Source organism: Lyngbya sp. CCAP 1446/10, from assembly GCF_026130175.1.
In the GTDB taxonomy this organism is placed as follows: Bacteria; Cyanobacteriota; Cyanobacteriia; order Cyanobacteriales; family Microcoleaceae; genus Microcoleus.
Genome location: NZ_JAIGNI010000013.1, coordinates 66,998 through 112,393, shown reverse-complemented (window position 1 = coordinate 112,393; position 45,396 = coordinate 66,998). Strand labels below are relative to the sequence as shown.

The 45,396-nt window shown below is 46.7% G+C and carries 41 protein-coding genes, 1 tRNA gene and 1 pseudogene (1 of these 43 running past the window's edge); 14 read left to right on the top strand and 29 right to left on the bottom strand.

The window, feature by feature from the left end; all coding sequences use genetic code 11:
* The first annotated feature begins 217 nt into the window (after window positions 1-217).
* Entirely contained in the window at window positions 218-838 is a 621-nt protein-coding gene (locus K4039_RS08595) for a thioredoxin family protein (protein WP_265234735.1), read from the top strand.
* A gap of 4 nt (window positions 839-842) precedes the next feature.
* A complete protein-coding gene (locus tag K4039_RS08590) occupies window positions 843-1,535 on the top strand; it encodes a cytochrome c biogenesis CcdA family protein (protein ID WP_265234734.1) in 693 nt (230 codons plus the stop codon).
* A 157-nt stretch (window positions 1,536-1,692) separates the two neighbouring features.
* On the opposite strand, the gene K4039_RS08585 is transcribed toward K4039_RS08590, so the two are convergent.
* Window positions 1,693-1,965 carry a hypothetical protein gene (locus K4039_RS08585; RefSeq protein ID WP_265234733.1) on the bottom strand — a complete coding sequence of 91 codons (273 nt, stop codon included), beginning with the start codon at window positions 1,963-1,965 and terminating at the stop codon, window positions 1,693-1,695.
* A 274-nt stretch (window positions 1,966-2,239) separates the two neighbouring features.
* Between K4039_RS08585 and K4039_RS08580 the strand changes: the two genes are divergently transcribed.
* Window positions 2,240-2,830 (top strand): sigma-70 family RNA polymerase sigma factor, encoded by a 591-nt coding sequence (locus K4039_RS08580; protein ID WP_265234732.1) that lies wholly within the window; start codon window positions 2,240-2,242, stop codon window positions 2,828-2,830.
* A gap of 8 nt (window positions 2,831-2,838) precedes the next feature.
* Window positions 2,839-3,618, top strand: coding sequence for an anti-sigma factor (locus K4039_RS08575; RefSeq protein ID WP_265234731.1), 780 nt, complete (start codon window positions 2,839-2,841; stop codon window positions 3,616-3,618).
* 297 nt (window positions 3,619-3,915) lie between these two features.
* Here the strand turns inward: K4039_RS08575 and K4039_RS08570 are convergent, their stop codons facing one another.
* From K4039_RS08570 to K4039_RS08525, 10 genes are all read right to left on the bottom strand, one after another.
* Window positions 3,916-9,162, bottom strand: a complete 5,247-nt coding sequence (locus K4039_RS08570; RefSeq protein ID WP_265234730.1) for a response regulator — start codon at window positions 9,160-9,162, stop codon at window positions 3,916-3,918.
* A 51-nt stretch (window positions 9,163-9,213) separates the two neighbouring features.
* Window positions 9,214-10,032, bottom strand: coding sequence for an HNH endonuclease (locus K4039_RS08565; protein ID WP_265234729.1), 819 nt, complete (start codon window positions 10,030-10,032; stop codon window positions 9,214-9,216).
* A 141-nt stretch (window positions 10,033-10,173) separates the two neighbouring features.
* Window positions 10,174-13,251, bottom strand: coding sequence for a methyl-accepting chemotaxis protein (locus tag K4039_RS08560; protein ID WP_265234728.1), 3,078 nt, complete (start codon window positions 13,249-13,251; stop codon window positions 10,174-10,176).
* Between the two features lie 146 nt (window positions 13,252-13,397).
* The gene (locus tag K4039_RS08555; RefSeq protein WP_265234739.1) at window positions 13,398-13,931 is read right to left on the bottom strand and encodes a chemotaxis protein CheW; all 534 of its coding nucleotides are present in this window, start codon (window positions 13,929-13,931) and stop codon (window positions 13,398-13,400) included.
* A gap of 433 nt (window positions 13,932-14,364) precedes the next feature.
* Window positions 14,365-15,177, bottom strand: coding sequence for a hypothetical protein (locus K4039_RS08550; RefSeq protein WP_265234727.1), 813 nt, complete (start codon window positions 15,175-15,177; stop codon window positions 14,365-14,367).
* 354 nt (window positions 15,178-15,531) lie between these two features.
* Window positions 15,532-16,746: a response regulator gene (locus tag K4039_RS08545; RefSeq protein ID WP_265234726.1), complete on the bottom strand. Its 1,215-nt coding sequence runs from the start codon at window positions 16,744-16,746 to the stop codon at window positions 15,532-15,534.
* Window positions 16,747-16,838: 92 nt separating this feature from the next.
* Window positions 16,839-17,216 (bottom strand): zinc ribbon domain-containing protein, encoded by a 378-nt coding sequence (locus K4039_RS08540; RefSeq protein ID WP_265234725.1) that lies wholly within the window; start codon window positions 17,214-17,216, stop codon window positions 16,839-16,841.
* Between the two features lie 49 nt (window positions 17,217-17,265).
* Entirely contained in the window at window positions 17,266-18,468 is a 1,203-nt protein-coding gene (locus K4039_RS08535; RefSeq protein ID WP_265234724.1) for a transposase, read from the bottom strand.
* Window positions 18,469-18,581: 113 nt separating this feature from the next.
* Window positions 18,582-19,124: a transposase gene (locus K4039_RS08530; protein WP_265234723.1), complete on the bottom strand. Its 543-nt coding sequence runs from the start codon at window positions 19,122-19,124 to the stop codon at window positions 18,582-18,584.
* A 261-nt stretch (window positions 19,125-19,385) separates the two neighbouring features.
* Complete coding sequence (locus tag K4039_RS08525) at window positions 19,386-19,598, bottom strand: hypothetical protein (RefSeq protein ID WP_265234722.1); 213 nt, start codon at window positions 19,596-19,598, stop codon at window positions 19,386-19,388.
* Window positions 19,599-19,924: 326 nt separating this feature from the next.
* Between K4039_RS08525 and K4039_RS08520 the strand changes: the two genes are divergently transcribed.
* The gene (locus K4039_RS08520) at window positions 19,925-20,050 is read left to right on the top strand and encodes a hypothetical protein (RefSeq protein ID WP_265234721.1); all 126 of its coding nucleotides are present in this window, start codon (window positions 19,925-19,927) and stop codon (window positions 20,048-20,050) included.
* A 104-nt stretch (window positions 20,051-20,154) separates the two neighbouring features.
* On the top strand, window positions 20,155-21,903 hold the full coding sequence (hmpF, locus tag K4039_RS08515) for a pilus motility taxis protein HmpF (RefSeq protein WP_265234720.1): 1,749 nt from the start codon (window positions 20,155-20,157) through the stop codon (window positions 21,901-21,903).
* Between the two features lie 2 nt (window positions 21,904-21,905).
* Here the strand turns inward: hmpF and tilS are convergent, their stop codons facing one another.
* The 3 genes from tilS to ccsB form a co-directional block, all read right to left on the bottom strand.
* Window positions 21,906-23,036 carry a tRNA lysidine(34) synthetase TilS gene (tilS, locus tag K4039_RS08510; protein ID WP_265234719.1) on the bottom strand — a complete coding sequence of 377 codons (1,131 nt, stop codon included), beginning with the start codon at window positions 23,034-23,036 and terminating at the stop codon, window positions 21,906-21,908.
* Window positions 23,037-23,262: 226 nt separating this feature from the next.
* Window positions 23,263-23,766: a KGK domain-containing protein gene (locus K4039_RS08505; RefSeq protein ID WP_265234718.1), complete on the bottom strand. Its 504-nt coding sequence runs from the start codon at window positions 23,764-23,766 to the stop codon at window positions 23,263-23,265.
* 106 nt (window positions 23,767-23,872) lie between these two features.
* Window positions 23,873-24,943, bottom strand: a complete 1,071-nt coding sequence (gene ccsB, locus K4039_RS08500; RefSeq protein ID WP_265234717.1) for a c-type cytochrome biogenesis protein CcsB — start codon at window positions 24,941-24,943, stop codon at window positions 23,873-23,875.
* A 293-nt stretch (window positions 24,944-25,236) separates the two neighbouring features.
* On the opposite strand from ccsB, the gene K4039_RS08495 reads away from it, so the two are divergent.
* Complete coding sequence (locus tag K4039_RS08495) at window positions 25,237-26,145, top strand: Rpn family recombination-promoting nuclease/putative transposase (protein ID WP_265234716.1); 909 nt, start codon at window positions 25,237-25,239, stop codon at window positions 26,143-26,145.
* Between the two features lie 304 nt (window positions 26,146-26,449).
* The gene (locus tag K4039_RS08490) at window positions 26,450-26,608 is read left to right on the top strand and encodes a hypothetical protein (protein WP_265234715.1); all 159 of its coding nucleotides are present in this window, start codon (window positions 26,450-26,452) and stop codon (window positions 26,606-26,608) included.
* Window positions 26,609-26,613: 5 nt separating this feature from the next.
* Here the strand turns inward: K4039_RS08490 and sfsA are convergent, their stop codons facing one another.
* Both sfsA and K4039_RS08480 read right to left on the bottom strand, forming a co-directional pair.
* Complete coding sequence (gene sfsA, locus K4039_RS08485; RefSeq protein WP_265234714.1) at window positions 26,614-27,348, bottom strand: DNA/RNA nuclease SfsA; 735 nt, start codon at window positions 27,346-27,348, stop codon at window positions 26,614-26,616.
* A 230-nt stretch (window positions 27,349-27,578) separates the two neighbouring features.
* Window positions 27,579-28,238 (bottom strand): glutathione S-transferase family protein, encoded by a 660-nt coding sequence (locus tag K4039_RS08480; protein ID WP_265234711.1) that lies wholly within the window; start codon window positions 28,236-28,238, stop codon window positions 27,579-27,581.
* Window positions 28,239-28,530: 292 nt separating this feature from the next.
* Between K4039_RS08480 and murJ the strand changes: the two genes are divergently transcribed.
* Window positions 28,531-30,147, top strand: coding sequence for a murein biosynthesis integral membrane protein MurJ (murJ, locus tag K4039_RS08475; RefSeq protein WP_265234710.1), 1,617 nt, complete (start codon window positions 28,531-28,533; stop codon window positions 30,145-30,147).
* Window positions 30,148-30,222: 75 nt separating this feature from the next.
* Here murJ and K4039_RS08470 read toward each other — a convergent pair whose 3' ends face one another.
* The 3 genes from K4039_RS08470 to moaC all read right to left on the bottom strand — a co-directional run bounded on the left by K4039_RS08470 (window position 30,223) and on the right by moaC (window position 31,454).
* Window positions 30,223-30,525 (bottom strand): DUF3181 family protein, encoded by a 303-nt coding sequence (locus tag K4039_RS08470; protein WP_265234709.1) that lies wholly within the window; start codon window positions 30,523-30,525, stop codon window positions 30,223-30,225.
* A gap of 61 nt (window positions 30,526-30,586) precedes the next feature.
* The gene (locus K4039_RS08465) at window positions 30,587-30,844 is read right to left on the bottom strand and encodes a 2TM domain-containing protein (RefSeq protein ID WP_265234708.1); all 258 of its coding nucleotides are present in this window, start codon (window positions 30,842-30,844) and stop codon (window positions 30,587-30,589) included.
* 88 nt (window positions 30,845-30,932) lie between these two features.
* Window positions 30,933-31,454, bottom strand: a complete 522-nt coding sequence (gene moaC, locus K4039_RS08460; protein WP_265234707.1) for a cyclic pyranopterin monophosphate synthase MoaC — start codon at window positions 31,452-31,454, stop codon at window positions 30,933-30,935.
* Between the two features lie 105 nt (window positions 31,455-31,559).
* Here moaC and K4039_RS08455 point away from each other — a divergent pair.
* A tRNA-Arg gene (locus tag K4039_RS08455) sits at window positions 31,560-31,633 on the top strand.
* A 280-nt stretch (window positions 31,634-31,913) separates the two neighbouring features.
* Here K4039_RS08455 and K4039_RS08450 read toward each other — a convergent pair.
* Window positions 31,914-33,158, bottom strand: a complete 1,245-nt coding sequence (locus tag K4039_RS08450) for an MFS transporter (protein WP_265234706.1) — start codon at window positions 33,156-33,158, stop codon at window positions 31,914-31,916.
* Window positions 33,159-33,435: 277 nt separating this feature from the next.
* Window positions 33,436-34,623 (bottom strand): glycosyltransferase family 4 protein, encoded by a 1,188-nt coding sequence (locus K4039_RS08445; RefSeq protein WP_265234705.1) that lies wholly within the window; start codon window positions 34,621-34,623, stop codon window positions 33,436-33,438.
* Window positions 34,624-34,723: 100 nt separating this feature from the next.
* On the opposite strand from K4039_RS08445, the gene K4039_RS08440 reads away from it, so the two are divergent.
* A complete protein-coding gene (locus K4039_RS08440) occupies window positions 34,724-34,897 on the top strand; it encodes a hypothetical protein (protein WP_265234704.1) in 174 nt (57 codons plus the stop codon).
* Here K4039_RS08440 and K4039_RS08435 read toward each other — a convergent pair.
* Window positions 34,854-36,542: a DUF2079 domain-containing protein gene (locus K4039_RS08435; RefSeq protein ID WP_265234703.1), complete on the bottom strand. Its 1,689-nt coding sequence runs from the start codon at window positions 36,540-36,542 to the stop codon at window positions 34,854-34,856. The genes K4039_RS08440 and K4039_RS08435 overlap by 44 nt on opposite strands.
* An 88-nt stretch (window positions 36,543-36,630) precedes the next feature.
* Here K4039_RS08435 and K4039_RS08430 point away from each other — a divergent pair, with 88 nt between their 5' ends.
* The gene (locus K4039_RS08430; RefSeq protein ID WP_265234702.1) at window positions 36,631-37,869 is read left to right on the top strand and encodes a histidine kinase; all 1,239 of its coding nucleotides are present in this window, start codon (window positions 36,631-36,633) and stop codon (window positions 37,867-37,869) included.
* Window positions 37,870-37,886: 17 nt separating this feature from the next.
* Here the strand turns inward: K4039_RS08430 and K4039_RS08425 are convergent, their stop codons facing one another.
* The 4 genes from K4039_RS08425 to K4039_RS08410 all read right to left on the bottom strand — a co-directional run bounded on the left by K4039_RS08425 (window position 37,887) and on the right by K4039_RS08410 (window position 40,339).
* Window positions 37,887-38,084, bottom strand: coding sequence for a hypothetical protein (locus K4039_RS08425; protein ID WP_265234701.1), 198 nt, complete (start codon window positions 38,082-38,084; stop codon window positions 37,887-37,889).
* Window positions 38,081-38,485, bottom strand: a complete 405-nt coding sequence (gene mutT / locus K4039_RS08420) for an 8-oxo-dGTP diphosphatase MutT (RefSeq protein WP_265234700.1) — start codon at window positions 38,483-38,485, stop codon at window positions 38,081-38,083. Before mutT ends, K4039_RS08425 begins: the two co-directional genes overlap by 4 nt.
* A 324-nt stretch (window positions 38,486-38,809) precedes the next feature.
* Entirely contained in the window at window positions 38,810-39,151 is a 342-nt protein-coding gene (locus tag K4039_RS08415; protein ID WP_194009546.1) for a DUF760 domain-containing protein, read from the bottom strand.
* 228 nt (window positions 39,152-39,379) lie between these two features.
* Window positions 39,380-40,339, bottom strand: coding sequence for an RNA polymerase sigma factor, RpoD/SigA family (locus K4039_RS08410; protein WP_265234699.1), 960 nt, complete (start codon window positions 40,337-40,339; stop codon window positions 39,380-39,382).
* A 506-nt stretch (window positions 40,340-40,845) separates the two neighbouring features.
* Here K4039_RS08410 and K4039_RS08405 point away from each other — a divergent pair.
* Both K4039_RS08405 and K4039_RS08400 read left to right on the top strand, forming a co-directional pair.
* Window positions 40,846-40,947, top strand: a pseudogene (locus tag K4039_RS08405) (cytochrome P450); the annotation flags it as partial.
* 110 nt (window positions 40,948-41,057) lie between these two features.
* Window positions 41,058-42,413: a cytochrome P450 gene (locus K4039_RS08400; RefSeq protein WP_265234698.1), complete on the top strand. Its 1,356-nt coding sequence runs from the start codon at window positions 41,058-41,060 to the stop codon at window positions 42,411-42,413.
* Window positions 42,414-42,501: 88 nt separating this feature from the next.
* Here K4039_RS08400 and K4039_RS08395 read toward each other — a convergent pair whose 3' ends face one another.
* The 3 genes from K4039_RS08395 to K4039_RS08385 form a co-directional block, all read right to left on the bottom strand.
* Window positions 42,502-43,827: a condensation domain-containing protein gene (locus K4039_RS08395; RefSeq protein WP_265234697.1), complete on the bottom strand. Its 1,326-nt coding sequence runs from the start codon at window positions 43,825-43,827 to the stop codon at window positions 42,502-42,504.
* Between the two features lie 101 nt (window positions 43,828-43,928).
* Window positions 43,929-45,206, bottom strand: a complete 1,278-nt coding sequence (locus K4039_RS08390; protein WP_265234696.1) for a glycosyltransferase — start codon at window positions 45,204-45,206, stop codon at window positions 43,929-43,931.
* Between the two features lie 72 nt (window positions 45,207-45,278).
* Window positions 45,279-45,396: the end of an RNA methyltransferase gene (locus K4039_RS08385; RefSeq protein WP_265234695.1), read on the bottom strand. The gene runs 665 nt beyond the window's last position; only the last 118 of its 783 coding nucleotides appear in the window; its start codon lies off the right edge, out of view — the gene reads right to left on this strand; it ends in the stop codon at window positions 45,279-45,281.

Below are 45,396 nucleotides of genomic sequence, written 5' to 3'. Positions count from 1 at the left end.
CCATATAAACCCACGGTAAATTGTGACTGTCTCAAAAAGACTGTGACATCCTTGATTTCATGATCGATCATACATTATTTAAATCAAAATTTAGCGGTCAAGCAGTAAATGCGTGATTTTTGTGGCTGAATTAAGATATTTGTAGAATCAAATAAGTTATACACTGTCGAAAAATTAAGATTTACCGCAACTTATTGAGCGGATACGAAATTAGTTTATGAACGATCGCAGGCTGGGACGACGGCAGTTACTTTGGTATTTGGGGCTGGGAGCTAGTGGAACTGCTCTCAGTTGTGGCCTTAAGAAAGATATTATCCCAACTTCTAGCTCTGACAATACCCCCATACCCGCTCCTGCTACAAGTCCTAATTTACCGACTGTCGAGAACGTTGCGGCCTCACCAACAGGAAAGTCTTTACCAGAATTTCAAGGTATCAGCCAGTGGCTAAATTCTGCGCCGCTGAAAATAGCCGATCTTAAAGGCAAAGTGGTGTTGGTGCAATTTTGGACATTTGGCTGCATTAACTGTCAGCGCACTCTACCCTACATCGTCCGCTGGCACCAGCAATATGCCGATCGCGGATTGAAGATTGTGGGCATACACACCCCTGAATTCCCCTTTGAGCGAGATGTAAACAATGTCAAAAAAGCTTTGAAGGAACACCAAATTACCTATCCAGTGCCTCTGGATAACGAATTTAAAACTTGGGCGGCTTACCAGAATGAATACTGGCCTCATTTATTTTTAGCCGATCGCCAAGGCATTCAGCGCTACGATCATATTGGCGAAGGAGCCTATGACGAAACCGAACAAATGATTCGCAAATTATTAGGTTAGTCAGATGGCAATTTCACTCACTTCGGCTGGTGTGGCTTTACTAGCAGGAATTTTAACAATTCTCTCGCCCTGCGTCTTACCAATCCTACCCATATTATTAGGACGCAGCCTGCAATCTCATCGCTATGGCCCGATTGCTTTGGTATCAGGATTAATCGCGGGTTTTGCGGCAATTGGTAGCTTGTTGGGAGTGACATCAGGCTGGTTTGTCAGCTTTGCTAGCATCCTCCGAACAGGAGCACTTGCCTTTCTTTTGATGGCTGGGATAAGTGCCATTTTTCCGCAGAGTTATCAACTGCTGTTTAAATACTTACACTTTGAAAATTGGCTGAAAGCACCCGCACGAGTAGGGTTGGTTGGTGAATTTTGGCTGGGAACCCAACTCGGCTTACTTTGGACACCTTGTGCGGGGTCTGTTCTGGCGAGTATTCTGGTTTTAGCTGTTGTCAATCCTCAGCCTGTAACTGCGTTTGTTTTACTGATTTTGTACGGTTTGGGCGCTGGATTGCCGCTACTGGCGATCGCCTATGGAGGACGCTATTTCAGCCAGCACTTATTACGTTTGCGCCCCCACAGTGCAGCTTTACAAAGAATCGGCGGCGCAATTGTTGTCGGAAGTGCGATCGGGATTCTTTTGGGTTGGGATGTCAAGATACAGCTTTGGTTAGCTCCGTTTTTTCCAACTCTGCCGCTGTGAATGCTACTGTGAAGGGCAGTGTTAAGTGCGATCGGCATAAACCAAGCTAATCAGCATTTAAATTGTATATAAAGACATAATCAAATTCTTGTGGGGCGTTGCTCCGCAGCACCGCCCCAAATCAGCAATTTAAATTCGGTGATGTCTTTGGTGGAGGCTATTTTTTCATAGCATCAGGACTCTTCATAGCATCAGGACTCTTCATAGCATCAGGACTTTTCATCGCACCGGGAGCCTTCATAGCATCGGGACTCTTCATAGCACCGGGAGCCTTCATAGCATCGGGACTCTTCATCCCATCAGAAGCCTTCATCCCATCGGGGGAAGAGTTAGGAGCAGCCTGATTTGTGCTGCTAGGAGTAGAAGAGCAGGCATACAGACTAGCCGTTAGAGTCATACCAACAATCAAATAAAGCACTTTCCGGTTCATATTTTTCTTCCAAATCTGAGGAATTTTGATTTAAGCAGTCAGCAGGTAATAGCTAGCCGTGGTTCCTTTTATAGTACGGATTACTTCTTTGATTGGATTGCGAATATCGTAAATTTGTGGCGATCGAGGTTAAAACACCCAGCTTGCATACATCCAATCAGCTCTGTAGCTCGTATTTAAGAAGATGGGGCCCGATTATTTTTGGAGACGTGCTTGCTGCAATAACCAGAATCAACTTAAAATTATCGGTTTAGGTCTGTTCTAAAAAACACCTATGGATTTGAACTCTGCCGAAACAAGCGCGGAAAAGCCTGATAAACAGACTGACGCTGAGTTATTTCAGTTGATGAGTATTGGTCAACCCTCTGCCTTGGGCATTCTCTATAACCGCTATGGCAGCTTAGTCTACAGATTGGCACTGAGAATTCTCACCAATCCTCAAGAGGCAGAAGACTTAACCCAAGAGATTTTTCTCAATCTCTGGAATAGGGGTACATACAATCCGAATCGCGGCTCTATGAGCAGCTTTTTGACAACGATGACTCGATCGCGGGCAATTGATAAACTTCGTTCCCGCAGCACTAACTTAAAATTTATCCAGCGATGGAGTCAGATGATGGCTACAGAAATTCCCCCTCTCACACCTTTCGAGTCAGTTGCTTTAGGCGATCGATCGCACTGTGTTCGCGATGCCTTAACTCAACTTCCAGAAAAACAGCGACAGGTGTTGGATATGGCTTACTACGACGGTCTGAGTCAATCAGAAATCGCGGCTAAACTTAGTATACCGCTGGGAACAATTAAAACTTGGTCTCGGCAAGGTTTATTAAACTTAAGAAAAAACTTACAAAATTTAATTGGCTAGTTGCACCTATGACAGAGCCTTTATTTCCTGAACACTCAGAAGAATTGATGGCAGGTTATGTACTTGGCAACCTCAGCCCTGAAGAAGCTGAGGAATTAAGGCGATTGCTGAAAGAAAATCCCGAACTAGCTACAGAGGTTGCTAGCCTGCAAGAAGTTCTAGAAGTTATGCCCTACGCCCTACCTGATATCGCACCGCCACCACATCTCTATTCTGCCATTTTAGAAGCTGCCTCGGTGGCTAGCGTTGCAGAACCAAATCCTTATGTTTCTGGATTTCCTAACTCATTACCCCAGAAAAAACGGCAGCATTCACCTCTACCTTGGAGTCGTTTTATTGCTAGCATCGCGGCAGTATTAGCGTTAGTTGTTGGTTTGGATAACTACCGAATCAGGCAACAAATAACCACGCTTGAGGCTCAGGTAATGCGGCAAAAAGATGTGATTGCAATGTTGCAACAGCCTAATACTCGTCTAGTTTCCCTCAAAGGCATGGCTGACGCATCTGCCGCCTCTGGAAGTATTGTAATCACACCGGGTGAACCCAAAGCTGTTTTAATCTTAAGGAACCTTCCGGTTTTACCAAAGGGTCAGTTTTATCAATTATGGTCGGTTAATAATAATGAAAAAATCGCTTGGGAGCAGTTTAATACTAATGAAAGAGGAACTGTTTTTGTCAAACTTTCTCTGCCTGCTAATGCGGAAGTAACACCATTAGTTGTCACGGTTGAAGCATCGCCCTTACTAAAAAATCCTGCTGGGCCTATGGTAATGACAGGGACTTTATAAACTAATTGAATGTCTATTCGCTAACACTGAGCGATCGAGATATTGCCAATTATTTTATTTGGTTTGCCTCGCAAACAGATGTGAAAATAAATTCTTAGATGAATAATTTTTACAAGTATACGAGGAAGATGGCCAACCTCCGCCAAACTATCCAACCCCCTGCATCAACGTTAGTAAATTTACCGACTCCAATAACCCCGCCGCATTTTGACTCAATGAGGACGATCGCCAGATGATACAAGTCCTGTGAGGAGTTTAATCCCCACAGGAGTCACAGCCTTTCAAACATTACCTAACCTAGACAACAACCGGAGCACCAACAACCTCACCCTTCAACATCCGAGCAGCAGCATCCATCAATTGCTCCTCCAAATAAGGCTTAGTGAAATAGCCCTTCGCGCCCAAACCGTAAGCCATTTGGCGGTGTCTGTCAGCACCACGAGAAGTTAGCATCGCGATCGGCAATTCGCACAAAACCGTATCCTTCTGCATCCGAGAAAGTAGCTCCAAACCATCCATTCTCGGCATCTCAATATCGCAAAACACGATATCGCAAGGCAAACCAGATTTCATCTTTTCCCAAGCCTCCTTACCGTCGCGAGCTTCCTCAACCCGGTAGCCCGCCTTCTCAAAAGTAATCGACAAGAGCGATCGCACCGTAATCGAATCATCCACAATTAGTACAGTCGGCTCAGTCTTCTCAACCTCCGCCTCAGCAGCAGCCCGATCGCTCTCATCCCAAAGCGTACCACCAGCTTCCTTCTGTAGCCTGCCAGTAGCCAAATCGATCAGCTCCAGAACATCCGCAATCGCCACGATTTTGCCATCTCCGAGCACCGTAGCACCCGCAATCCCGATCGGCTTCGGCACAGGCCCCTCCAACTGCTTAATCACGATTTCCTGTTCCGTCGAAACCTGATCCACCTGCACCGCCAAGAAATTGCCCGCAGACCGCAGCACAATCACCGAAATCATGTCATCGTCAGTATTAAACCCATAAACACTGCCCCGGCCCAAATGACGGTTGTAACCCAACAAATCCCGCAGCGGTCGGAACGGCAACATCGAACCCCGCCACTCAATGCAAGGCAAACCGTCCGCCCCAGTCGTCACCTGATCGCGAGGTACATCAATCATGTCCTCCACCCCGTCCATCGGGAAAGCAATCCGAGCTCGATCGCTAATGCAAGTCAGAGCCTTAGAAATACTCAACACCAGAGGTAAACGGATGGTGAATACTGTTCCTTTGCCGAGCGTCGAATCAATCCCCACAGTCCCCCGAATCTCGTGCAAGGAAGTCTCTACTACGTTCATACCGACCCCCCTGCCCGCATACTCCGTCGCCTGTTCCTGAGTGCTAAAACCGGGCATAAACAGCAAATTGTAAACTTCCGATCGAGACATCCTCTGAGCCTGAGCCGCCGTCAGCAAACCCTGCTTAATCGCCTTCGCCTTCACCTTTTGCGGGTCAATTCCCGCCCCATCATCAGAAACCGAAACCACCGTTTGATTCCCTTGGTGGAAAGCCCGAATCGTAATCTTACCAACTGCCGGCTTCCCGGCTGCTAGACGCACATCAGGCGCTTCAATGCCGTGAGTAATCGCATTGTTCACCAAATGAGTCATCGGGTCATAAAGCTGATCCACAATCATCTTGTCGATCAAAATATCCTTACCCTCAACCTGCAACTGAGCCTGTTTCCCGCACTTAATCCCAATTTCCCGCACCGCGCGGAACAGCCTGTCCGTCGTCTCCGCAAACGGCTTCATCCGAGCGCGAGTCAAACCTTCTTGCAGTTGAGTCGTGACTTGCCGCAGTTGGCGAGTCACCTGATCTGCTTCATCCACCAAAAACTCAATATCGGCCGCCGACTCCCGCACCCGCACGATCAGCTCAATAATCTCCTGAGCCAAACTGTGGAAAGGAGTAAACCTGTCCATTTCCTCTGGTCTCCAGGCACTTTCCCGGCTGTGGGATGACTCTTCATTGCGCCAGGCCGATCGATGTCCCTGCCGATTTGCCAACAAAGCAATCTCCAACAGACTCCGCTCATAGAAATCCTGAGTCCGTTGACTGACATCACTCAGCAGCGTCACTTGATGCAGCAAATTGTCCAAAAACTGCCGCATCCGTTCCTGATCTTGTTCCAAACTGTTGCGGTTAACTACCAATTCCCCCATCAGGTTGCTGAGGTTGTCCAGTTGCTTGACGGGCACGCGCATCGTTTGATCGCCGAACCCACCAGCGCGGGCATTCCGCCTAGGTCTATTGTTGATTGCCGACTGCCCCATATTAGTTTCGCCCTGTGAGCGGCCGCTATCTTTTGGATCTTCCAGCAGTTTTTCTAGGTCGCCAAAGTCGTCGTCGCTCTGGGAAGCGGCAGCGGCTTGAGCTTTGCGGGCAGTTGTCGTCGGTGCTGGAATTTCTGGCATAGTTGCACTCTCGCTCAGCAGATCTTCGAGATCGGAGAAAACTTCTGTTGTCAGCGGATTCTGATTTGTTCTTCCAGAGGCTGCTATTGTCGCCCCAGCACCGCCTGCGATTAACAACGCTTCTAAATCGTCAAAATTACTTTCGGCATCGTCACCGCCTGATTCAAGGTCGCCAAAAAAGTCCGCCAGCGACTCATCTTCCAATTCCGAAGCATCGGCTCCGCTTGATGCTTCGTCATCGTCATCAAAGCCCGTCAGTCGCGAAGTCACCAGAGGCCCAGCATCGATCGAATCCAACAAGTCATCAAAACCCTCAAACTCTGCGGTGTTGAGAGTCGCCCCGGTTTCTAGATCTGCTAACAAATCTGCATCGCCCTCAAACATATCATCGAGAGATGCTGCCGACAGCGCCTCTAAATCTCCGGCCGAAAAATCTGTTTCCAGCGCGCCAAACAAATCATCTTCATCCTGGGACTCGACTGCGGCATCTGTTTCTCGATCGAACAAATCCGCACCTTCGGAGTCGAACAAACCATCAGGAAGTTCTGCATCCACCAGCGGTGGAGGCGCTTCGCCAAACATATTTTCCAATAAATCGAAAGTGTTCAGATCAGACTCGAAGCTGGAAATTTCCGCATCAGGACGATCGGACAATACCCCAACTTCAACCGCTGCCAAATCTGCCAAGCCCGCCTCAGAAAGAGTCGCCTCCGATCCTGAGAACAAACTCGCCAAATCGCCCTCATCGGCTGCCACACGACTTGGCAACTCGGCATCCTCAGGTAAATTCAACCAATTCCCATCGACTTCTCCAGAAGTTTCTTGGTCATACTCAATACCCGTAGTAGGTACAGAACCGAACAATTCAGCCAAATCCGCTGCTTCTCGGGAAGTAGTGGCGGCCTGACGATTCTCGACAGTTTCCTCATCGACCGCATTCGAGTCCGAAGTAATCTCCCCAAACAGGGCATCTAAATCGGTATCTTCTGGTTCAAGATCGATCGATTGTGCAGACTCATCTTCCATACCAAAAGTATCTTCTAACCAATCTTCATCCGCAGAAATATCCAAATCAGAATCAGAATTTGAGGTCATATTAAAAACACCGCCACTTTCTTCATTTAGTGTCCCGCGATCCGCCAAAGATCGATCGCCCCCGCTCTCCCCAGTTTCCTCTTCAGGAGAAAAGAAATCAGAAGTAATGCTCAACAGCTCGCTGAAATCCGAATCCGAATCCACCTCAGAGAGGAACTCGAAATCGTCTATTTCTGCTGTAGCTGGTTTTTCTGCATCTCCCCAATCATCCCCACCACCTGCTGCGTCTGAAAATTCCGTATCGAAAGCGTCAGGGTTGAGGGCAGATTCTTCGGAGATTGCGGGCGCATCTGCTGCTTCGGATAAATCCAAATCGCCAAACAAATTATCTAAATTTTGCGACACAACATCGGAATTTTGGGCAGCTACTTCGTCCAAAAATGTACCGAGAGCGTCTTCATCGGCTTGCTTCTTAGCAATGCTGACGCTACTTTCTTTCCGATCTAAATTCTGCCTATTACCTGTTTCAAACTGTTTGCGGGTTGACGGTTGCCTCAAACCCACCTTTTCCCGATCGACTGCCGCCACTGAACTATCAGCTTCGCTTCCAAGCACATCATCCCCAAACAAATCCGTGAAATCTTCTAAAGGATGTGCTGCACTTGTTTCTGAATTTTCTACACTGTCTTCGTCAAACAACAAATCAGTAAAATCGCCTGAATTGTCATCGTTATCTAGCTCAAATATGCTCCCCGGCGATATTCCAGTAACTGACTGTGTATAGTTGAGGTCTTCTTCTTCTTCCCAAGCGCCGTCAAGGTCTGGGGATTCACCATCAAACAAATCTGCTAAAGTATTGAGTTCAGCAGCACCTACTTCCGGGCCAGTGCGGGTCGAGATTTTCAAAGAACCCATTTCTGCATCTGACTCTCCGAACCCAGGGGAACTGTATAACTGTGCCGATCGTCCTCCCCTGTAGTCGTCTCCCTCGTCGCCATCTAGTTGCTCGAACAGCTCGTCCATGCTCAGCCCAGAAATAGTCGGCAGCATTTGTTCGTCTGGCTGGGAATCGCCCAACAGATCCAGATCCCAAGCTGCATCTTCAACGGAAATCGCCTTTGTGCCGGGCCCACTCGGTTGAGCAAATGCCAGTAAGTCTTCAAAGTCTGTTTCGGGAACTATAACGGCTGGCAATAGTGACAGAAGTTTGGCGCTGGGTGCGATCGATCTAGATTGACCTGAAAGTACCTGTTCTTGCCCTTGTTTGATATCTTTGATAACCGTTGGAGCTAAGATCCGGTAGCTGTTTTCTGGGTTGGCGATCGCCTTTTCTACGCATTCAATCAATTCTATCCAGTCGGGCAGTTCAAATTCCTCTCCCGCCATTTTCAAGTTCCGACAAATATTCCTAAGTTGTCGCCTGGTGTCAGAGTTCTCAGGTTGTTTGAACTCTTGCAGCATTTCCCGCATCCTCGCCGGCACATCTGAGTCAAATACGAGGTGCAGCGCGCTTTCTTCTGTTGTGAGATCGGATGGGTAAGCTGAGCCAGAGTCAGCAAAACTCATCGATGAGTTAAACGCCCCGACTCCCATTCCGGCCATAGCTTGTGGTGCTACTGGCAGCGGGCTGCTCTCATCTGTATCGCTAACGCAGTGTCCGACAAGTCCCCCCAAGTGCCGGTTGAGTTCTTCAAATACGGGTTCTAATTCCCGAACCATCTGTTCTCCCAATTCCTCTGTCAGCCCAAAAGGCCCCGACAGTTGCTCTAACAGCCCTTGCAATGTGTCAAAAATTCGCAGGAACAGGGACTCTAGTTGTTGATCTACTTTAACGCTGCACTCTTTTAAAACTTTAAAACTATCTTCTAGTCGGTGGGATGTTTGCTGAATGCTGGTCAGCCCCAGCATTGCGGCTCCTCCTTTGACAGAGTGAGCAGCCCTAAATACTTCGTTGACCAGTTCTGGGTCTTCGATCGTGGTTTGCAGATTCAGCAAGCCTTGTTCGATCGTATTGAGATGGTCTTTTGCCTCCTCAATAAAATAGCCCATAATCCTCTGTTGTTGTTCCGGCAGCATATTTTTATTCCTGATTTTAATCGTTATTGTATTGGGTCTATTTTAATATTCTTAGAGAATATCTCTGTAAATCTCTCCCCTTGCCAACAGAATAATCTGACTGCGAGATATTGCAAATGTCCTAGCTATTTCTGCTTTCGATATCCCCTCACCTAAAAGATAGCGAATCTGCTGCACCTGTTCGGCTTTTAGCTTGCGGCTAGGGCATATCTTGCCAGGAACGAAAGGAAAGCGGTTTTTTTCTATAGAATCGCGGGAGTTATCGGCGGGAGTTCCTTCCCACAAATGATCGGGATTGACACAACCGCGATCGTCGCAACTGTGACAAGCAAAATAACCCGGTTTGATCGATCTTCCCAGTTTATCTTCAAGTACAAGTCTGTGCGGATAGAAGCTTTGATTTTTACCGTTAATTTTGATAGTTTTCACGGAGTAACCATCACTTCTTTTAGCCAAGATACAAATCATGCAACCATTCGGCTGTATTTGGGCCCGAATGCCAGGAATTACTTCTATGCCTAGCGGTAGTTTTTGAGGTTGAGGTGCAGATGTGCTTCCTACATCTTTAATCCGTCCTTTGCTAAACCTATCTTGAGAATTTTCCAGTCTAGAACCTTCCCATAAATGATTAGGATTAATGCAGTTACGAACATCACAACTATGGCAACAAAAGTATTCTGGTCTAATCGGACGACCCAAACTATTTTCCAATACTAAACGGTGAACTGTAAGCGTTTTCCATTCACCGTCAACCTTAAGTCTTTTGTTGGCATAGCCCCTGCTATTTTTTGAAAGAGTAGAGATAATACAGCCCGTCGGCTGAATCTCACCAAATATGCCAGAAATTACCTCTACTATGTTATCGTTCATCTGTACAACTCCTAGTTTATTTAGGTGCTGGATTGGCATCCCCGCAGCGGTTTCAAGACTGCGAGGTTACTTTTTGTCTTTCATCGTTTCCACAAAAACGTGCTTGTCAATCAGCAAGTAAAAAAAGCATTAAACAATCAATTATTGTCTTTCTGCTGTTTCTACTCGGAACCTTTCTACCGATGTCAAAAGGTCGCGAGCAACACCTACCAAATTTTGCAAAGCACCCGAAACTCGCTGCGCTTCTTGGGACGTTTCCTGAGCAGTTAATTCCACTGCTTGCATCACACTGGCGACCGAGCGAGCTGTTTCATTCTGTTCTACAGTGTCGGCAGTAATCGATCGCACCAGCACGTCAATTCGATTAGTTACTTGAATGATATCTTCAAGCGATCGCTTCGCCTGTTCTGCCAATCTCGTCCCCTCAATCACCTGCTGCGTCCCTTCTTCCATCGCCGTCATTACCGCGCCAGTTTCACTTTGAATTTGCATCACGATCTGCTCAATTTCTTTCAAAGACTTAGCCGATCGATCTGCCAACTGTCGCACCTCATCCGCCACGATCGCAAAACCCCTTCCCGATTCCCCAGCTCTTGCTGCCTCAATACTAGCGTTAAGAGCCAACAAGTTCGTCCGAGAGGCGATCGCCGCAATCAAACCCACAATCTTAGAAATTTCTTGAGAAGCTTCCGCCAACCGCTTGACTTTTCTCGTGGTTTCTGCTACCGTTTCTCGAATTTCTAAAATCCCGGCCACCGTTCGCTCCACAGCCTCGCCCCCTTTCAGAGCCGTTGCCGCCGCGCCCCGCGCCACTTCTTCCGCCTCTCTAGCACTCTCTGCGACCCGTTGAATCGCATCAGTGAGGACTTGCACCGAATTCAGCGTGGCCGCCAGTTCCTCAGCCTGCCGCAGCGCGTCAGAAGACAAATCGCCCGCAAACTTGGCACTATCCGTAGCACCTTTGCTAACCTCGCGAGCCGCCTGCTTCACCTGGTGGACAATTTCGCGCAGGTTTTGAATTGTCAAGTTAAACGAGTCAGCAACAGCGCCCAAAACGTCTGCCGTGACTTCCGCCGTCACCGTCAAGTCACCACGAGCCGCTCCTTCCACGTCATCTAGCAAGCGAATCACTTGGCGCTGCAAGTCTTCCTTTGCCTGTTCCTGCTCATCAGACTTGCGCCTGGTATCGCTAATCGTAGTTTGGATCACCTTCGCCATGTGGTTGAATTTAGCAGCCATTTTGCCAAATTCATCCTCCGAGTAAATCGTAGCCCGAGCATCCAAAGTTCCTTGAGATACAGCATCGAACTGAGCTTGCAAATTTTCCGAGGACTTGCGCACCTGCTTGGCGATCAACTGACCGATGCCCCAAGAAGTCAAAAAGCTCGTAACACCTGCTGCTGCCGTCATTACCCAGCCTGTTTGGCGCAGGTAAACGATCGCCTCCGGCTTGTCTTGCTTCAGAGCTTGATAGGAAGCAATGTTAGTTACGAAAGCCACAGCTACCAGAGAAACCAGTCCGGCCCCGATCGCCGTGTACAACTGTTTAGTAAACAGAGGGGCATTTTCCAAGAAAGCCAGTCCCCCCTGTTCCACAGTCACCGAAGTATCGATCGCTTCAGTGTCTGTCGAAACAAAATTCGATACCGACGCATCAGCAGGGCCGGAAATGCTAAAGATCTCATCGTCTCGAATTGCCGAGCCGTCGCTGTTGTCAAAGTCCAAGCCACTGCCGCTCGTACCCATCATCCCGCTGGTCGAGTTGCCGAAATTGGTGTTACCTCTAGTCAGGATCGAACTGCTGGAATCTTCTGAGATGTCAAAGTCCGGCAAATTGCCCAAATCGTCAAAATCGTCAAATTCGTCTAAAAAGCCACTGTGTTCTTCAGCATTCCCAGTTTTTGACCAGTCACTGCCGTTATTGTTGGCAGCCCCGAAAGCTGTCGCTTGCTCGTTTTCGTCAAGAGAGAAAGAATCGCTGAAAGCGTCGTCATCAAAAGCATCTAACTCGAAGCTGTCTATCGAGCCAAATGCCGGTGGTTCCGAGTCGCCGTAACCGTTACTATTGGAGTTTGATCGATCGGCAGAATTAAATTGTCCCCGGCTCGACCTTTGACTTTGAGAATTCGGGACAGCACCTCCCATCAACAGCGTTTCGTCTTCCGCCAGCGAATAGTTTGACGAGTAGTCCGACCCCGCATCCGGCTGCTTGTTTGGCGATCGAGAAGACCCAAAACCCGATGACATCGGCTGAGCAAAAGGGTCTGCCTCTTGTGCATCGGGTGCTTTTTGACTGTGATTTTGCCCGGTCAGGGGTGGGGATTGATAGTCGTAGTCGTCATCATTCAGGTCGAGTTCGTCTGGCAAATCGAGTGGCGCAAAAGGTTCGCCAAAATTCTCAGACGGGCCGGTGGGAGAGTCTAGTTGTTCCGAGTCAAAGGAATTCCCGCTTTCGGAACTAGCAAAACTTTGACCGTTGAGCATCTGAGTTGGAGCTTCTGAAAACAAATCTCCTGAATAAGGCGCCGTGGAACCAGAAACTTTGCTATCAGACAAGTCACCAGCCTCAAACCCTGGGTCATCTAAGCCAAAAGGATCTCCCAAGTCCGAGCCGAATTCGTCCATGTCTAGCGGCTCAGACGCATCAGCATAAGCTGCCATCGCGCCGCTGTCTCCAGCAAAGGGGTTAGTTAAATCTTCGACAGAGCTCGCAGCACTGCTGTCTTCTGGTTCCCACTCCAACCCGCTCATGCCCAAGTCTGCCAATTCCTCGTTTTCCATGTCCTGTGGCGATTGACTCCCATAGGACATGGATGAGGAATTCCCTTGGAAAAGTCCCAAATCCTCGTCTTCTGGCCCTTCCTCCATAGACAAGTCTGGGTAGAATTCCAATTCAGTTTCAGCAGACAAAGCCTCGAAACTTTCGGTGTGCAGTTCTCCCGATAAAAATTGGTCTGTGTGGCTAATGCCGCTCTGAGCGTGTTCGACCAAAGTCGGGTCGTCACTCAGGCTCATCACTACCATGTACTGTTCCCGTGCCACCTCATACTGTTGCAGTCCGTAGCAGTAGATGTGCCCGCACAGCAGCCGAGCGCTGGGGTCTTCGGGGAAATCTTCTACTAATTGATAAACTAGGGATGCGGCTTCTGAATAGTTGCCATCCATGTAGGCTGCTTCTGCCTGTTGGTAGTCCTGCTGAAAGTTGGTACTTGTTGCCATTTGCCGCCCTCTTTTGATTTTAGATTTTAGATTTTAGATTTGAGATTTTTATCTTGCTTGAATGTTTAGATGCGTGCCTCAAGTCCTTTGACTGTTGATAGTTAGACCCCAATCGCAAATCGCAAATCGCAAATCTAAAATCGATTTCACGCTGCCCACCGCGCTGAGCGCAGAATTTTCACTTGATCTAGCAGTCGGAGCACTTTGTCAGCTTGTGCACCTAACATCCATTCTCCCCTCAGAAATGGAATCATGCCGTCTGGTGCATTGTTCTGAGAGTGTAGTTGGTCTACGTCGAGCCAGTCCATCCCTACAATTCGATCGACTGCGAGTCCCAAAATCGTATCTTGGTCTTCTACAGCTACGATCGGGATTTCGGTTCTATCTGTGTTAAGAGGTGTTTGGTCTCCCAAAAATTGACCCAAATCTGCCACCCAAATCACTCGTCCCCTCATATTTAGAGTACCTAAAAGCAAAGAGGAAACGTTGGGGATGGGCGTCATTCGGTCTGGGGAGGGGGATAGCACCTCTTTAATCCCTGTGGCCGGTAGTGCGAACTCGTTCCCCGAAGGAACGTAGAACCGCAGGTGCAGCTCACCTTCGGGAGTTTCCAGTTCTTGGAATTCTGGAGCATGATCTACCCCTTGTCCTGGTAATATAAAGTCTGGGCTGCCACTAATCATAATTTTTCTCTCTGGAAAACCCACACTGTACCCGTGCTCAAGTCGGTGTTGGGAGGGAAATGGGAGCTGAATCTATGAAACATAACTATAACCGATACTTTTTGTGAATGTGTTGACAGTATTTATGACTAATTCGTTGCACCTATCCTGCTTGAGTTGAGATATTAAAACTTGTATAGGTGCAGGTAGCAATTTTTTCTACGTCAGTCCCTATTTTGTTGCCACTATTAACTATCTGATACTTTTAATCCCTCCATCTGGGAAATTTTAGAGATCCTAAATGCTAAGCACAACACGAGTGAGCTTGGGCATTAGCGATCGAGATCATATCCCACCAACCCTTCAATAAAATCCCGGTGGCGACCTGGCAATTCCTAGGAATTTCATACCCAGAGTCAGGCCAATGAAAATTTTGGTATCCACCCAATTTTTAGTATAAATTTTCCCATGACCACAATGTTTTAGAGGTAGATTTTTCTTGATTTCCAACCAACTTTGAACCGTCAAGGTAACACAAGTTTTGTAATGTTTGGAATGAGCGAGGATCGCTATCCCAATTTATCATTGCTCTCGCCGTTTTACTCCTTAAATTATAGCTGGTTTTTACTACTATTTGATATGTCTCAAATGTGGTAAAAGATATAAAATCGCAAGTTGGGGCAAGAGCGGAAGCAATTTGTTTGTAACATTTCAAACGTAAATACTGAATCCGGATTTTGAATGCTGCCAGTGTTTGAGCGATGCGCGATTCAGGAATTAAACCTGATGTTTTTAGCACCATTTTCAAGCCTAGCTTTTCTCGACTATTGCCGATTTTGGTAAAACCTTGATGTTCGTTTAGGTACGTAATTGAAATGTGGTAAACTTTGCGAACAGCGCTCACCCACTTTTTCCAGATTGCCGCTAATTTATGGCACCGATAAATTTGGTAACTAAGTGTCTTGGCATACTTGTTGTTGGTAATTTCTGAGTTTCGCGCCCAGGCTGTAACTAAAGATGTGGATGATGGCGAGGATATCTTGAACGATTTCTCATTATGGGCTAAAATTGCGCGAGTTAAGAACCAATATCTCAGTTTTTGCTGGTGAGTTAGGAGATGAAATAAGATTGAATCCAAACGTACACTAACCAGTTTTGTGAGCAATGACAACCAATCTGACCTCCTTTGATAAAACGGATTCCAGTTTGGTTTGTAGGTCTTTTCTTTTGAATTTGAGTCCTGAGCCGATGTCGGTTTAGCCATAAAGCCAGTGTTTGCTTTACCAGGGAAATTTAACAGAGGATGTCTTGTATGTCTAGTCTGTTTGAGATTTGAGTTTCAAGGAGTCGTTTTTCTGGGCATTGGTTTTGGCGATCGGCTGCAAGTGAAGAACAAGTATATTATATTTGCACTTCGATCGACTTCGGCCCGATACCAGTCGAGAAATTGAACAGAGTTTTACAGACGCCGGACGGCCAGCGCGCGAATTTATACATTCTAGTTTATGGTGCGATCGCCCGCAGAGAGAATGTTTTCTCTCTCTGAATGCCGGGACTGCCCTGGCTTACTCCGGTACAAAAAAGCTCTGCTCGTGCCATCAGTACGGAATTTATTGGCTTATAATTCATCTTCTAGCGATCGACTGAATAATTTTTCCGAGAGATTGGCCGGAGGATAGCCCGGGCCTACATATTTTTCTACCAGCATTAATAACTCGCTTTCGCCAAAAGGTTTGGTAAAGTAGTCAGTCGCCCCCGCCATGCGGGCTTGAACGCGATCGATAAATCCGTCGATCCCTGTCAACATGACGATCGGCGTGTGCCGGAAAGCGCTAGAATTTCGCAGCATCGCGCAAATTTCGTAGCCGTCAAGTTCGGGCATGGCGATGTCACACAAAATTAAATCGGGCTTGAGTTTAAAAACCAAACTCAGGGCTTCCAGGGGACTGCTGATGCCAGTCGCTTCGTAACCGTGTTCGTTTAAAATTGACTCGACTGTTTTGCGAATCACATTGTCGTCGTCAATACAGACAACTCTCTTGACCTTGGTTTCTGGAGACGACCATTCTTTTTTGTTGTTGGCCGGGACAACAGAGGGCTCGTAAAATACTTGCACCAATCCCTGCTGCACGAAAGGGTAAATTGCCTTAGCGACAGTCAACACGTCTCGGTTAAGGTAGCGCGCCATTTGGCGGATCGAAGTATGGCCGTCGGCCCAGCGTCTGAGAGTATTAAAGGTATTGGCAGGCAACGCGACTCTCAGCTCAGCGGGGTCTGAAATTATCGGGCATTGGTTCGGCGACTGAATGTGAGGGTGAAACTGCTTCCACTGCTGCACCTGTTGGACAATTTTCGCCAGCAGCGAGCTAATTTCTAAGCTGGTGAGTTGAGGAGCCAATGCTGACCCCATTTCAAAAGTGAAGGAACCCTGATGGAGGCTGAGCAAGTCAAACAGGGTTTCGTGGATCATGCTGTGGATGATGTTGCGCCCTTGAGCTGGGGTCAGGATGTGGTTTTCTAGCAGGGCCCACAGGTAGCCGTATTCTGGGGCATTGGTAGATGCCATATAAGGAACTTGGATTTTGTCGAGGGCGGTGTCTGCTTTGTAGCGGCGCAGGTAGTCGCGCAAGCGTAACAAACTGCCCGCACTCTGGGTAGCGTAAATAATCTGACCATTGAAGCAGAAGACATACCAGGATTGTCCTGCAAGGGTGCGCTGGGTAGCTTGATTGCCGATGCCGAAGGCTTCTACGAACAGTTCTCCGGTGCGCTGACCTAACTCAATTAATTGCAGGATGCTGCGGATGTCAATTTCACTCAAATTTCCCTGCATGCAGCTAAAGTATCCTCCTTAAAACCGTTGGCGTCTGAAATCGGAAAGACTGTGTGTTCGCCCTCCTATTGACTTTGGTTTCTGTCAATAATTTACGGGCCCGATGCCACTGGCACAATTAGGAATTGACGAAAGGGCGATTTTCTCTTTTTGACCAGAAAGAATTGGTTTAAAGCCAGAACCCCGATCGCACAAATAGTCAAAGCAGCATTTTCATCACGTCCATTTAATGATTGACCGGATGGACAACGCCATTTTCTAGTAGACCAATCTAATTCTTTCAGAATGTGGCCACAGTTTAAACAAGTCTTACTAGATGGATACCACCGATCGCAAAAGACGATCGGCAGATCTTTTTTGTTGCCAACCCATTCGAGGATTTGCCAAAATTCTCCCAATGTCAAGTCAGAGATTTTACGTCCCCAGAGACGTTGCGTTCCTTTGAAATTTAACGTCTCAAAACACTGCAAATCTCTATTTTTGATATCCTCCCCACTGATAAATCAGGGGGATTCCAATCTACCCAAACAACGACAACTGTCTAGGGAACTGGTGGGTTGACGCTTCGATGGAAGATGCCACATTAGATGTGGTCTTACTCCGTCCTCCACGTCCGTTTATAGTCTCAGGCAATCCGCCCGCGACTTTTATATTAATTGCTGCATTTTCGTCTCGGTCGTGAACTGCTCCACAAAATAAGCAAGTCCATTCACGCACTGAAAGTTCTTTCTTTCCACCAATCTGTTTGCAGCAAGAGCAGCGTTGACTGGTTGGTTCCCAGCGACTAATAACCCTGAAATCTCTGCCGTACATTTCTGATTTAGCGAACAGCATTGTCCGAAAAATTCGCCAGCCTAAATCGGAAATAGCACGGGATAATTTACGGTTTTTCATCATGCCAGCAACGTTGAGGTCTTCTAGAACTATTGCTTGGTTTTCGCGAATAATTCTATTGCTCAATTTGTGTAGGAAATCGTTGCGAATATCAGAAATTCTGGCGTGAATCTTTGCAACTCTGCGACGCGCTAATTCCCTTCGCTTGCTACCTTTCTTTTTTCTGGCTAACTTGCGCTGTGCCTTGTGCAGCTTTCTTAGATGCTTTTCAAGAGGCTTGGGAGCTTTTATTTTCTCGCCTGTACTCAGGGTAGCGAAGTCTGTGATACCAAGGTCGATACCGACCGATTGCCCGTTGTCGGGTAATACTGTTGGAACGACTTCAACGACAAAGCTGACAAAATATCGGTTCGCAGCATCCTTAATTACCGTGACCGAGCTTGGTGAAGATGGCAATTCTCTTGACCAGACAACCTTGAGCTTTCCGATTTTGGTAAGATAAACTTTTCCCTGTTTGATGGAAAAGCCTCCGATCCTAAATCGTGCCGACTGCCTGCTGTTACGCTTTTTAAATTTGGGACGGCTAACTCTCCGACCTTTTCGCTTACTTTTGAATGAATCAAAGTAATTTTTCCAAGCCACCCCTAAATCGGCAATTGATTGCTGAAGAGGAATATTTGAAACTTCTGCCAGCCATTCTCGTTCTTCCGACTTCTTGGCTTGAGTAATAAAAGTCTTTTGCAGATCTCCGTTACTTGGTAGCTTTTCGGATGAATTACATAATGCTAGTGAATCGTTCCATACAACGCGGCAACAACCGAACAATTTAGCAAGATTGTGAACTTGCCGAGGAGTTGGATATATGCGGTACTTGTATCTTTGTTTCATAAAACTATTTTAGCATCAGAACAACCATTGACATAAATAGATATGTTAAGAATATGACTCATTTGAAGAAAGAAAAGAAGGCGGTTGAAACCGCTGCCGACTTGTTCCCATGTCTAAAGCCAGGGGCTTGTGTCTCGCTTTTTGGTCAAATCGTGAGCGTGTTTCCCAAACCAATCATAGCGACGATTTACAATTTCTTCATATCTGCGGACTAAATTCTTTTTAGCTTTTTCACGGTTAGCCGAATCTTTCACCTGATTAAGAGAGTGTTTGCAACTAGCTTGATTGATGACAGTGAGAGATTTTTTAAGGAATTGAGGTGATGCAATTTTAGTGCCATCTGAAACTGTGAGAAATACTTTGAAACCAAAATCAAGTCCAGGGAGTTTACTCGTCTCGTACTTGATTTCTGACTGGGCCACTTTTTCAATCACCACGACCCTAAATAACTCACTTAAGGTCAGTTTAATGGTTGAATTTTTGACCTTTTCTTCAATTTCTCGAAAATTCCAATCTTGACAAACTCGACTCCTATTTTTAATTCTGTTTTCACCTATAAACTTGTAGTCAGCTTGTTTGAGCGTGAATGATTTATATTGGCTAACCTTCTTGAAATTCGGCGGGCGGACTCCTTTTTTATTGTGTTTAAACAACAACCGATCGGCTTTTTCGATCGGCTGGCAAATGTTTTGTACTGATTGAGTTACTAATTGTGAGAATAAATTTCGTTGCTGTATTTGGGCAATAGGAAATTGAAATTTGGCACAGTTTAAGTGCTGGCACCACATCCGGGAGTCCCGTTTGTGAAGTGCAATACAATGGCTGTAGATTCGCCCAGCGGCATGAATTGACCGCTTGATGAATCTATTTCGTTTGTATTGATACAGCTTAAACTTTAATGTTTTCATACTACTATTTTACAGTGCATGATTGCGTTTTGAGATGAAGAATGATTGAGTTTTTTGAGCTCCATTATTCCAGCCTTCCCAGCTTAAATAAAAAGCCGTCAAGCTGATGACGGGGGCCGAAGGCGACCTTTTCGGTAAGTCGGCCGCGCTACCAGTCCACAAGCTGAAACCGTGGCAGAAAGCGGCATTCTCCCAGTGTAGAGTTTCACCTGGTATTTCCACTGTCGGCTAAACTCGTAGAATCCAGATCACACAATTATCCGGGCGTTGCGCGATCGCGCAACGTTGGCAGGGACGACTGGTTCAAGTCTTCGATCACCAAAATTTTGACGTTTACCGGGCGCTGTTGGTCTTTGCGGTTGAGTTATGTCTTAAACTATTGACTTTTTTGCTCCCCTGTGGCTCAGTCACAGGCTCGCTTGATAACTATTCTAAGGCAGCGTGGTTCAAATCCCTAGTCCGCCTGCCGAGGACACCCGCTTTGGATAATTAAGGGCGAGATCGCGATCGACCCGCAACTAAAGCCTGGTACAATTAGTAGAAAGTTTTTGACTGACTTACCTTTTTCGGCTTTGGGCTATGGTAGTCCCCGCAGTTTTGCTAGTCTTGAATCAAGTGGCATTAATACTGCTCTCCCATTCGTTGAGAAAGTGGGCGGCGGCAGTGCTTTCTAGACGCAGTGCCAGAGAAGCAGTGCTGTGCGCGAGTGCCGAAGACAGTTGAAAAAGGATGCTATCTCCCGATCGGGCAAACGACACCTTCATAGAGGACTATTAGTGTGCTGTATCTAGCAGAAGTACAAAAACAGAGAAGCGGCTTTGGTCTCGGTGGCGGTAAGGCTGAACTGAAACTGCTAGCTTGTCAGCGGGGCGAACATAATTGGAGCGCCGTACCGGGTGATGACGCGATTCCAGTTGAGGAAGCTAATAAGTTTAACGACGGCACGCTGGTGCTGGTGGAGTTGAGCGCTAGCAAGCAGGTGCAGCGAATTCAGGAGGCTGCCCGCCAGTTGGTGAGCATTCTGCAAAATTTCTCGCGATTGCAGGACAAGTTTAAGGATAAGGAGGAGGAAATTGAGCAGTGGAAAGCTTCTCTGACGTTTTCGAGTCAAGAGCTTAATCGCCGGGAAATGGAAATGCAAGCCCGCGAGGAGCAGTTGGCTCAGATGGAGGAGGAGTTGGAGCGGCTGGAGGCTCAACGCTCGGAAATTGAAGGTATTCGAGATGAGGCTAATGGATTGCGAGCGGAAGTCGATCGCAGCCGCGCCCAAATGGAGACGGCTTGGGAACAGTTGCGGGGCGAACAGCAGCAGGTGGCTCAGCAGCAGTCTCAGGCGGGGCAGGGGGCTGTGGTTGATGAGGAACAGGCACTGAGGATTCAGGGGTTGATGAACAAGCTGGGAGGAGCAATTTCTGCGGCGCGTGAGGTTCGGGAACAACTGAATCAGTCTGTTGGTGTTGTGGGGGCTCAGCAGGCAATTCTGGATCTGCACTGGCAGCAGTTGGAGCAAAAACGGGCAAATGCTGAGCAACGGCAGGAAGAGGTCGATCGACTTTTGCAGGGCTTCCAAAATCGCCAGCAGGATTGGTATCAATCTCAAGATGTTTTGGCGCAAGCTCGTGGGGAGCTTAGGGGGCTGCAATGTACTCTCAGCGCTAAGCAGGCTCAGACTCAATCTATGTCTTTGCAGGTGAGGGCTGTTCAGGATATGTACCGGCAACTCTCCGGGCTGGCTTCTGGTTCGGGCTCGGTAGCTCTGGAGCAGGTGGTGGATGTGTCTGCTCTGGAAAGGATGCCGGTTGAGGAGTTGCAGGGGCTGGTGCAACATTTGCAACAGGATTTGGAAAAGGTGTTCCGGTTTGTTAATGATCAGGAGGAGGAGTTGACTCTCCAGCAGGAGACAATTGAGGAGCTGCAAGCGAAAATTCAAGCTGCTAGCGAGTACGATCGCATGGCTTTGGAAAATGAAATGGCTGATGAACTCGAAAGTTATCAGATGTTGAATGAAACTCTGGTGGGACAGCGCCTCCGCTTGCAGGAACGGGAGAATGTTTTGAAGCAGCATCAGGCGGTGTTGTGGCGTCGCTTGGGTACTGCTAATCCTCAAAAAACGGAGCCCGGAGATATTGATTTGGGGCCGATCGTCGCACAGCTCAAGATTCAATGCCAGCAGCAAAGCGAAGAATTGCAAGGGCTGGAAAAGGAAATTCAGCAGGTGGGGGAGGCTATATCTCAAATTGAGGGAAATGTCAACCGTCAAAATGGGGAAAGTGAGGCGAAACGCAATGAACTTAAGCAGTTGGAGCAGAATTTATTTAACGAGAAGGGTGCTGTGGCGGAACTCTGGGGGCGGGTGAATGTTTATCAAGAGATGTTGCAGCCGGTGCAGGACAATTTGAGTGGGCTGCGCCAAAAGCTGATAGCGGTGGGGGCTGAACTCGATCGCGTGCAGCAAACTGGAGAGCAGCAAGATCAGGTGGTTTCTGATTTGCGGCAAGCTCTTTCGGGTTTTCTGCCCAGCGCTTAAAATTAAATATCGATCCTCTTCGTTGGCGCAGCCCCCGTAGGGGCGGGCTTTGCTAAGGCGATCCAAGGTTTTTCGATTCGGGCGATGGCTCCTCCGGGAAATGGATCGGTTTGCGATCGATTGGGCGCTGAGATTAAGCTGGTGAGTTTTTCTACGCTGTCAAAACTGGGTGCGGAGGGTAATATTTGTTGCAATACTTGCCGCATTGCGCGCCGCTGTAAGGCTAAGGGTGCGTCTCGCAAAATCTGGCAATTTAGCTTGATTGGCAGTTGAATTTGCACCTGGGGGTTGTTTGTAGTTGGAGAGATGGATCGCTGTAGTAAGTCGCTGGCTGCAAGTTCGAGATATTCGACATCGGCGCGGAGGAGTTCGGCTGTTTGAGCGAGGGCTGTCGATGCTCTTGGGTTGAAATGAGTTTCTAAATAGGGTAATAGTTGCGATCGAATGCGGTTGCGGGCATATTGCAAATCTTGATTGGTGGAATCTTCCCAAATTGGTAGTTTTTGGTCTTGACAAAATTGACCTGTTTGCGATCGGGTGATTTCGAGCAAGGGACGAACTAAATAGATTTGGGATTGGGGATTGTCGCCGGAATTCTCCAAACGTAAATCGGCAAGGGGGCGTGTCCAAGTGAGGGCGGAAAGTCCGTCGGCGCCGCTGCCACGAATTAGGTTGTAGAGGAGTGTTTCGGCGCGATCGCTGGCTGTGTGGCCTGTCACGATGTAGGAGTAGTTGTGGGCGATCCTCTTCGTTGATGAGCCTCCCGTAGGGGCGGGCTTCGCTAACGCAATTTCGGTTAAAGCTTGATACCGCCATTGTCTGGCGGCTGCTTCGGTTTTGGGGATGTCGGAGGCTGTTTGCAAATAGTAGGATATTCCCCAATTTTTAGCTAAATTTTCTACATGATTGGCATTGGATTGGGAATCGGAACGCCAGCGGTGATCGCAGTGAGCAATTGCTAATTGCCAGCCCCATTTTGGCTGCAAATCTAACAGTAATTTAATTAAGCACAGAGAATCTTGTCCGCCGGATACTGCTACTAACAATCGCTGATTTGAGGGCAGTATTTGTCTGTGTAGCAGTGTCCGGTGCAGTTGAGCGTGGAGGTGTGTCCAGTTTGAAGATTCAGGCATTACAGATAACAGTTGACAGTTGTCAGTTGACAGTTGACAGTTGACAGTTGTCAGTTGACGGTTGACAGTTGTTAGGAAAGCAGTGGGCGTGGCAGTATAGTTGCCCTTCGGCTTCGCTCAGGGTTGGCAGTTGTAGGAGGGCAGTGCAGTTTTAAACTCTTCAATTCAAAACTCTGAATTTAAAGTTTAAAAATCTTCCTCCTTTCCCTCTCCCGTAAGTAGCAGCTTAGCTCCACATTCCTCGACTGTGGGGGTTGCTGTCTGGATACCTAGAAACAGCAAAATCGTTACTTATTTCTGTTGAGTCGCTGACATCTATTTGCTCATCTTGATAAGTTTCGTCGAAGCTCTCTGCGGCGTTGTTTTGGGGGCTGTCTGATTCTTCTGGGGCAGCGGGAAGGGCTTTTTGTTCTTCCACCTCAGGTGCGAGGGGGATGAACTCTAGCCGCAATCTAATTTTTCCTTGTGTCCAGGCTTTTCCTGAACTTAAAAGCTCGCAATCCATGCCGTCGGTAAATAGTCTTTCTTCTAGCAATTTTGACTGCATAATCGTCATAAATTCCCCAACTTTGAATGTGCACTGGTACATTAAAGCTGTGGCAGGGGTAGACAAAACATCGTCTTCTTTGAGAAATATTTGCGACTCTTCCATGTCTATTTGCCTTTGAGTGAATTTGAGTAAAGAAGTCAGTTGAATGTTGACTTTTGTCGGTTGATTTTTTGATATCAAATCTGGTTAGATTTGGATACCTGTGTGAGGGATTGGTGCGGCCCCACTCGCGGTAGTTGCGCGAGGGAACAGCGAGCATTTAACGGTAACAAGTTGTCAGTTTTTATTAGAAAAACCAACCGTAGGAATGTAAACCTTTGCCTAACAGATTGACGCCTAGATAGCAAATCCAAACTACTACAAAACCTGTGGCGGCTAAAATTGCTGGGCGCCTTCCTTGCCAGCCGCGAGTGATGCGGGCGTGTAGGTAGGCTGCAAATACTAACCAGGTAATTAGTGCCCAAGTTTCTTTGGGGTCCCAACTCCAGTATGAGCCCCAAGCTTCGTTAGCCCAAACGGCACCGGCAATAATCCCCACTGTTAGTAATGGGAATCCTAAACCGATGATGCGATAGCTAATATTATCAAGAGTTTCTGCTAGATTCAAGCGCTGGGGCGAGAGAAGTTCTGCGGTTTGAGTTGGGGCGGTTGATGCGGTTTGAACGGTGGCTAATTCGAGCACTGCGGTGGTGCCCAAACCGTTATTGTTGGAGTTGAAAGATGGTTCGCTGAATGCTAGTGCGCTGTCGGCGACGGTTTCGATGGTTGGAGATTCGGGGTTTTGAGCGCGTTGGAGGCGGTAGTTGCCGTTGCGGCTGCTGTTGGTGCCGAAGGAACTGCCGGTGAGTTCGATTTTTTGGCCGCGGGTGACGATTAAAAATGCGATCGCCAGTAATGCTCCTACCATTAAGGTTGAGTAACTGAGCATCATGACGCTAACGTGCATCATCAGCCAGTTGGATTTGAGGGCGGGTACTAGGGGCTCTGCCGATTGCATGGTGTCGGGGAGTGTCAGGGCGGCAAAGGCGGTTATTGCCATTGCTACGGGGGCTGTGGCTACTCCGACTAGGCGGGAACGGCTCATGTTTTCGGCGACTAGGTGGATGGCGGTGATGCCCCAAACTAGGAAAAATAAAGATTCGTAGAGGTTGCTGAGTGGGAAGTAGCCGGCTTCTATCCACCTAGAACCGAGTAGGGCGGCGATGGAGAGGTTAGCGACGGCCATTCCTGCGCTTCCTAGGGCGGCCAGGTAGGGAATGCTGGGGAATGCTGCGCCTACCCAGTAGATGAGCATTGTTGAGAACAGGATGGCGAAGGAGATGTTGTCCAGCCAGTTCTGAAGTACGACCAGATCCATATAATTTACCCTCGTAAGGTTTTTACTTATTTTTGCTAACTAGATCGATCGTACTGGGCTTCGGGAGTTTTGGGTTTGAGATTTTGAATTTTTGTGGCAATTATGAGTTTTTGGCGGTTGTTGAGGTGCGGGCTCAGGTGTGAGTGGCCGATCGCGCGCTAGATCCTGTGGACGCATCAAACAAGCTACTATTGACCCACCAGACGACTGTCAACCGGGCTATGAGTCACGCTTGTTGATTCTGGCTTGCGGATTTTGGATAAGTTGCACAGGCTAGAGGAGATGTTGACTTAATGCGTCGAGATTCAATCTTTTACAAGTTCTTTCAAGAAACTCCGACGCTGCTGTTTGAGCTATTGGAAGAGTCACCATTGAATGCAGAACAGTATCGATTTGACTCCGTTGCTGTAAAGGAACCGAAGTTTGAAATTGATGGGGTGTTTTTGCCACCGGATGCTGAGCCGGGAGTTGTCTATTTCTGTGAAGTGCAGTTTCAGCGCGATGAATTGCTTTATGAGCGATTGTTTGGTGAGTCGTTTTTGTATTTTTATCGCAACCGTCAGCGTTTTACTGATTGGGAAGCGGTGGTAATTTATCCGAGTCGATCGACTGAACAATCAGAAACCCATCCCTATCGATCGCTCTTGAACAGCGATCAGGTGCATCTGGTATATTTGGATGAGTTGGGCGCGATCGAACAGTTGCCCCTGGGAGTGGCGCTGATGGCTTTGACAACCCTCGATGAAGCGAGTACGCCGACAGTGGCGCGATTGTTGCTGGGGCGATCGCAGCGCGAGGAATCGGAATCGGCGAGTCGCGCCATAATAGAGATGCTGACGACAATATTGGTTTACAAGTTTACAAATTTGAACCGAAGGGAGGCAGAGGCGATGCTAGGGATTACGCTTGAGGAAACTCGGTTTTATCGGGAAGCTAAGGAAGAAGGGCTCGAACAAGGTATTGAACAAGGCGTTGTGCAAGGCATTGTGCAAGGCCGCGAACAAGAAGGAAGATCTTTGATTTTACGTCAGTTAAATCGCCGTTTGTTCAATCGGCGAGTTGGAACTTTGCCGGAATCTATCACCACTAAAATTGCTGATTTGTCGATCGAGCAAATTGAAACTCTAGCAGAGGAATTGTTAGATTTTCAGTCGATCGAGGATTTAGAGGTTTGGCTGGAAAATTTGCCGCAGGAAGATTGAGGTGATGTTAGAGATTATGCTTTAGGAGGCGATCGCACCCCCAAACGCCAACAAATACTTGAAACGAACTCCCCTCAGCTTCCTGGGTTTTGGGGCGGTATTTGTTGCGTCCGCCGTGGCTGGGATGACGTTAAGTGTGCGATCGCAAACCTCCTTCTACAAACACAATTCACTCTCATTTAACGATACAGTAGGGACAATAGCTCAAGAGATTTAGCCCAAAGGAGGCTGAATATGTCTGATGAACAAGTAGAGCGCATCATAGTGACTGTTGACGACCAACACTTATCGGTAATTCAATCTGTTGTCACTGCCAAGCGAGTCGGCGGGAATGAAAGTCAATGGGGTGCTACCTGTGACTGGCATCATTACTGGAGAAGTTTCTCAGTCGAAACTAGAAGGACTAAAGAGTGTAACGGGCGTTGCTAACGTTGAGAGCGATGGAGAAATACAGGCAATTTAAACCAATCATTTAGAGGTTAGTAAATCCAGTTTTGCTAAGCCCAAATAGCGGACGCCTTCGGGAGTTACATCAAACCGGCAAGGCAAAACTTCGACACCTTCACTCATAGCTTGTCTGAACAATTCTCCGTAAAGGCGATCGGCACTATCCCCCGGAGCAAAATCCGTACAATCCCCGCGATTAATAAAATACAGCATTACAGCCCTCGAACCCTGCCGTACTACTTCGATCAATTCTCTCAAATGTTTCTGTCCCCTCTCTGTTACTGTATCAGGAAATAGAGCTAATGTATCTTTGACCCAAGTTGTATTTTTAACTTCCAGAAAAATCGGTTTTTCCTCACCAGTCAGCCAAAAATCAACTCGACTTTTATTGTCTTTTCCATAAACAACTTCCGGCTTGATCGCAGTATATTTACCCAAGTCGGGAAACAATCTCAATTCCAAAGCTAATTTAACTACTCGATTTGGCAGCCCGGTATTAACTCCCACCCAAGTTGGCACAGTATCGCAAACCTTAATTAATTCCCAAGTATAAGCTAACTTGCGTTTGGGATTATCACTTGGAGATACTAGGACTGGATTGCCGGGAATCAAAACACCAGTCATCGGGCCAGTATTCGGACAGTGGGCGGTGATGATTTCTCCCGAATCTAGTTCGATTTCTGCGAAAAATCGCTTGTACCGCTTGATGAGAGTTCCGGGCAAAAGAGGAGGATATTTGTAAATTAATTCGTTCATTAGTTATTAGTCATTAGTCAGTGGTCATCAGTCATTAGTCAGTGGTCATTAGTGATTAGACAAGATTACAAAAGTCTTTTTTATCAGATTTTGGGACGGGTTCTTCGGCCCATCCCACAAAAATTATTTTTTCTTGTGGGACGGGCATCTTGCCCGTCCTAACTATTTTTGCAAGATATTTATTGACGATCGTTGGTCTTGATTCAATGATTGATTTAATCATTCAAAGGCTAACTTTGTTGAGGTTTCATCAACTGTTTCATCTGCGCTTTAAAAGCCTCCACCAGTTTTGGACTGGCTTGTGTTTGTTGCCAAGAAGGGCGGGAATTTAGCCGATCGCACCAAGCCTGCAATTTGGGGTAATTTTCCAAAGACAGACCTAGTTCGGGCAGCCAAGGCACGGAAACGCCAGCTACAACATCCGCGAGGGTAATCGTGTTGCTACCAAAAAAAGGTGTATCGCCCAACAACTCCTCAAAAAACCGCAGTACCGTCGCCACTTGCTGCCCAGCTTTTTCCAGCTTTTCCGGGTCGCCTGCGCCGCCGAAAGTCTGGCGTACCAAAGGACTCATTGCCGGTGACAATTCGTTGACTGTGACCATTTGTACCATGCGGGCGATCGCCAAATCCTGAGCATTCTTCGGCAATAGTGCGATCGCCGGATACTTAGCTTCCAGATAATCAAGAATAGCCAGAGTTTCTATTAAATGAAAATCTCCGTCAGCCAAAACCGGAACGTGGTGAAAAGGGCTAATAGCCAAAAAATCTGGTTGAAACTGATCCCCGTTTAATTGAAGTGGCACTAACTCAAACTCAATCTCCTTTTCCAGCAAAACAATCCAGACGCGGCGAGAATTAGTAGAGAGCGGATTATAATAAAGTTTCAGCAAAATCAAATCTCCTAATGGTCAAATTACTAAACTCTTGGTAGTTATTAGACTATACGCTTGGGTTAGCAGTTGTCATTTCGAGGAACGAAGCAATCGCAGTGTCTATTTTTCACATCGTTTTATTGACCGGACGCTCTTAACTGAACCGTATTGAGTTACTAGAGCGAATTAACGCCCAAAAATCATAGCACGAAACCCAGACACATAGAAAAAATCTGAATTCATGTTATGATTTTCCAGATTTGCTATTAAACTTAGTGAAGCCTTTTAGCACTAGCGTTAGTAACCATTTGTGTCTGAAACCCAGAAGCCCTCTCGTTCCCTAGCAGGGATTGCCGGCATTGTCGCAGTCGCCACTCTGATTAGCAAAGTCTTTGGATTGGTGCGCCAAATTGCGATCGCAGCAGCCTTTGGAGTCGGTGTCGCCGTCGATGCCTACAACTACGCCTACGTCATCCCCGGTTTCCTATTTATTTTGCTGGGAGGTATTAACGGGCCATTTCACAGCGCCATAGTCAGCGTTTTAGCCCGCCGCGACAAAAAAGAAGCTGCACCCTTAGTCGAAACTATCACCACCTTAGTCGGCGGCATATTGCTGTTGGTAACAATCGCTTTAATTATTTTTGCAGATCAGGCGATCGATTTGGTAGCACCGGGATTAAATAGAACAGCAGAAGGTTTAGAAATCAAAGCAATTGCCGTCCAACAATTTCGGATTATGGCACCGATGGCATTACTTTCAGGCTTAATCGGCATTGGTTTCGGCACTCTCAACGCCGCCGATATGTATTGGCTTCCTTCGATTAGCCCTTTATTTTCCAGCGTTGCACTTGTCGGCGGTTTGGGGATTCTCGCACTGCAACTCGGAGACAAAATTACTCAGCCAAAATATGCACTAATGGGCGGCTTAGTGTTAGCTTGGGGAACCCTCGCCGGAGCAATTTTGCAGTGGTTGGTGCAACTGGTGGCGCAGTGGCGGGCGGGCTTGGGAAAATTGCGTTTGCGGTTTAATTTTAAACGCCCCGGAGTACAAGAAGTAATTAAGGTGATGGTTCCTGCTACCTTGTCATCGGGAATGCTGCAAATTAATGTCTATACTGACCTATTTTTCGCATCGTACATCCCTCAAGCTGCATCTGCAATGGGCTACAGCGGCTTGTTGATAATGACTCCTTTAGGAATTGTTTCTAATGTAATTTTAGTACCATTTTTGCCAATTTTTTCTCGCCTTGCCGAACCCAAAGACTGGCCGGAATTAAAAGATAAAATTCGTCAAGCTTTAATTTTGACCGGGATTACGATGCTACCGCTAAGTGCTTTAATGCTAACACTTGCCGGGCCGATCGTCCGCGTTGTTTACGAACGCTATGCTTTTAATCAGTCAGCTTCCCAGTTTGTCACGCCGGTATTGATGGCTTACAGTATTGGAATGTTTGTTTATTTGGCCCGCGATGTTTTGGTACGGGTATTTTACGCTTTAGGAGATGGAGAAACCCCTTTTCGCGTCAGTATTATCAATATCTTTTTGAACGGACTTCTGGATTATTTGTTAGTAGGAGCTTTCGGCGCGCCCGGATTAGTTTTGGCGACGGTGGGAGTGAATCTGGTTTCGATGATTATGTTTTTGTACTTATTAGATAAAAAGCTGGGTGGCTTGCCCTGGGGGGAGTGGAGTTTGCCATTTCTGGGGTTAGCTTGTGGAAGTTCTCTCACTGCTTTCGTGTCTTTGGCTACTCTGCAAGGCTGTCAAAGAGTTTTGGGTACTGAAGGGTTGGTAATTCAATTAGTGCAGTTGAGTGTGGCAAGTTTCGCGGGGTTGGGAGTTTTTGCCATTTTTGTGAGTCAGATGAAGTTGCCGGAAGTTGATATGTTTGTCGATCGCATTCGCGGCCGTTTTGGTAAAAAATAAAATTTAAGGGGGCGGATTAAGCATGAAATACCAGACATAGCGCCCACAATCCACGCACAAAACCCGCCCTTTACTTTACATCTTCCGCTGAAATTCCTCAAGCACATCCATCAAATGAACCAGAGACTGCATCGGAATCAAATCTGCCAGCGGCACTTCCCGCTTACCACCGCCCAACTTAACTGAAATACCTTGCAAAACTTGTCCAACTTTGTCATCATCTAAATTGCCATCTGCCATCATCGGGTAAAGTTGTTCGGCAACCACCGTATGCAGGTGAGCATCTCTCAGATACAAATGCCACTTAGCAATGTCAATGTAGACATTTTCGCCGATTTCGGCTGCTAAGGATTCGATCGCCAGCGTAGTATTAGCCATATTAAAAAAGAAACTTATTTGTTATCAATCAAAACAGTTAACAAATCGCCGATAACTCCCATCAGCCAGAATCTTTGGTGAGGGGCGAATAATTGGCGATCGCAAAAATGAAAATCGCGTGGGCCAAAACTACTAGAGCCCATACACCCGTTACTGTAACTGCCCAAGGCCAATCAGCCTTTTGCAAATTTTGAACAAACCACAAACCAGAATTGGTAGCAGAAAAAAGACCGACGTGAATCGCAAAATTCATGCGATCGTCTAATTGGCGGTACTCTGGGTCTTGGCGATCGGGTTTGCGGGGCCAACGAGGAGGCATAGTTTTTCACTTGATGTTAGTAGTTCTCTGCCTATTTTAATCATAAGTGCAGCTTTTTGAATTCTGCATCCCTCTCAAGACAGGAAATTTAGTCCTCTAAATTTTCATAGTCTCCTGACTTGCCACCACTTTTGCTGATCAGTCGAATCGATTCAATGACGATCGACTTTTCCAAAGCCTTAGCCATATCGTACAGAGTCAGCGCCGCGATCGAAACCGCCGTCAGCGCCTCCATTTCCACCCCAGTTTCCCCCTTAATTTTCACCGTCGCCCGAATTTGATATCCCGGCAACCCAGCATCCGGAATCACCTGCACTTCCACGCTGCTAATGGGCAAAGGGTGACACAGAGGAATCAAATTCGCCGTCTGCTTCGCGGCCATAATTCCAGCCAGCCTTGCAGTACCCAACACATCACCTTTCGGCGCATTCCCGGCTTCAATCGCAGCGAATGTCTCCGGCAGCATCCGCACCCGCGCCGCAGCCACAGCTTGCCGCACAGTTGCCACTTTTGCCGAAACGTCCACCATTTGAGCTTCCCCGCTGTTGTCGAGGTGAGTTAGCTGCGCGCGATCGGGCAATTTAGAAAAAGTTTCGGAAATGTCTTGCATTATTTTGAGAATGGTGTTAGTGTTAGATTCTGTGCGGGACAGAGATTGTTCAATTTTAGATTAAATCTGAAATTTTAACTCTTAAAGCAACAGTAAAAACAACACGGGCTTGTAGCTTAGTTGGATAGAGTGCATGGCTACGAACCATGAGGTCGGGGGTTCGAATCCCTCCAAGCCCATTATCAAAAGCGACGCATCCTACAATATTTTGTAGGGTGCGTTGTTGTTTAAAATTGCAAAGTGCGATCGACAATAGACCAATACTTTTCAGTTAGAATTGTCCGCAGAGAGGAACGAAGCAATCGCAGAGTCTATTTTTCACATTGCTTTTACTCGCTTGACGGTCTGATCTAAACTGTATCGGACAATAGACAAGATTGCAAAAATAGCTAGGATGGGCAAGATGCCCGAAGAAACAAGATTTTTGTGGGATGGGCCGGAGAGCCCGTCCCCATCCTGTCACTCATTCAAAGCATAAACATCTTTGCCACGCCCGATCGCAAATCTCATCGAATGAGACAAATCCTTGCTACACCGAGTAGTGAAAATCAACAAAGCCAAGACAGCAAGTCCCGCAGCCAAACCAAACATATTTCTGTAACCGACTTGTTCAGCCACAAAGCCCAAAGTCGGGCCAGCCAGCGCAATCCCCAAATCAAATCCGCCAATACAAAGCGAAAACAATCTGCCTCTTTCTTGAGGTTCGCACCTGTCTGACATCAGCGTCACCATCATCGGCATAACAGTACCGCCCGCCGTACCTTCAAACAAAGCTGCCAGTAAAAAAGCATTGCTGGTATTAGCAAAATACAACAATAACATCGACACAGAATAACAGATTAAGCCGCCAGAAATAAACAAACCGCGCCCGTATTTGTCCGAAGCCCGCCCCGTCAACAACCGCACACCGAAACTAGCCACAGCCGCGGTAGAATAAAATAATCCCGGATTCAAATTAACCTGAGTTTCTTGGATAAACAAAGGCATGAAAGTGCTCAAAGTTCCAAATATCAAACCAACCAGCAATAACACCAAAGCCGGAATCCTCACCCTGGGATTCCACAGCATTTGCCAGTATTTTTGGGTATTTTTGTCCTCAGATAGCGAGTCATACTTTGTTAACTCAGCAAAATTTGGTTCCGCAATTTTGGTGGTAATAAATAAAGCTATTGTGGCGAAAGCCGCCGACATCGCAAACAAAGCTGAATAACCAACCCCAGCTTGCACAAATCCACCAATCGCCGGACCAAATGCCAAACCGATAGGACTTACCAAACTCATATAACCGATTAATTCGCCCCGCTTTCCTGGTGGCGACAAATCTGTGACCAAAGCACTGTAAGCTGTAGTAAAAGCGGCGATACTAATCCCATGAAAAGCCCGAAGAACTAACAGTAAGGGGACAGATTGAGCGAACACGTAGCCGATGGGGGCAAGTGCAGCCACTGACACGCCTAGCAGCAAAACTTGTTTTCGCCCCCGGCTGTCGGCTATTTTACCCAACTGTGGTCTCGATAGCAAAAGCCCGATCGCAAATGCACCCATCACAAAGCCAATTTGCTGTTTTGTACCGCCCACAGATTGAACATAAAGTGGCAAAGTTGGCAGCAGCGAAGCCAAACTACACCAGAATAGCAAGCCTGCGGTAAATAAAATCAGCAAGCTGCGTTTGCGTTGGGGTTCTATGTCCCTAAAAATATTCAAGATGCAAATTCCCTTTGTATAGCAGTGGACAGTGGACAGTTGACAGTGGACAGTTGCATAACGGGAATCAAACCATTAATGCAGTACGGGTATCGGCTCTATTCATGAAGTTATTTATGTCCTCACCGATGTGGCGGTTGCTATACTTTATGATTACCAATTACCAATTACCAATTACCAATTACCAATTACCCATTACCCATTACCAATTCACTAACTTGAGAATTGCCATATCTCCCACTGTCAACTGTCAACTATCAACTGTCCACTGTCAGTTTCACCATTCAACTTCTGCCCTTTCCTCCAGTACCCGTTGATAGACCCACTCAGTTTCCATCGCCAACTTCGGCCAACTAAAGCGGCGTTCCAAATCTTCATAAGCATTGTCAACCAACCACCGCCCGTAACCCGGATTTTTCAGCACTTCCAAAATTCCCCAAGCCAAAGAATCCCGATTATTGGCCTCAGTAACAACGCCAGTTTTAGTATGCTGCACCACCTCCGGCAAGCCGCCCGCATTCGACACCACCACCGGCACCCTAGCAGCAAAGCTTTCTAACGCCACAATCCCAAAAGGTTCATAAAGACTGGGGAAAACCGCGCAGTCAGCCACCGTCTGGAATTTGTCTAGATGTTCCTCAAACATGAAGCCCGTAAAATAACACTTATGCCAAATTCCTAAATTCCAAGCCAAAAGTTTGAGATGATCTGTATTGCCGCCACCAACAATTACTATTTTGGCTTTCCCCCCCATTTCCCAAATAACTTTAGGTGCAGCATTCAGAAATACAGCAATGCCTTTTTCATAGCTAATTCTTCCTACATAATAAACTATTTTTTCGTCATCGGCTGCAAACTGGCGACGGAAACCCATCGCGTCAAATTCGTTTCTGCGGGGCTTTTTTTCTGACCTAATTCCATTGTAAATTACCTCTATTTTGTTCCAGGGAGTCGATAGTACCCGTTCGGCTTCCCGCCGCATATAATCGCTGCACACAATTACTCGCCAAGAATTGTAAGCTAGGCTATTTTCCTTGGAGTTGATGTAGCGTTGTCCGTCATTGTGGATGCCGTTGAATCGCCCGTATTCGGTGGCGTGGATGGTGGCAATTAGGGGTACTTTAAAGGTATGCTTGAGGGCGATCGCCGCATCTCCCACTAACCAATCGTGAGCGTGGATCAGATCGAAGGGGCCTTCTTCCAGCATCAGTTTGCCACCTTGGTGGCCCATGCTTTGGTTGAGGTTCGCCACCCAGTGAAAAAAGTCCCTGGCGTGTCCCACAACCACCCGATGCACGTGTATTCCTTCCACCACTTCGTACATCGGCGCGTGGCCGAACTCTACTGTAATTAAATGAATCGAGTGGCCCAGCTTCACTAATTCTGGATACAGTTCCGATACGTGGCGGGCGATACCGCCTACTATTCTGGGAGGAAACTCCCACGCCAATACCAAAATTTTCATTTTTTCCCCCTCACAAAAATTTATAAATCTTTATGTGTATTGTTGACTACTTTATTGTATAATAACTAGCCTGAAATTTTGGTAGATCGCAAATTTATGCGTGAAGGCTGACATTTGGCAGCAACCAGGACGGAAAATTATGCAGAAACCGGGTTTTTGCAGGCAATTGCTCGATCGCCCGAAACTAAAATATTTGGGCTACACCGTCAGTTTCGGGCGATCGCGCAGCGCTACCCTTGCTTCAAAATCGGCTCCAATTCACGGCGAAAACTAGCCCAACCAGCCACCGATGCAGAGTCAGACACAGCACCCTTACGCATCAAAATCGCGCCGTCTTCAAAGCCAACAATGCCATACTCGCCCGATTTCGATAGTCGATCGATCTGCGGGACGATCGCCTGCAACTGTCCCCGTTCCCGGCGAAACGCAGCCTGATACTGCTGCAACTGCCACATATCGGCAATCACATATTCCATTTTCACCGCTTTCCCAGCATCATTCCGCAGTTCAAACATCGGAAACCGGAGAATTTCGCGGCGGCTTGACAAAATCGGCACAATAGTATTCGTTGCAGCCACGCTAGCATCAGCAGGAATTTCAGCCAACAGCGGCCGGACTTGAGAAACGTGCTGCCACTGTCTGATCAGAGGAACCTGCACCCAAGGGGCGATCGCATCCGGTAAAATAAACGAAAAAGTCCGATTTGGGTTAGACGTGAAGGTAAAAAATAGCGATAAGCAGATGCAAAACCCCCAAAAGCGGCGAAACTTTGAAGACGAAGGGAAAGGCAAAACGGCATTCGGAAAACGCAAGATTGTTTGTTCTCCCCTTTTAATTTTATCCTCTTCCTTTTGGCGCCCGGCCCACCACAGGATCGCCCCATAAAACAGCCCAGGAACCACAGTCATCGCATAGCGAATATTAATCGCCAGCACCGACTCTCCTTTCGCTGAAAATAGCTTCAGCAGCGGAAATCCCGCAATCATCCAAGACGCAGGCGCTACCGCCGGAACCAAAGCTAATGGCAACCACTGACCCAGTAGGTATTTAATCTTACCAAAAAACGGCGTAAATAGTTCACCTACCAACCGCCCAGGATTGCTAACCATTCCCCAAAGAATTTCCAGAGTCGAAGCTTCATCCCCATCGGCATATTGGCCGAAGCGTTCCATCATAAACCGCTGGGATATGTCAGCCGAAAACAAAGGCATAATCAGATTAGTCAGAACGATCATGTAACCAAAACTGAGCGCGCACACAGCCAAGCCAGTTAGAGGATAGCGTCGGCTCAAAATTAGATAAACTCCCACGCCAAATAAAACAACTCCCCCATCTTCTCGCACCGCCAAAATTAAAGTTGCCAGAATCCCAAACAACGGCCACCAGCGCTTTTCCATCGCCAGCAGCAAGCTAAAAACAAAAAGCGGAATTTGACAAACATCGTGAAAATTGCCCAAAGTCGGGCCGATGACTGCGTTAGCACAGTAATAGCTGACAACAATTGTCGCTGACAACCGTGGTTCCAGATAGTGTCTGGCGAGAGCATAGAGCACTCCTCCCGCCGCCGTAATTAAAGTCACCTGTAACACCGTCAAAGTGACAGGCGAGGGAAACAGCGAGTAAATTGGCAGCCACAGCATTAGCGCTGGGGTGAAATGCTGCCCCAGCCGGTGATAAGACACTTCCGGGAGTTCGTTGTGATGAACGACATTGGTGGACAAAGCCGAAGAGAGGGAACTCTCAAACAAGTGACCACGAGTGCCATTCCAAAAAAGTTGATTGAAAATACCTTGGTCGTATGTAGCGTAAAAGTTGTAGTAGCGATGCAGTGTCAGCAATAGGCATAGCACAAAAAAGGCGATCGCCACTTGAACCACCACCCGCAGCGACTCATTTTTCTTCCAGTTCAAAAATACCATTCGCCCGCCGTAATGAAATCATCGGACAATAGCATAAATCTAAAGGAAGTATTAAATTAAAGTAGAAGTGAAATAACTCGGCTCGGCAATGGTCAATTATTTTCACCAGATCGAAAAGCTCAACAGCGTCCATCCGACATCCGGCACCAGCGACACCGACTGTTCTCCCGAACAGCCGGCCAATCCTGCACCGCTTTTACAGCTTTTGCTGTTCGTAGACAAGCGTCCCTCTTCTAGGGAAAAGACCAGACACATCCGCAAGTCCCTACAGGATTTGAAGGCAGAGTGCGACTTTGAGCTTCAAGTCATCGATGTAGGAGAACAGCCTGATTTAGCCGAACACTTTAAACTTGTAGCCACTCCCTCGCTGCTCAAAATTCATCCTGAACCGCGACAAACTCTCGCCGGCAGCAATTTGATCGCCCAACTCGAACACTCGTGGCCCCGCTGGAAGCGTTCTGTAGAAGAATACACAGCCCAGCAGCAGTCGGCCCTAGCTCTGGCGGTAGCTCAGGCAGACCCAAAACCAATCTATTCCGTTGCTTCCGCCACCGAGCTCGTACAGCTTGCGGATGAAGTTTTTCGGCTCAAACAGGAAAAAGAACACCTGCAAGAGCAGTTGCAGTTGAAAGACCGGATTATTGCGATGCTGGCTCACGATTTGCGTAATCCCTTGACGGCCGCATCTTTGGCTTTGGAGACTTTGGAGTCAAATCAGAAGGTGAAGGAGGGGCAAAAGTCTCGTTTGACACCGACTCTGGCGGCTCATTTGATGAAACAAGCCCGTCGCCAAATCCGCATTGTCGATCGCATGATTACAGATATCCTGGAAGCAGCGCGAGGTACAAACGCTCAACTCCACATTCAACCAAAAAAAATCGAACTGGGGGCGATTTGTCAAGATGTAATCCTGCAATTTCAAGACAAATTTCAGGCGAAAAGTCTCAACTTGGAAACAGACATTCCCACAGATTTGCCCTTGGTTTATGCCGATCCCGATCGCATGAAACAAGTGATTACCAACCTACTCGACAACGCCAGCAAGTACACGCCAGAGCAAGGAACTGTTAATCTTTCAATTCTTCACCGTACCGCTTACAAAATTCAAGTCAGCATTTGCAACAGTGGCCCGGGAATTCCTGAAGAAGATTGCACGAGCATTTTTGAAGATAGCTTTCGCTTGCAGCGAGATAAATCAAAAGACGGTTACGGCATTGGACTGTCTCTGTGTCAAGGCATTATCCGCGCCCACTACGGTCAAATTTGGGTAGACTCTGTACCCGATCGAGGCACTTGTTTTCACTTTACTCTGCCCGTCCAAAAATAAAAGTTAACTGTCAGTTGTCAGTTAACAGTTGTCAGTTGACAGTAGCAACCGCGCCCGACGGTTAGGACGTTCTTAATTGCTAAAACCCTTGCTTTTATTCCTTTTATTGCTTCTTCCTTCTTCCTTCTTCCTTCTTCCTTCTTCCTTCTTCCTTCTTCTTCCTTCTTCCTTCTTCCTTCTTCCTTCTTCCTTCTTCCTTCTGCTATACAGTTCAACTCGATCGCAGTGCAGCGATAATCTGTTCGTTGGCTTTGGGAAAAGTAAACTGGTCAATTTCGTCGAGTGTTACCCAGCGAATTTCATCGCATTCGATCGTTTGCGGTTCCCCGCTGACGTGGCGGCAGTGGTGGACGTAGAGCCTAACTGTAAATTTAGTATAGTCGTGGTCAATTGTAATCAGGCGATCGCCCACTTCGACGACAATCCCCAACTCCTCCATAATTTCCCGTTGTATGCAAGCTTCGACGGTTTCCCCAGGCTCTACTTTACCGCCCGGAAACTCCCAAAAACCGCCGTGCAGTCCGTGTTGTCGGCGCTTGTCAATCAAAATTTGTTGTCGGTCATTCCAGATCACAGCAACGCCGATAACTTTGTGGATCAAGGGAGTAATAGACATATTTGGAAACTGGTAATTGCTAATTGGTAATTGCTAATTGGTAATTGCTAATTTAGTAATAATATCAACAATTATTCAATTATTTAATAAATCAACAATCTATAACAATCGCCACAGGGGTGAGGACATAAATAACCTCATGAATAGATCCGAGATCCCATAGCATCAACCGTTTGATTTCCGTACTGTGCAACCCAACTATCGGCAAGCTATCAACTGTCAACTGTCAACTGTCCACTGTCAACTGCTATAAAATCTAAAATATTAAGCCCCCATCTTACGAAGGGGGCTTGACATTTGTACAACTTAAATGTTAATAATCGACTAATCTTCCGAGCCGTGTCTCTCACTGGCTTGTATAGACTTTTCAAAAGTCATGCGCTGTTCGGCATTTTTGAGAAAATAACCACTAATCATAGCCGAGGCGAGCAATCTACCCAAATGTTCGCGACTGGTAGTTACTGTCACCCCGAAGTGTTCCGAAGGCAAATTCCCCAAGAGTCCGACAATATTTCGCTCCATTACTTGAAACACTTCATGAGAAGTCGGTTTAGACAACTGAGAAACAGTGTCGGGAGCCATTGACTGCACGTATTGCCATAATAAATTGGCATTTTCTCCATCTTCTTCAAAGAATTCTGGGGATTTATTAGATGAATTACTCACGAGTACCTCCGTTTCAGAGACAGCTTGTTATTTTAGATGCGGGCGGTGAAATTAAATAACCCTTACCTGATCCGATCGCTGTTGATCTTTATTACTAAGTATTTACTAATGTAGCAGGACAGTCGCAGCAACCAAGTGGGCACAACCGAATCAAAGGCGGCGGTTTTTACTATTTTAGATTGGGGAATGGCGATCTGGTGCGTCCCGATCGCACAATCCCGAATCTAGCTAGCTGGCGAGATAATCGTTGATATCTTGCTTGCGCTTGCGGAGTTTGGTCAATGCTTCCCGTTCGATTTGCCGCACCCGTTCCCGACTGATGTTGAGTCGATCACCTATTTTTGCCAAAGTTAAGGTTTGACCGTCTTCTAAACCGAACCGCAAGGCTAGCACATCTCGCTGTTGCTGAGTCAGTTCCGCCATCAGTTGGTCTAAGTCAGTCCGCAGGGAAGATTGCAGGGCAAAATCTTCTGGAGTAGTACCCGTATCTTCCAACAAATCCCCCAACTCAGTATCTTGATTGTCTCCCACGCGCAAGTCCAGGGAAAGTGGTAGGCGCGCGCGATCGAGATATTCGCGAATTTGCTTGGGAGTCAAATCTAACTCGGCAGCCAACTCGGCAGAAGTAGCCGCGCGGCCGAGCTCTTGAGCTAGCTGGCGCTGAGCTTTTTTAATTTTGTTGAGTTTTTCGGTAATGTGGATCGGCAGGCGGATGGTGCGACCTTTTTCGGCGATCGCCCGCGTAATTGCTTGACGAATCCACCAATAAGCATAAGTTGAAAATCTGTAGCCCTTTGTCGGGTCAAATTTTTCGACTCCCCGCTGCATCCCGATCGTCCCTTCCTGAATGAGGTCGAGTAAATCTACGTTGCGCTTGATATATTTTTTGGCGACAGACACTACCAGGCGGAGATTTGCTTCCACCATTTGGCGCTTTGCCCTGTCCCCGTGGTCGATCGTCCGCTGCAACTGTGCCTCAGACAGCCCGACTGCCTGTGCCCATTCAGCCGCCGTCGGGTCGCGGCCTAACTCTTCGGCTAAAATCTTTTTCTCCTGATGCAGTGCCGCCGATCGCTGTACCTGTTTCCCGTAGAGTATTTCTTGCTCATGGGTCAACAAGGGAACGCGGCCGATTTCCCGCAAGTAAGCACGAACAGAATCTGTATCTGAGGACTTAAGAGTTTTCATGAGCTTTTCCCGCTGAGGATCTTTGCCTCTAAAGGTTTGCGACTACCGCAAACCTTTAGTTTTAGTAAGGAAGGAAAGCGGGCGGGGATTTGCGCTTTCCTTCCATTTAAAGAGGCTTCGTTTTATGGTAGCTAGCTGCTACTCCCACTCAGCACCGTCTCAGGTTAGGTTTTGGTTGGGGGGTGCAAAATACTACTTGTGTTAAGAATCTTAACATTTGTGAGAGCGCTTGGCTACATTTCTTCACATTTATTTCTTGCAAGCCTGCACTGTTGGTACGAGAGTACCGGCAAACTAGCTTCACAGTTGCATCGTATTCAACAAAATCCCGGAAATATCAGAGAGGGAAATGGGGGAATGACAGGTGTAAGTTTTTTGCAAAAAAAAACTGCAAACCTAGATATTGCAACGGTTTTAAGCTTTGGTTTCGCACAAATTTTAAACTTTTATGGGATAAGACGTTTACCAAAAAACCTACACCAGTCAGGATCTGGTGAGGGGGAGATGAGGAGTTTAAACCAGAGCGGTTTCTGGAACGGCAATTTTCCCCATACCAATATTTTCCCTTTGGTGGCGGCAACCGGCGCTCTATTGGCATGGGATTTGCTCAGTAAGTAATCGCTGACAAATTTTCTGACTGTTTAGGTGTTATGTACCATAAATTTGGACAGATGCTATAGTTTATTATTAAAACAAAGAATTTTAAAATAAATAAAAAATGCCCTACAACAAACTGCCTGAAGGCCCCGAAACATCCCCCTTAAGACAGACATTCCAGTGGATGACTAAACCTCTGGAATATATGGAAGCCTGTTCCCAAAGCTATGGTGATATTTTCACCCTCCGCATTGGCCCTGTTTTTACGCCTCAAGTATTCGTTAGCAACCCCCAGGCAATTCAGGAGATTTTTAGCACCGATCCCAAACAATTAGACTCTGGGGAATCGGCGGGTATTAAATCGCCTTTGTTGGGACAGCAATCAATGCTTGCTCTGGCGGGGGAACCGCACCAACGCCAGCGCAAGCTGTTGACTCCTCCCTTGCATGGAGAACGGATGCGGGCTTATGGTGAGTTAATTGCTGATATCACTCAGCAAGTGACGGCGCAATGGGCGATCGGCGCACCTTTTTCAGTCCTTTCTTCCATGCAAGAAATCTCCTTTCAGGTGATTTTAAAAGCTGTATTTGGTCTGGAGGAAGGGCTACGTTATGAAAAACTTAAAGAACTTCTGATCGAAATACTGAATCCAAAACAACCTTTTGTGATGGGATTAATGCTACTTTTTCCGTCATTACAACAGGATTTAGGCGCGTGGAGTCCTTGGGGAAAGTTCATAGTGTTAAAGCAGCAAATTGACGATCTAATCTATGCTGAAATTCAGGAACGCAAAGCACAACCAGATCCCTCTCGGACTGATATTTTGTCTTTGATGATGGCGGCTCGTGATGAAGCTGGTGAAGCGATGACGAATGTGGAATTACGCGATGAGTTGATTACCCTCTTAGCTGCGGGTCACGAAACTACGGCGACTTCTTTGGCCTGGGCATTATACTGGATTCACTATCTGCCAGAAGTACGCGAGAAACTGCTGCAAGAATTAGATTCCCTGGGTGAAAATCCAGATTCTAATGCCATTTTAAAGCTGCCATATTTGAATGCTGTTTGCCAAGAAACACAGCGTCTTTACCCAGTAGTAATGTTGGCATTAAATCGAGTTGTGAAATCACCTTTAGAAATCATGGGGTATTGTTTAGAACCAGGTACTTTGGTAATTCCCTGTATTTATCTCACCCATCATCGGGAAGATTTATATCCTGAGCCAAAACAGTTTAAACCAGAACGTTTTTTAGAGCGTCAATTTGCCACCTATGAGTATTTTCCCTTTGGCGGCGGCAATCGGCGCTGTATTGGCATGGCATTTGCCCAATTTGAAATGAAAGTGGTGCTGGCAAAAGTTTTATCTAGTTGGCAGATGGAACTTGCAAATACTAAGCCTGTGCAGCCGGTTCGTGGGGGCTTTCTATTAAGACCGTCAGAAGGTGTTAAGATGGTTGCAAATGGGATGCGATCCTAAAATCAGGGAATTCTCAAAACTAGCTCGATTGTTTTTAAAGATGTTAAAATAATCCGTGAGCAATGGTGTAATTAGATTCAAAGGCTAATCAAGTTGTTTTATGATTTGATTCCGATATACAAGCTTGCTCAACAGTGTCTCTAAAAGAATCTGCTAACAATTGTGCAGTCTTAGCACTTACTAAAGGGACTACATGGGCAAAACTACAAAATAGCTCTTCATGGAAAGTTACTACACCTAACCAAAAAGAACCACCAAGCCAATGCTGTCCTGTCGCAAAGTATAACTCTTTCAGTTTTAATTCGCCATATTTGTCGGCTAAATTAAATTGACCACGATTTGATATCTCTATTGTATTTTTTCGTCCCATATTCTGATTAGAAAGTTGGATAATTATATCCTCATTTACATATTGCAAACTTTCATTACAAAAACGAGCTATCGGAATTCCTAGACTAATGGACTTACTGATTTTTGATTTACATTCCCTTGCCAAATCCCAAAAAGTAGTATTTTCTTCTAAGGTGTGAATTTCTTCCACGATCGAGATAAAGCAACCAATAGATTCAGGAGTTATTTCAGGCTGACAAGACTTTCTTAAACTTACATTTGAGCCGCAGGATAAACTCAGAGATGTATCCTTAAAAGCAATTTTTGCTGTTCCCAATAACATTGCTGCACATAAAGCACCATGTATGGTAGTTTGTTCTTGTTTACAACGTTCTTTCAGTCTTAGAGTCATCTCTTTACTGAAAATTCGAGTCACAAGATTTGTGCGTCGCTGACTTGGAGGTGCTTCGGTTTCAATAATTAACTGAGGTTTGGGAAATTCTTGAAGTGGTTTTTGTTCAGCTTCATCAAGGTTATTTGGACTGATGAGATTCCTGTTTAGCATCTCTTCTAGTGGCGGTAGAAGTTTCATCGTAGGGATTTCAGATATATTTTCTCCATCTGGAATTTTGTGACAATAGGACAATAGTTCATTGATGAAATTCATGCAAGACATACCATCAATGATAGCGTGATGAAATGTGGCAATAATTTCACTGAATTCGTTACTTTTAGCAGCACGAATAAACGTCACTCTACAAAGAGGATTTGTGCCACCAGGGAATTTTTTGTGCAATTCTTCTTCAGCAATCTCAATCCATTGATTCTCAGATTGCTTATCTATAACCTGCAAAGGAATTTTCGGTGTTCCTTCCGATTTAAAATAATTGCCATCTTCTGCATTAACGATATGAACTTGCAACATTGGATGACGCTTCTGTATCAAATCGAGAGCCTGTTGCAGGATATCAGGTGTAAGTTCACCTTCGATTCTAGCAACATTTACATCGATCATTCCACCCAACTCGTGGATAATTTCAAATAGATTTTCGAGCAGACCAAGTTTTCTATTTAGGATGTTCATATTAGTGGAATGGGAGAATGTAAAATAATCAGGACTTACGCACAGCGCTCAAGCCCATTATACAAATGCCTGATGACTAAGGGTGAAAAATTCCTGTTTTTCTATTTTTGAAATAATACAGTTTTTCCTGTAGATATCACCTGTTCCACAATATCAATAGCCCGACTAACCCCACCAGCCCCACGAATAGCTGCTTGTAACCTGGAAGCATTCTTTTTATAAGCATCTTCCGTCAGCACCCGCTTAACAGCAGTTCGCAATCTAGAAACGTTCAACTTAGCAAGGGGAACGACTTCACCCGCACCCGTCCAAGCAACACGCGCTGCTATTCCGGGTTGATCGTTAGTAACTGGAATTGCTACGATCGGTACACCATTGGTTAAAGATTCTAGGGTAGTATTCATGCCACAATGGGTAATAGTAAGTGTAGCTTTTTGAAGCAATTCCAATTGCGGTGCATATTCTACAACCAGCGGCGAACCAGGCAAATTAGGCAGCGAGTCGGGAGTGGCTGAACCGCCCAAAGAAATCACTAATTGAGCATCTAAACCCACACAAGCCTCAGCAATATTATAAAAAGTTTCTAATAGGCGATTTTGGATCGTCCCCATTGAAGCATAAATCAACGGTTGCCCAGTCAACTTTTCAAAGGGGAAATCGGCGATTTGCCTACCTGTTGCGCTATGGTAAGGCCCTGTGAAATGGAAGCATTGGGGCAACTGCTGGCGGGGAAATTCTAATTCAGCAGGCTGTTGACTGATTTGAGCCAGTTGCGAATAACCTTGATTGGGGTGTGACTGTAGAGGCAACTTCCACTCTCTGCGATATTCATCTATTAAATCTTGAACTGGTTGCGCCATGCGATCGAAAAAAGAATAAGCTGCTCGATTTCGCAATATTGACCACAAAGCCGGATTATAGCCCCAAGTTGTGAAAAAAGGCGGAATTGTTGCTTCTCGATTCACAACTACGGCACTGCAAATGGTAACAAAGGGAATCCCCAGGAAATCTGCCACCGTCCCTGCGCCTGGTGAAATTTGATCTATTAGCAAGGCTTCTACGCCAGCGGCTTTCAATGCTGGCGGAAGTTCTCGCAGAAACAAGGTCACCGTTTTCCCTATCCAGCTAAGGGTATATCGCAATGCTGTCATGCCGCTCAGTTTTCCTAGCTGGGTAAGCACTTGCGCTACTGATCCAAGGGGATATTCAGATTCACCTATCGCTTGAAATTCCAATCCTGCGGCTAGTGTCTTGGTTTGAGCATCGAGTATCCCGAATAGGGTGACGCGATGACCTCGCCGGTGCAGTTCTTTCCCCAAGGGCAACATAGTGTTGAGATGACCAGTTGATGCGGGACAAATCAGACCAAAATGAGTCATAAATAAATAGCCAGATGCGATAAAGGTCAATCCACCGGACATCAGATAAATCTCAAATCGAAGTCTCAAATCTCACATCGACTGACTTCTTTGCCGTTGAGCTTCATACAAGATTAGGGCAGAGGCGATCGACACATTTAATGATTCTACACTGCGACTGAGGGGGATTTGGATTTGTCGATCGGCCAAA

Excerpts from the sequence above, each read along its gene's own strand:
- sfsA (WP_265234714.1), bottom strand. The coding sequence starts at position 27,348 with ATGAACGAATTAATTTACAAATATCCTCCTCTTTTGCCCGGAACTCTC.
- K4039_RS08465 (WP_265234708.1), bottom strand. The coding sequence starts at position 30,844 with ATGCCTCCTCGTTGGCCCCGCAAACCCGATCGCCAAGACCCAGAGTAC.
- K4039_RS08565 (WP_265234729.1), bottom strand. The coding sequence starts at position 10,032 with ATGAACGATAACATAGTAGAGGTAATTTCTGGCATATTTGGTGAGATT.
- K4039_RS08410 (WP_265234699.1), bottom strand. The coding sequence starts at position 40,339 with ATGAAAACTCTTAAGTCCTCAGATACAGATTCTGTTCGTGCTTACTTG.
- K4039_RS08395 (WP_265234697.1), bottom strand. The coding sequence starts at position 43,827 with ATGAACATCCTAAATAGAAAACTTGGTCTGCTCGAAAATCTATTTGAA.
- K4039_RS08445 (WP_265234705.1), bottom strand. The coding sequence starts at position 34,623 with ATGAAAATTTTGGTATTGGCGTGGGAGTTTCCTCCCAGAATAGTAGGC.
- K4039_RS08560 (WP_265234728.1), bottom strand. The coding sequence starts at position 13,251 with ATGGCAACAAGTACCAACTTTCAGCAGGACTACCAACAGGCAGAAGCA.
- K4039_RS08390 (WP_265234696.1), bottom strand. The coding sequence starts at position 45,206 with ATGACTCATTTTGGTCTGATTTGTCCCGCATCAACTGGTCATCTCAAC.
- K4039_RS08430 (WP_265234702.1), top strand. The coding sequence starts at position 36,631 with ATGGTCAATTATTTTCACCAGATCGAAAAGCTCAACAGCGTCCATCCG.
- K4039_RS08550 (WP_265234727.1), bottom strand. The coding sequence starts at position 15,177 with ATGGCTAAACCGACATCGGCTCAGGACTCAAATTCAAAAGAAAAGACC.
- K4039_RS08585 (WP_265234733.1), bottom strand. The coding sequence starts at position 1,965 with ATGAACCGGAAAGTGCTTTATTTGATTGTTGGTATGACTCTAACGGCT.
- K4039_RS08595 (WP_265234735.1), top strand. The coding sequence starts at position 218 with ATGAACGATCGCAGGCTGGGACGACGGCAGTTACTTTGGTATTTGGGG.
- K4039_RS08495 (WP_265234716.1), top strand. The coding sequence starts at position 25,237 with ATGCGTCGAGATTCAATCTTTTACAAGTTCTTTCAAGAAACTCCGACG.
- mutT (WP_265234700.1), bottom strand. The coding sequence starts at position 38,485 with ATGTCTATTACTCCCTTGATCCACAAAGTTATCGGCGTTGCTGTGATC.
- K4039_RS08545 (WP_265234726.1), bottom strand. The coding sequence starts at position 16,746 with ATGCAGGGAAATTTGAGTGAAATTGACATCCGCAGCATCCTGCAATTA.
- K4039_RS08580 (WP_265234732.1), top strand. The coding sequence starts at position 2,240 with ATGGATTTGAACTCTGCCGAAACAAGCGCGGAAAAGCCTGATAAACAG.
- K4039_RS08570 (WP_265234730.1), bottom strand. The coding sequence starts at position 9,162 with ATGCTGCCGGAACAACAACAGAGGATTATGGGCTATTTTATTGAGGAG.
- K4039_RS08435 (WP_265234703.1), bottom strand. The coding sequence starts at position 36,542 with ATGGTATTTTTGAACTGGAAGAAAAATGAGTCGCTGCGGGTGGTGGTT.
- K4039_RS08470 (WP_265234709.1), bottom strand. The coding sequence starts at position 30,525 with ATGGCTAATACTACGCTGGCGATCGAATCCTTAGCAGCCGAAATCGGC.
- K4039_RS08535 (WP_265234724.1), bottom strand. The coding sequence starts at position 18,468 with ATGAAACAAAGATACAAGTACCGCATATATCCAACTCCTCGGCAAGTT.
- moaC (WP_265234707.1), bottom strand. The coding sequence starts at position 31,454 with ATGCAAGACATTTCCGAAACTTTTTCTAAATTGCCCGATCGCGCGCAG.
- K4039_RS08575 (WP_265234731.1), top strand. The coding sequence starts at position 2,839 with ATGACAGAGCCTTTATTTCCTGAACACTCAGAAGAATTGATGGCAGGT.
- K4039_RS08400 (WP_265234698.1), top strand. The coding sequence starts at position 41,058 with ATGCCCTACAACAAACTGCCTGAAGGCCCCGAAACATCCCCCTTAAGA.
- K4039_RS08590 (WP_265234734.1), top strand. The coding sequence starts at position 843 with ATGGCAATTTCACTCACTTCGGCTGGTGTGGCTTTACTAGCAGGAATT.
- tilS (WP_265234719.1), bottom strand. The coding sequence starts at position 23,036 with ATGCCTGAATCTTCAAACTGGACACACCTCCACGCTCAACTGCACCGG.
- ccsB (WP_265234717.1), bottom strand. The coding sequence starts at position 24,943 with ATGGATCTGGTCGTACTTCAGAACTGGCTGGACAACATCTCCTTCGCC.